Raw genomic sequence first — 46,336 nt, forward strand, 5'->3', positions numbered from 1 at the left:
TCCAGCCCGACGGCATTCGAAATAACAGTTGCCCCGGAAATCCGCGATCGAATGAGAACGCTGCTTCCCAAGTCATAGGTTTCGAGCTCAAATGGCGGCATACCGCACCCGCGGCCGTCAAGAACAAGTACGGTCGCCGGAAGCGCCGCCTGTCCGCGGCCTTATTGGTTTCTGAAGTTTCCGATGCCCGTGGATCGGTTGAAGCGCCCGCTTCCCCACGTGCTTTCCCGTGTTGCGCCGATACTGTCACGCCCCGACCAAGGGTTGTCCGGGCGATCACCGCCACAGAACCAATAGTTGAGCCAGGGCCGCCGATCAGGATCCAGCGCCGAGCAAAAGCTCTGTTGGGCAACGGCCTGATCTGCCGACAGGACGACCGTCGAGGTCCCCGCCACGAACACGGCGTATTTCTGAACTGCTTTCAGTGCCTCACGGCGTCCCGCATCTTCAACGCCATCCAGGTCCGGCCGCGCGCCGTCCGGCATTTCCCGGTCAGTATCCTCGGTGCTCATGCTCAATGCCTGCCTGCTATTGTGCCTGCTTTATGGAACGACATTTTACTTCAGCGGTACCATTGGCGGAACCCCCAGAAAAAATTGGCCATATTTATCTTTATGATCGTCTGCACTTTCGCCACAGGCACGGCCCGTGGCAAAATACGCCTGCCGAGTTTCATCCGAGCCACGGCAGAACCGCGAATTGAACGTCCTATGCAAAGGTTCCGCAGTTGGGGTGCGTCAGCTTGGCGGCGTCGTTTTGCACGGCGGGGGCGGCCGCGATGCCGGCCAACGATCCATTTCTCGGATCTGGAATGCCAATGGCGGTCGAATTGACGGAAGGACCAGGACAAATGGCATCAACACAGAGATTGAGTTTGGCACCCGTCGCGCCTGCGAAGGCCATCCACCCTATCGCCGTCCGGGCAAGTCGAACATCTCGGGGAAGCCACGCAGTCGGCGCTTTCAGTGCCATTCGCTCGAAAAAGCCCAAATCAGCCCGGGGCAGTCAGGCAAACGCAGTAGGATGGATTCCGCATGCAGAGCGATCATCACGCTGGTTGACGCGGGCTCCCACCAAACACAACCTCAATCACACGATGGCCAGATCCATGGCAAACCCGCTGTTTCGTTTTATCTCCAAAGCCGATGCTGACGTCCCAATCCGTACTTTCCGCTGAACCCACCCTCCGTCTTGCCGCCTTTCTGGGCGTGTTGATGGTGATGATCCTATGGGAAGTCGCCGCGCCCCGTCGGCGACGAGAAATCCCGCGGGTTATCCGATGGACGAACAACATCGCGCTCGTGATGCTTGATACGGCAATCCTCCGACTGACCTTTCCGATCCTCGCCGTCGGTCTCGCGGTCATGGCCGAGGAACGTGGCTGGGGTTTGTTTAACAATGTGGACGCACCGGTTTGGCTCGCCATCGTGGCCTCGATGCTGCTCCTCGATCTCGCGATTTACCTTCAGCATGTCATGTTCCACGCGGTGCCGGGGCTCTGGCGGCTGCACCGGATGCACCACGCCGATCTTGATTTCGACGCGACAACCGGCCTGCGCTTTCACCCCGTCGAGATACTGATCTCCATGGGGATCAAGCTCGCAGTTGTCGCGGCCCTGGGCCCACCCGCCATTGCGGTTTTGCTGTTCGAGGTGGTGCTGAATGCGACGGCGCTTTTCAACCATGCCAACATCGACCTGCCTCGCCCGACGGATCGCGTTTTGCGCCTGATCGTCGTCACCCCGGACATGCATCGCGTCCACCATTCCGTCGATCCGCGCGAGACCAATTCGAACTACGGCTTCAACCTGCCATGGTGGGATTGGCTACTCGGCACCTACGTCGCCCAGCCCGCAAAGGGGCACGATGATATGGAGATTGGAATTGAGCAGTTCCGCACGCGCCGTGATCTCTGGATCGATCGGATGCTGATCCAGCCTCTGCGCGGTCCGGCTTCAGGTCACGCGCTTGACCCGCACAACAAGACGAAAGAGCCCGACGCTTGACAGCAAGCGGCCGCACGCTGGCCCTAGCGGCACTTCCTTTGGCCCTTGTTGTTCTCTTTGCAGAAATCTCCCGGATCACAGCAATTCAGTACGTCGCATGCCTTGCCATTGCGAGCGCATCTGTCCTTCACGGATTTGGTGCTGACCACAGACAGGAATCGTTCGGAAGGCGCGGCTTGAACCGTCGCCGGATCGAAAGCCATGCTCATTGACGGGGTTTCCGACAACAAGAGGACAGACAGAAGCCCGCTGACAAATGGCATTGCATGTCTCATGTGTCCTCCATTCTGAGTGCGAAGCTTCACGTTCGGCCGGCCGGTCCCGGCAACGCACGACACACCCCAAGCTGTGAAGTAGCCTCTTTAAGTGTGCCGGGGATCACCGCTCCGAACAAGAAGCGGGCGGTCACAGTGTCGTGCAACCAACCGCGAGTTCGGAATTTCGGCGCCCTGTCACTACGCAATCAGGCGTGCCAGCAGCACCACGACGATCGCACCAAGTGCTGAAACAAGGATCTGCGTCAGAAGCGGTCCGCCAACTTCGAACTCCGCGCCGACCAGCCGCAGGAGGAAGGGGCCGACAAACGCACCCACGACACCTGACAGCAAGTAGGTGATCAACCCGCTGCCTCCGACAACGAAACTCGCCAGCCAGCCCGCAACCAGACCGATGATCAGAAAGGCGATAAGGGATTGTCCTGACATTTTGGCTCTCCTTTTGCCCCGAGCGTGCCACATTCTTGCCCCCATTGGGCGACAGCTTGGTGACGGCGACAATATGACCAACATGCGTTAACCGAATGGCAAGAGTTTCGGACGCAGGGTCAGCACACCGGGCCACGCCGGGCCCGCTATCGGGGAGGCGCAATATGGCGCTTGGAATGTTCCTGGTTTCGGCCTTCGTGGCCATCTTCGCAGCTATCGCAACCGGATTGTCCGGCGGTACGTGGCTCGCCGTTATCGGCTGGGGCATCGGCACCGCCTGGCTAAGCGTCCTTGTTCTGGCCGGGATGGCCATGGCACGCAGCTATCTGACCAGCGACATCGCCGTTCGCCGCTCCAACCGGCCGGTTTCCCGGCAACTCGCGCACCGCCCTTCTTGAGAGCGCGGCCACTTCCCTAAGATCTCGACAGCATTCCGCGCCGGTAGTGTGGCCCCAGGGACTCATCCGCGCATTCCATTAAGCTTCGTAAATGCCTTGTTAACGAATTCGGACAAGGCTCGCGCACATGCGCCAACTCTGCATTCTCCTGCTCCTTTGCGACTTCTGGATCGCCTCGGTACTTCCCGCAACGGCTGGCGGCGCCTGGCCACGCGGCGAAGGCCGAACTTTCATATCCCTGTCCTGGTCGACCTTCGGTGACGCGGCGGGGTACCTTGAGAAGATCTCCCAACCGATCGACGCGGAAAACGTCCCGGAACTGAAACTGACGGACGAGATCGCCTTTTTCGCCGAGTACGGAATCACCGAACGCCTGACTTTCGGAGTCGACACCTACAACCGTCCGGATACCGGTTTGGCATCCAACGTCCTGTTCCTGCGCAGCGGCATTGGCAACCCTGATTGGGCGAACCGTTACGGCATCGAGATCGGCTTCGGGCCGATACACGACTGGCGCGGGCAGGACGACACCGTCATGCGCGTCGGTCTTGCCTGGGGACGTGGCTACCAGAGCAGATGGGGCAACGGTTGGATGGAGGTGGACTCCAAGCTCGGCTGGCAAACCGACGCAGCCGAGGAATACTGGAAGATCGACAGCACACTCGGGCTCAATGCGACTGAACGTTCAATCTTTTACTTTCAGTTGCAGAGCGGGGCCGCGGGAGAAGCCGACCCTTTCCTGCGGGCCGTCCCGGCATATGTGTTCCGCTTCGACCGCGGGATCAGCGTGGAATCTGCACTTCTGCTTGGTATGCAAAACGATGATGCCCAGGGAGTGAAGATCGGTGCCTGGCTCGAATTCTGATCGCGGGGAGTGCTGTCTAGGCGTTTGCATTGCCCATTTTCATCGGCTTCGATGACACCGGCCGGGCCGCCGCAGGTGGCCAAGCATTGCGCGACCGTCGCGAAGTGACTGCATCGCCGGCTGGGCGCGAGGTTGATTGCCGGGCGTTGACCTCCCCCAACGCGGTTCGTCGTATCTGTGAAGGCGGGCACAACTCCGTCGTGAACCGTAAACGCTGATATATCTCGTCCGGGCTCTACCCTTTCCGGCGCCAGTGCGTTCCGATGATCAGCGCAACACCATGACCGCGCAGGTCGCATGTCGCACAACCTGTGCGGCGGTGCTCCCCAATAGGTAATCCTGCATGCCTGGCCGGTGACTCGCTATGATAATGCAGTCGGCCGCAAGGTCTCCTGCTGCGTCAAGGATGGCGCGTCCGGCGTGCCCTTCGATCAGTAGACCATGACCGCCGGGAAGACCTGCGGCGAGCCGATCCAATTCAGCCTTCAGACCCTCCCGCGTTGCCGAAACAAGATCCTCGGGTATGTAGTGAATAGCGTAGGCCGGCACCTGTTCCACGACGTGCATGAGCGTCACGGCGGCCCCATCGGCGGCAAGCGCACGCGCGACATCAAGCGCCGCCTTGATCTTCCCGTCATCTTCGAAGGAGATCGGAACGAGGATGTTCTTGTACATGACTCACCTCCGGTATCGTCAGGCCAAAGGATCGCTCACCCCAATCAGCGTTGCCTTGATTCAGGTCAGTCGTAGCTTTCGACCACGTCGTACATTACCGGCTCGAAACTCCGGCACAGGTCATTGAAACGCCTCGTGCGGGTGCGCATTTCATCGCTGCGCAACATCGCCTGGAAGTCTTCTCGACGTTCCCACTGAGAGTAGTTCGCGATACGTGTCTGCGCATCGTTGACATGCAGACCTGCGCCGATGAAACCCGGTTGCTTGGAAATGAAATTCTCGTAGGCATCGCTCAGTTCGTCCACAAGATCCTGGCAAGTTCCGGGACTGAGCTCGAACGTCGTTATCACGGTCTGGAAACTGCTGGCTTTGGAAATCGTCGGCATGTCGCCCTCCCTGGCTAGGCTCCACAGCCTAGCACGGGCGCAGCCATTGCAAAGCGTGTTCTCCGCGGGTCAGGTATTCGGTGCCCCCTCCAGGCGCATCATCTTCCGAACCGCCATCCAATCCCGCGGGAGTTGAGGCGGCGCTCGCAACACCGACGCGATCTCGCTCGTGTGCTGTGGCATGCGTCGTCCGGAAAAGTCGCGCGCCCATTCGAGAAAGGCGACAGATTGATCTGGCCGCAACCGGCAAGCACTACCGACGAGCCCGAGCAACGTGCCGGACGGCGCGTACCATTCGTCCTGAATCGATTCCACGCGGCGCCGCATGATGGGACCGACCCCGCGCAAACATCGCGACTCGGAGAACGTGATCAGCAACTGGCCGACCTCCTGTCGGCTGTATCCGATGAGTGGGGGAAAGCTGTCGAAGAAAATCGCCTCGCCGTCTCGCACGGCGAGGTTTCGTATCGACGGGTGAAACCCGATGCGCGCAGGGTACCGCGCAGCCTGCTCCCAAAACCTGGCGATCATCTCGCCAGCCGTTTCCATGAGATCGATCGCCACCGCAGGCGTCGCCCGGATCAATTGAGGACGCAGCAGCGTTTCTTCTGGCAGCGCCGCCTGAACAATCACCGGAAGCGTTTTTCCGCGGCGGCGAAGCAAGTAGAGTTCCGTGGACGGAACAGGCAACCCGAAAGCTTCCAGAACGGCGAGATAGTTCGCATGGGCAGTCGCGAGGCGGTTGAGCACACATGTATCAGATTGCGCCCTGTAAACCTTTACCACCTTGTCGCGCAGCGGCCCGTCGGTTGGACGGAACGGCGCACAGAAATACCCCAACCTGGAGAGCGGCTCCCGGCCTGATTTCCGATACGCCTCTATGACCCTCAGGATTTCCGGCTCGACTTCTGCCACGTTGTCTCGCGTCATTCAGTATTTGGCGGGTGGGTGGCGCAGAGCGCGACCGACCCGCCAATAGGTCGAAACATCAGAGGCGTCATTCAGCGTACGACGTGAACGGCACAGCGGGCATGGCGAACGACGCGCGCCGCCGTTGAACCAAGGAAGTAGTCTTGCATGCCCGGACGGTGGCTCGCGATAACGATACAATCGATGCCCGTCTCGTCGGCATAGTCGAGGATCGTGCGCGCCGAATGCCCCTCCACGACGACAACCTCGGCGTTGTCGACCCCATCGGAGAGCGCCGACAAACCGCTCGAAATATCCTCCCGCGCCTTTTCGAGATGATCTGCGGGCAGGTATTCCGTCGCATATTGCGGCAAATGCTCCATCACGTGCAGAAGCGTGATCTTGCCGCCGTCGGCGCGGATTGCCTGGGCGATATCCATGGCCTCACGGGCGTTGCGATCTGCCTCGAACGAGACCGGGACGAGAACATTGTCATACATGGCGAAGCCTTTCTATTGCGACGGCAGGCTAGCCGTCCCCCCAAGACCCGACTTTGATTCAGGTCAGATCTGGCACGAAGATCCGGCATGCCTCCCCTGCATCCGTGCCACCGTCCCCGCGCCGCACGGTCGCGGCTTCCTTGCCGCTCCAGCCACGGGGTCCCGCTATCCTTTTCTTGAAATTGCCCGGTCTGCAAGTACCTTGCGTGACGAAATTCAGGGAAGCGAACAAGCGTGGCAAACAAATCCGTTGACCCGATCCGACCGACCGACGACGGTGCGCGTCAACTCGCGCGAGAGATCGTCGCGGGCGCGCGATACGGCTCTCTGGGCGTTCTGGAAGCCGACACCGGATTTCCGCTGGTCACCCGGATCGCCTTCGGCACGAGCCCGTCAGGCGCCCTACTGGCCCTGGTCTCATCGCTTTCGCAACACACCGCCGCGCTTCGGAGAGTCCCGGTCTGCTCTGTTCTGGTTGGAGAGCCGGGAGCAAGCGGCGATCCACTCACCCATCCTCGGCTAACATTGCAATGCCGTGCGCAGTTCATTGAGGCGAGCGATCCAGCGCGCCCTGCTCTCCGAGAGGCATGGCTCACCACGCACCCGAAGGCAAAGGTCTATATCGACTTCGCCGATTTCAGTTTTGTCCGATTTGATGTCGAACGCGCCTTCCTGAACGGTGGCTTCGGAAAGGCGTATGTGCTCGAAGCAACGGACCTGGATTTCGTGTGATCCGGTTTTTACTTCTGCGCCACTGCAGTCAGATTTCCGCGAGTCATCAGCAGTTCAAGCCGCGCCGAACCCTGCTTCGACTTGTAGACGTTCAGAAAGGCGGCTGATTTCTCAAGTCTCCGTATTCCGCGGTCCGAACATGGCCGGGTTTCGCCGCCACAGACCTTGGCGCGCAGTTTGGCATAGGCTTTGTCTGTGGTGTCGGAATCCGGTTTTACCCCGACCGGCCCGTAGTGAACGAGTTCATAGAGTTCGACCGACCCGAACATCGCCACCGCCCCGGTAATCCGGCGTGGGCAGCCATCCTTGAATCCCGTAACGTAGAAGTCTCGCGCGGCCGTGCTCCCCGGAGCTGTATCGTAGAGATTGAAGCGACCGGGGCCGCTCTCGACCTTCTTGCCAAGGGCCTTGCCGCGCGTCCCACAGGCGCGCGCAACCAGCCCCTCCTCGATTGCTGTCGGCGCTTTGGTAGAGGCACGCAGCAGACGGCCAAGTCCCTGTTTCTCTTCTGCCGACGCTGGCAGAGAGATCGCTATGAGACACAGTACAGCACAAACCCGCGCGGCGGCGTGGGAAATGAGCATCGGAAAATCCTCTTGCGGAAAACCAGTGCCGGATAGGCACAATTACCGATTCCCGCAAGCATGGGCGAAACCACGCCGCCATTTGAGCGAATCCCCGCCGGGTTCACCAAAAAAAACACTAGCGGCTTTCCAGATCCTCCACATCGACAACGCCTTGGACGGCCTTGAGTGCTCCGCGCACCTGCGGGCTTACCGGCAGTCCTGAACCGATCTCCATGTCGACTTCGCCTGGCAATCCGGGATCGAGAAGTGTGACATGGATCGGACCCTTCATCCGCACTTGCCCGGCCTCGGTCGTGCGCGCGAGGATCGACTGTAGTACCGGCAGCGCCGAGCCATCGTTCACAAACAGCCGAAATCCTCCGCCGCCGCCGCCGGCACCGCTCTCCTGATCAACCGGCCGCGCGCCTTTGCACAGCAGCTTGAGTTGCTCGCTCTCGTATGTCGCCTCGGCCGTGACGACGACATTCTGGCCGGGTTCGAGGTGGTCACGCGCTTTTTCCAACGTTTCCGAAAAAACGGTCATCTCGAACAATCCAGTGGGGTCCGACATTTGCACGAAAGCAAATCGGTTCCCACGGGCCGATTTGCGCTCCTGCTTACCAGCGACCGACCCTGCCATCTTCACCACCGCCGGGCCCTGCTTCACTAGGTCCTCGACTTCTGACAAAGTCTTTACCCCGCGCCGTTTCAGCATGCCCATGTAGTCGTCGAGCGGATGGCCAGAGAGGTAGAACCCGATGGCGGCGTGTTCTTCGCCCAGTCGCTCGTTCGGCAACCAGTCCTCCACCTCCATCAGCCGCGGTTCGGGCAGATCCTCTCCAGCTTCGCCGAAGAGCGACACCTGGTTTGAGTTCCGTTGCTCGTGGATCGCCGCCGAGTAGGCCACCAGCGCGTCGAGCGATTTCAGAACCCGGTGCCGGTTGCGGTCCAGCACGTCAAAGGCACCGGCGCGGGCCAACATCTCCAGCGGTCGTTTGCCGACATGCTTCAGGTCGACCCGACGGGCGAAGTCGAAGAGCGTCACGAAGGGGCCGTCCTTGCGGCCCTCGACGATCAGCGTCATCGCCTCGTGGCCGACATTCTTCAGCGCCGCCAGCGCGTAAATCAGCTTGCCATCCTCTACCGAGAAGGTTTCGACGGAGCGATTGATGCAGGGCGGCACGATCTCGATATCCAGGCCCCGCCGCACCTCCTCGGCGTAGACCGAGAGCTTGTCGGTGAGGTGAATATCGCAGTTCATGATCCCAGCCATGAATTCGACCGGGTAATTCGCCTTGAGATAGGCCGTCTGGTAGCTCACCACCGCGTAGGCCGCAGCGTGAGACTTGTTGAAGCCGTAGTTGGCGAATTTCTCCAGCAGGTCGAACACCTCGCTGGCCTTTTTCTTGTCGACGCCGTTGGCCGCCGCGCCCTTCTCGAATTTGGGCCGCTCGGCGTCCATCGCCTCCTTGATCTTCTTGCCCATGGCGCGGCGCAACAGGTCCGCGCCGCCGAGGCTGTAGCCCGCCATCACCTGCGCGATCTGCATCACCTGCTCCTGGTAGACGATGATGCCCTGCGTCTCCTCCAGGATATGGTCGATCAGCGGATGAACGGATTCGCGTTCTTTGAGTCCGTTCTTCACCTCGCAATAGGTCGGGATGTTCTCCATCGGCCCCGGCCGGTAGAGTGCCACAAGCGCAACGATATCCTCGATACAGGTCGGCTTCATGCGCCTCAGCGCATCCATCATGCCCGAGCTTTCCACCTGGAACACGGCGACGGTCTTGGCCGCCGCATAAAGCTCATAGGTCTTGGCGTCATCGAGCGGTATATGGTCGATATCCACCTCGACGCCCCGGAGCTTCAGCAGGTCCAGAGCGTTCTGGATCACCGTCAGCGTCTTCAAACCGAGGAAGTCGAACTTCACCAGCCCGGCTTGTTCCACCCATTTCATGTTGAACTGGGTCGCCGGCATGTCCGAGCGTGGATCCTGGTAGAGTGGAACCAGCGCGTCGAGTGGCCGGTCTCCGATCACGACGCCGGCCGCGTGCGTCGAGGCGTTCCTAAGCAGCCCCTCGACCTGCTGACCATAGGTCATCAAACGGTCGACCTGCTCGTCGTTCTTCGCCTCGTCGCGCAGCCGTTCCTCGGTCGCCAGTGCCTTTTCAATGGAAACCGGCTTCACTCCCTCCACCGGGATCATCTTGCTCAGCCGATCCACCTGACCGAACGGCATCTGCAACACCCGGCCGATATCCCGCACCGCGGCCTTCGACAACAAGGCACCGAAGGTGATGATCTGCCCCACCTTGTCGTGGCCGTATTTCTCCTGAACGTAGTGGATCACCTCTTCTCGGCGGTCCATGCAAAAGTCGATGTCGAAGTCGGGCATGGACACCCGTTCCGGGTTGAGAAACCGCTCGAACAGGAGGGAGTAACGCAGCGGATCGAGGTTGGTAATCGTCAGCGCATATGCCACCAGCGAGCCCGCGCCCGACCCCCGGCCCGGGCCCACTGGTATATCATGTTCCTTCGCCCATTTGATGAAGTCGGAAACGATCAGGAAATACCCCGGGAATCCCATGGACTCGATGATACCCAGCTCGAACTCCAGCCGCTCGTTGTATTCGTCAACGCTCGCAGCGTGCGGAATGACGGCAAGGCGCTTTTCCAGCCCTTCATGGGCCTGCCGCCGGAGTTCTTCCACCTCGTCCTCGGCAAAGGTCGGCAAGATCGGTTTTCGTCGCTCCGAAACGACGTGGCATCGCTGCGCGATCTCCACTGTGTTTTCTATCGCTTCGGGAAGATCGGCAAAGAGCGCGACCATTTCCTCGGGCGTTTTCAGGTAATGCTGCGGCGTCAATCGCCGCCGCGTTTCCTGCTGGTCCACATAGGCTCCCTCGGCGATACAGATCAGTGCGTCATGCGCCTCGTAGAAGCCTTCCTTGGGGAAGTAGACGTCGTTGGTTGCCACAAGCGGCAGGTCCAGCTCGTAGGCGGTCTCGACGAAAAACCGTTCCGTGGCGCGTTCCGCCTCAGGCAGTCCGTCATCGCCGGGATGCCGCTGCAGCTCAACGTAGAGCCTGCCTGGAAAGGTCGCCGCCAAACGTTCCAGCAATACCCGCGCCTTTGGCTCCTGCGCGGCGCGTACCAGGCGGCCCAGCGCCCCGTCCGGCCCGCCAGTCAAACAGATGATACCCTCGGCATGGAGCTCCAACTCACCCGGCGTCACGTGGGCAAGCTGTTGGTCGCCGCGCAGGTAGAGGCAGGAGTTCAGCTTCATCAGGTTGCCGTAGCCAACCTCGTTCTGCGCCAGCAGGACAACCGGCGCGGGCGGAATGGGTTTCTGGCCTGGGATGACCGGCTCGTATTCCAAATCCACCTGGCATCCGAGGATCGGCTGAATACCCGCACCGCTCGCGGTTACCGAGAACTCCAGCGCTGCGAACATATTGTTTGTGTCCGTCACCGCGACGGCGGGCATGCCCATATCCCGGCAAAGGCCCGGCAACTTTTTGGTCCGGATTGCTCCCTCGAGGAGCGAATACTCGGTGTGGAGACGAAGATGGATGAATCGGGGAAGGCTGCTCATGGGGGCAGACTAGAGCCCGGAACGAACCATGAAAACGGGTCAGACGGCAACTTCCTGTGGACAACCCGCAACCCCCTGCCGGCAGGGAATAATATGTTCGATGGCGCAGGGACCGGCTGACACAGCGGCACAGCCGCCCAAGCAATAGGCAGATGCAAGACATGTGTGCAGATTTCTCTGCCATACCTTGCAATGTCGTGCGGTTTTGGCTTTGCTCATACGGAACAACAGGGAGGCGCGCTTTCTACGCCGCATCGAGGGCGCGCCGGGTGGAATCACCGGTACGGCGGCGGAACAAAAAATGGAGATCACGTTTCTTCTGAACGGAGAGACCGTGGAGGTGCAAACCGCACCAACCCGGACACTACTGGATTGGCTCCGCGAGGAAAGCGGCTTGAGCGGCACGAAAGAGGGCTGCAACGAAGGCGACTGCGGGGCGTGTACCGTGATGGTGACCGCTCCGGGCGAAGCGCCGCGCAGCCTGAACGCCTGTATTCTCTTCCTGCCGCAACTCGCGGGCAAGGCGGTGCGAACTGTTGAGGGCCTGCAAGGCCCGGACGGCACCCTGCATCCGGTTCAGGAGGCGATGATCACGCATCACGGATCTCAGTGTGGCTTCTGCACTCCCGGCATCGTCATGTCGCTCGCAACGGGTCACACGAACGGTCAAACCGATCACGACGATCTGCTTGCCGGCAATCTGTGCCGTTGCACGGGCTACGCGCCGATTGTGCGATCTGCCGAAGCCGCCGGAAGCGCGCCGGTCCCGGAATGGATCTCCGGAGCGCCCGAGTTCAGTGACGCTGCATTCACCGGGCGGCATCAGGAGCGGCAGCGCTCAAGCGCCCAGGAGGAAGGAGCGGTTGCCAGGCCCTCCTCCTCAGACGAACTTGCCGCCTGGTACATGGCTCATCCCGATGCAACGCTGGTTGCCGGGGCAACCGACGTGGGGCTCTGGGTCACCAAGGGTCTCCGGGAGTTGTCCCCGCTGGCCTTCCTGGCCGGTTGCGAGGACCTTCGACAAATCGAGACGACCGAGGATGGCGTGCGGATTGGCGCCATGGTGACCATCGACGATATGCGCCCGGTAATGGCGGAGCGTCACCCGAGCTTCGGAGAATTGCTGCGCCGCTTCGCCTCTGTACAGGTGCGAGGGGCAGCCACGATCGGCGGCAACATCGCCAACGGCTCGCCTATCGGCGACTGCCCGCCAGCATTGATCGCCCTTGGCGCTACGCTTCACCTGCGCAAGGGCGACACGCGCCGGAGCCTGCCGCTGGAGGACTTTTTCGTCGCCTATGGCAAGCAGGACAGGCGCCAGGGCGAGTTCGTCGAGGCCGTATCCATCCCGAACCAGCCCGACACCTTGCGTTGCTACAAGCTCTCGAAACGCTTCGATCAGGATATTTCAGCCGTTTGCGGCTGTTTCAATATCAACGTCGCAAACGGCAGCGTCGCCACGGCCCGGATCGCGTTCGGCGGCATGGCAGCAACGCCCAAACGCGCCCGAGCGGTCGAGGAAGCGTTGGTCGGGCGCACCTGGTCGGACGAAACGGTTAGCGCTGCCTTGCCAGCCTTTGCCGAGGACTACACCCCGATTTCGGACATGCGCGCGTCGGCCGAGTACCGTCTGGAGGCTGCCGGCAACATGCTGCGTCGCTTCCATGCCGAAACCACGGGCCTTGCCACCGATGTGCTTGCGGTGCGGCCATGAGCGTTGCCCGCCCCCTGCCCCACGACGCCGCTCGGCTCCATGTCACCGGTCAGGCGCGCTACGTCGATGACATCCCGGTTCCGGCGGATTGCCTACACCTCGCGTTCGGTCAGTCCACCATTGCCGCCGGCCGGATCGGCGAATTGGACCTTGACGCCGTGCGCACGGCCCCGGGCGTGGTGTCCGTGATCACCGCGAGCGACCTGCCGGCGGAAAACGACGTGTCGCCAGCACCGATATTTCACGAGGAGATGCTCTCCTCGGGCGAGATACAATATGTCGGTCAACCGGTTTTTCTCGTCGTCGCCACGAGCCACCTGGCAGCCCGGAAAGCCGCGCGGCTCGCTCGGATCACATATGAAGAACGCCCCGCGATCCTCACGATCGACGACGCCATAGCCGCAGACTGGCGGTTCGAGGAGGGCCCGCGCATCTACGAGCGCGGAGACCCCGAGGCCGCCATCACCGCGGCCGAGCGTGTGGTTGAGGGGGCCATCGAGATCGGCGGACAGGAGCATTTCTACCTGGAAGGCCAGGCCGCGCTGGCAATGCCGCAGGAAGGCGGCGACATGGTCGTGCATTGCTCCTCCCAGCATCCGACCGAAATCCAGCACAAGGTCGCCGAGGCGCTCGGGCGCCCGATGCACTCAGTCCGCGTGGAAGTACGGCGCATGGGCGGGGCGTTCGGCGGCAAGGAAAGCCAGGGCAACGCGCTCGCTTGCGCCTGCGCGGTCGCTGCGCGAACCACCGGCAAGCCGTGCAAGATGCGCTACGACCGCGACGACGACATGACGATCACCGGAAAGCGCCACGATTTCCGAATTGCCTACCGCGCAGGGATCGACGCAACGGGTCGCATCGCGGGCATCACGTTTGAGCAATATTGCCGCTGTGGCTGGTCACTCGATCTCTCGCTGCCGGTTGCCGACCGGGCGATGCTCCATGCCGACAATGCGTATTTCCTACCGGCGGTGCGGATCACCTCCCACAGGCTTCGCACCAACACCCAATCCGCTACCGCTTATCGCGGCTTCGGTGGGCCGCAGGGCATGCTCGGCATCGAGCGGGTGCTCGATCACATTGCGCATACGGTCGGCCGGGAACCGCTGGAGGTGCGGCGGCGTAATTTCTATGAGGAGGCCCCCGGTACCGAGGCGGGGGGGCCGTCTGCCCCCCCGCGCCCCCCCGAGGATATTTCCGGACAGAAGAAGACCGGAACCCTCACGCCGTATCACATGGATGTCGAGGATTTCTGCCTGTCGGCGCTGAGCGAGCAGTTGGCGGAAAGCTCCAAGTACCTGACACGCAAATCCGTGGTTGCGGAGTGGAATGCTGCCAATCCGATACTGAAAAAGGGACTCTCGCTGACACCGGTGAAGTTCGGGATCTCATTCACGCTCACCCATCTCAATCAGGCCGGCGCGCTGGTGCATGTCTACAACGATGGGTCGATTCATCTCAACCACGGCGGCACCGAGATGGGGCAGGGTTTGTTCCAGAAGGTCGCGCAGGTGGCCGCTGCCAGGTTCGGCGTGGACACCGACAGGGTGAAGATCACCGCGACGGACACCGGCAAAGTGCCAAACACCTCCGCAACCGCGGCCTCGTCTGGATCTGACTTGAACGGGATGGCCGTCCAGGCGGCTTGCGATACGATCCGCGACCGGCTGGCAGAGTTCGTGTCCGAGCGATTTCAGGCCCCCCCGGAAAAGGTGCGTTTCGCTGGCGGGATGGTACATGTGGGCGACGAGGCGTTGCCGTTCGATCAAGTGGTGCTGGAGGCCTACCAGGCGAGGATCAGCCTGAGCGCGACGGGTTTCTACAAAACCCCGGATATATCCTGGGACCGGATCAATGGCGCGGGTCGGCCGTTTTTCTATTTCGCGTACGGTGCAGCCGTGACCGAGGTTGTCGTGGACACCCTGACCGGCGAAAACCGCATTCTGCGGACGGACATTCTCCACGACGCGGGCTCTTCGCTGAACCCGGCGCTCGATATCGGCCAGATAGAGGGCGGTTACGTGCAGGGTGCCGGCTGGCTGACCACGGAGGAACTCGTCTGGGACGGCAGGGGCCGGCTGACGACACATGCGCCCTCGACCTACAAGATCCCCGCATGTTCGGACCGTCCCGATATCTTCAATGTTGCCCTTTGGGACGCACCCAACCGGGCCGACACGATCTATCGCTCCAAGGCGGTGGGCGAGCCACCCTTCATGCTGGGGATTTCTGCCTTCCTCGCCCTGTCAGACGCGGTGGCGGCCTGTGGGCCAGGGTATCCGGCGCTCGATGCGCCAGCCACGCCCGAACGTATTCTGGCGGCCATCGCGCGGGTGCGGGCATGAGTTTCGACGCGCAATCCCTGAAGATGACCGTTGCCCGCCATGGCCGGGTCGCGCGCGTCGTCGTGACTGAGGTCAGCGGTTCCGCACCGCGGGAGGCCGGTGCCTCCATGCTCGTCTGGAAGGGTGGGCAGAGCGGTACCATCGGCGGCGGTGCGTTGGAACTTGAAGCGACGACGGCGGCACGAAATGCCTTGTCGCAAGGGAACAGCTTCGTCATGCGCCACCCACTCGGTCCGGCGCTCGGGCAGTGCTGTGGCGGCGCGGTTACGCTGGCGACAGAGGTCTGGGACGCGGCGTCGCTCGAGAGCCGTCTCGACACCGCGCGCGATGGTTGGGTCATCCGCCCGGTCGGCAGCGACAGCGGCACCAGGCCCCAAGCGGGAACCATGCCCTTGCGCCGTTTGCTGCGCGCATTGCGCAATGGCTCGGTTCTTCCCGGTCCGTGGCTGCAGGATGGCTGGCTGGCAGAGCCACTGTCAGAGCCACGCCACAGGTTGTGGCTGCATGGGGCGGGTCACGTGGGCCGGGCGATTGCCGCAACGCTTGCACCGCTACCGGAGTGGACAATTACCTGGATCGACACTCACGCGACACGCTTCCCTGACATGTCCCATGACACTGTCGACGTGTTGGTTGCGGAAGAGCCGGCGCGCGTTGTGGCGCACGCGCCACCCGATGCGCATCACCTGATCCTGACCTATTCCCATGCGCTCGACCTTGCGCTTTGCCGCGCGGTTCTGAAACGCGGCTTTGCATCGGCCGGACTTATTGGCTCGGCAACCAAGTGGCGCCGCTTCCGGAACCGCCTGCTCCAACTCGGGCATTCCGAGTCAGAGATCGCGCGTATCACCTGCCCAATCGGAGACCCAGCATTGGGTAAACACCCCCAAGCCATCGCAATCGGAGCGACTGCCATGCTACTGAGAACCGCTTCCGCCGTTCGCGAAACCGCTGTGGACCGCACCGCGTGACCGATCTTCTCACCCTCGAAGGGCTGACAAAGGCCTATCCCGGCGTTGTCGCCAACGACGATGTGTCTTTCGCAATAGCGCCGGGCGAAATTCACGCGCTGCTTGGCGAGAACGGCGCGGGCAAGTCCACGCTAGTCAAGATGATCTACGGGCTGGTGAAGCCTGACAGCGGGCGGATGCAGTTGCACGGCGCCCCGTTCGCTCCTGCGGAACCGCGCGCGGCACGGGCCTCCGGGGTGGCGATGGTCTTCCAGCATTTCTCGCTCTTCGAGGCGCTAACCGTTGCGGAGAACGTCGGCCTTGGGATGGAAAACCCTCCCCCCATGCGGGAGCTTTCGCGGGAGATCCGCGAGGTGAGCCACGCCTACGGGCTGCCTCTCGATCCACGCCGACTGGTCGGAGACCTGTCTGCGGGGGAGCGCCAACGGGTAGAGATCGTCCGGTGCCTGTTACAGGACCCAAAGCTGTTGATCATGGACGAGCCGACAAGCGTTCTTACTCCGCAGGAGGTGGAAATCCTCTTTGCGACACTCAACAAGCTGAAGGCCGAGGGAACATCGATCCTGTACATTTCGCACAAGTTGGAGGAAATCCGCGCGCTTTGCGATGGCGCGACGATCCTGCGGCGCGGAAAGGTGGTGGGCCGGTGCGATCCAAGGCAGAGCACGGCCGCGGAACTGGCTGAGATGATGGTTGGGTCGGCCCTGCACCGGCCGGACCGGAAGCCGGCAGCGCCAGGCGACGTGGTCCTGCAAGTGGCCGGGCTCACCAGCGAGCATGTGGAGGCCTTCGGTACCCGTCTGCAGAACGTCGGCTTCGAGGTCCATGCCGGCGAGGTACTCGGCATCGGCGGTGTCGCGGGCAACGGGCAGGACGAGCTCCTGAGCGCGATTTCGGGTGAAACGCTGGGCCCAAGCGAGACGGTGCGGCTGCGCGGCGAAAGCATTGGACACCTGGCACCAAATGCCCGCCGTGTGCGTGGACTACTGGCGGCTCCCGAGGAACGGCTCGGTCATGCCGCCGCACCCGACATGAGCCTGACCGAGAACGCGGTGCTCTCGGGCTGGCAACGGCAGGATCTCACGCAACAGGGGTTCGTCTTCTGGGGCAAGGCACGCGGCTTTGCCGAGACCATCATCAAGTCCTTCGATGTCCGCACACCCGGCCCAGGCACGGCGGCGCGTGCGCTTTCGGGCGGCAACCTTCAGAAGTTCGTCATCGGGCGCGAGGTGCTGCAGCGCCCCGATGTTCTGGTGGTCAACCAACCGACATGGGGCGTGGACGCAGCGGCGGCAGCGGCGATCCGCCAGGCCCTGTTGGATCTGGCTGCAGGCGGCGCGGCGGTGATCGTCATCAGCCAGGACCTCGACGAACTCCTGGAAGTGTCGGATCGCTTCGCGGCATTGAATGCGGGCTACCTCTCCGCACCGCGCCCTGCCGAGGGGCTGACCATGGAACAGATCGGACTCATGCTAGGCGGCGCTCATGATATGGATGTGGCCCACACCGATGAGGCCCACAAGATCAAGGACAGCTACGAGGAGCATCGCCCGTGATCCGGCTGGAAAAACGCCCGACGCCGTCCAGGTTCTGGACATGGGCAACCCCGATTCTTGCAGTGCTTCTGACAATGGTCGCCGGTGGACTGATGTTCGCCGCGCTCGGCAAGAACCCGTTTCTCGCGATAAAAACAATTTTCTACGACCCGGTCCTCGGCGAGTTCGCGTTTTATTACCGGGGTCAGTTGCTGGTAAAAGCCGGGCCGCTGATCCTGATTGCCGTGGGGCTCGCCATGGGGTTCAAGGCGGGCATCTGGAATATCGGCGCCGAGGGTCAGTACATCATGGGCGCCATTTTCGGCGCCGCGGTCGGGCTGGCCTTCTACCCGGCGGAAAGCTGGGTCATCTTCCCGCTGATGGTCTTGGCGGGAGCCGTGGGCGGCACTCTCTGGGCGATGATCCCGGCAATCCTGAAGGTGCGCTTCAACACCAACGAAATCCTCGTCTCTCTGCTGCTGGTCTATGTCGCCGAGCAACTTCTGGCCGCCATGGCGCTCGGGCCGCTGCGTAATCCGGACGCTGCGGGCTTCCCAGGCTCCCGCAATCTCCAGCAATATCCTTCGGCGTCAAACAGTGAGCTTTTCGCCGGCACGGGCATGCACTGGGGCGTGGTGGCAGCCTTCATTGCCGTGATCTTTGCCTATATCCTTCTCTCTCGGCATCTCATGGGTTTCCACATCCGTCTGGCCGGGCAAAGCCCGCGCGCCGCCCGTTTCGGCGGTGTGAATCCTACGGCACTCGTCGTCTTCTGCATGGGCGCTTCCGGTGCGCTCGCAGGAATGGCAGGGCTCTTCGAAGTCGCAGGCCCCGCCGGGCAGATCTCCATCGACTTCAATTCGGGATATGGCTTCACCGCCATCATCGTAGCCTTCCTCGGCAGGCTGCACCCGATCGGGATCCTGCTCGCCGGCCTTTTGATGGCGCTCACCTATATTGGCGGCGAGGCCGCGCAGGCGACGCTCCAGATACCCGCAGCCGCGATTCAGGCGTTCCAGGGGATGCTGCTCTTCTTCCTCCTGGGGCTCGATGTTCTCGCTAATTACCGAATCCGACTGACCCGGGAGGGAGTGGCCTGATGGACCTGTCTTCGATCAACTGGCTGCTGTTGCTGGCCTCGCTCATGGTCGCCGCAACGCCAATCCTCCTAGCCGGTATTGGCGAGTTGGTGGTGGAGCGCTCGGGTGTTCTGAACCTTGGCGTCGAGGGAATGATGATCACAGGTGCAATCAGTGGTTTCGCAATCTCCGTGAACACCGGCAGCGTCACCCTCGGATTCGTTTCAGCCGCCCTTGCCGGCGCGGCGCTTTCGCTGGTCTTTGGCCTGCTCACGCAATTCCTGCTGTCGAACCAGGTGGCGACGGGGCTTGCCCTCACCCTCTTCGGGCTGGGGCTCTCGTCGCTGATGGGTCAGGGCTATGTGGGCATCAAGGGGCTGAATGTACCGGACCTGCACCTGCCACTGCTCTCTGACATCCCCATTCTCGGCCCTATCTTCTTCCAGCATGACGCGATGGTCTATATCTCCATCCTCATCGTCGCCGGCGTCTGGGCGATGCTCAAATACACCCGCGCCGGCCTAATCCTGCGGGCTGTGGGCGAGAACCACGACGCCGCCCATGCGCTCGGCTACAAGGTGATCCGGATCCGGCTGATGGCCATTGCTTTCGGCGGCGCCTGCGCCGGTCTTGGCGGAGCCTATCTCAGCCTCGTTCGCGTACCGCAATGGACCGAAGGCATGACGGCTGGCGCAGGGTGGATCGCCCTCGCGCTCGTGGTCTTTGCCTCGTGGAAACCGTGGAGGGTTTTGATCGGCGCCTACCTCTTCGGCGGGTTGACCGTGTTGCAACTGAACCTCCAGGCCGCCGGCATGAAGATACCGGTCGAGTACCTTGCAATGTCGCCCTACCTGATCACAATCCTTGTACTTGTCATCATGTCGTCGGGCCGTGGCCGGGCCGCCTTGAACGCACCCGCCGAACTCGGCCGTTCGTTCCACGCAACTGCCTGATGCTGTACGGGCAAGAGACCCATGCGACGGGAAGAATACATCCAGATCCTCGACGGCACCCATCCGGGGCATGGCCGCACGATTGCCATTCTCCATCAAGGGCTGATCGTGGCATCGGGTCTGGCGATCTCGCTGGAGACCATTCCGAACCTGCCAAATTGGGCATACACCGCACTCTTTGGTTTCGAATCCATGGTCGTGGCGGTTTTCGTCATCGAGTATCTTGCCCGCGTCGTCTGCGCACCGCGCCCGTTCCGCTATATCTTCAGCTTCTGGGGAATTGTGGACCTGCTGTCATGCCTGCCAGCGCTTCTGATCGTCCAGCAGCAGTGGGCCGCAATTCGATCGCTGCGGCTGTTGCGGCTGGTTCGGTTGTTGAAACTGCTGCACGCCAACCGCGCCCTGATGCGGCTCGAACTCGCGCTCGCCGAGAGCCGTGGCGAACTTCTGGTCTTTGCATTCCTGGCCGGCATCATACTCTACATCGCCGGTGTCGGGATTTTCATTTTCGAACACGATGTGCAACCGGAGGCCTTCTCCTCCATTCCCAAGAGCCTGTGGTGGGCCGTGGTCAGTTTCACAACCGTCGGATACGGCGACATGTACCCGGTTACCGCCGAGGGGCGATTGTTCACGACGTTCATCCTGTTCATCGGGCTGGGCGTGATTGCCGTACCTACCGCGATCATTACAACGTCGCTTATCAACACCGACCTCAAGGAAACCATTGAGAAAGAAGTCGAAGAAGAGATCGGTGAAATCGAACGTGAGGTCCGCAAGGACCTCGCACCTCTCAAGAGAAAACCAACGAGGAGACCCTAGAATGAACTTCAAATCATTGCTCGCCGGCACCGCGCTGGCGCTTGGCCTGGCCGGCGCCGCGGCGGCCCAGGATCCGGTGAAGGCCGGGTTCATCTTTGTCGGCCCGGTCGGCGATGGCGGCTGGACGTTCGAGCATAACGAGGCGCGGCTCGCAGTCGAGGAGCATTTCGGCGACAAGGTCGAAACGGTCTATCAGGAGAATGTTCCCGAAGGCGCGGATGCCGAACGGGCGATGACCCAGATGGCGCTCGGCGGCGCGGATATCATTTTCACAACGTCCTTCGGCTACATGGACCCGACGATCAACGTTGCGGCCAAGTTCCCGGATGTGAAGTTCGAGCATGCTACCGGTTTCAAGCGGGCCGACAACGTTTCCACCTATTCCGCCCGCTTCTATGAAGGCCGCGCCGTACAAGGCACCATCGCCGGCATGATGACCAAGACGAACAAGGTCGGCTACATTGGTTCCTACCCAATTCCGGAAGTGATCCGCGGCATCAACTCCGCCTATGTCCACGCCAAGAAAGTCAACCCCGACATCGAATTCTCGGTGATCTGGGCTTACACCTGGTTTGATCCGGCCAAGGAAGCCGATGCTGCCAAGGCGCTGATTGAGCAAGGCGCAGACGTGGTCCTACAGCACACGGATTCCACCGCTCCGCATGCGGCTGCGCAGGAAGCCGGCGACGTGATCGCTTTCGGACAAGCCTCCGACATGGCCGAATATGGCCCGATGCCGCGTGTTTCGTCCATTATCGACAACTGGGCTCCCTACTACATCGACCGCGTGCAGGCGGTGATGGATGGCACCTGGGAGAGCATGGACACCTGGGACGGCATCGGCCCTGGCATGGTGAAGATCGGCGAAATCACCGACGCCGTGCCGGAAGAGGTGAAAGCGGCCGCGCTCGAGATGCGTGATGCGATCGCCGCAGGCGACTACCACCCGTTCACCGGTCCGATCAACAAGCAGGATGGATCGGCGTGGCTTGCCGAAGGCGAAGTGGCCGACGACGGCACCCTGGCCGGCATGAACTTCTACGTTGAAGGACTGACGGGCGAGATCCCCCAGTAAGGGCGAATTCGTCCCGAAGTTCGTCGGCATAGCGCCTCGAAGAAAGACAGCCGCCACAATCGTGGCGGCTGTTTGCATACCTGCTCCGGCGCAGCCCGACGATCTGGATGCCGACGCAACGTCTTACACGGGCCGCGTGGCCTGCATGGACGGGCGCGCCGCGAACTGCATTTCCCACTTCGCCAGTGCATCGCGTCCGGTACGCCAGTCCCGCTCGCCGTGTCGGAAATCGAGATATCCCAGGGTGCAGCCCACGGCGATTTGTCCAATATCCAGTGGTCCGGCAAGGTGGCTCGTCCAACGATCCTCCAGCACGTCGAGCGCGCGCGCGATCTTAGCCCATTGCCCTTCCACCCAGAAGTCGTGGATCTTCTCTTCCGGTCGGCAGCGCCCTTCATAGACCATGAGCACTGCTGCATCCGCGATCCCATCGGCCAGCGCTTCCAGGGTTAGCACCTCCCATAGGCGCTTTTCCGGGTAAAGGGCCGCGCCGGCACGGGTATCCAGATACCGGCATATGACCCGGCTGTCGAAAAGCGCAGGCCCGTCGTCGCGCACCAAAGTCGGGATCTTTCCCAACGGATTCCAGAAGATCGGCATCGTGCCGCTGTCCAGCGGCGTGCCGGACGCCGGCACGATCTCCACATCATCGATCTGCCCCGTTTCCCGCAGGGTGACCAATACCTTGCGAACGAAGGGCGACGCAGGACTGTGGTAGAGTTGCATGTGCACCTCCGCTGTTTGCCCGTGCAGGATATGCCGGGCACCGGACGATGCGAAGCTAAAGATTGCGGGGCCGGCAAGGATGCACCGGCCCCTTCCGGTCTGCAGCGACCCGGCGGCTAGCCCCTCAAATCACTGTCGGCCGGGTCAGTTACTCATTCCATGGCTTGCAGAGTCACGTTGTAGACGTTTCCGTTCGACATCGTGATCTCCACGTCGGTCGGATCTGTCAGGCCGGCGGTGTCGATTGAATTCACGACCTCGCAGACGTCACGACCGAAATTCTCTTCACCTGTGTTTTCCTTGATCATCATCGTCTGTTTCTCGTCGATGGTGACTTTCGCCATTTCGCATTCCACGGTCGTCATCATCTCGGCCGATGCGATCCCGGCGGGAATTACGAATGCGATAGCAAGGACTTTTTGTAAGCTGGTCATAATCTTTCCTCCCTAGAAAATGATGCGCGACTCACTCCGGTCCAAGTTCCGAAATGGGTGACGCGAACAGAGCATACTCCAATTGCGCCAAAAAATCCCTGTTGGGGTACCGCGATATACCACATTGGACGCTTCGAGCGCCGGAGGGGGCCTTGTAAGTCTGGCCGCCTGGCGTTTCAGGCGGTCAGGCTGGCGTCATCGTGCCCACGAATGGTTGCAACAACGATCTGACTCTCAGGTTGATCCGAACCAAATTCGACCTCGGTGAATTGTTCGGTCCGGCCCATTCTCGGGTTCTCCATCAGAATTCGATGAGTCCGCCCGACTTGCGAAGACAAATGACGGGTTATCTGGGACTGGCCGATTTCTCGGAGCCGTGCCGCGCGTTCTTTCACCGCGCCGCCATGAACCTGCGGCATCCGCGCGGCCGGCGTGCCCTGCCGCGCGCTGAATGGAAACACATGCAGCCAGGTCAGGTCACACTCACGTACCAGGTCGAGCGAGCGGCTGAACATGTCCTCCGTTTCGGTGGGAAAACCGGCGATGATATCGGCACCGAAGGTCATGTCGGGGCGCAGACGCCGCGCTTCCGCGCAAAAGGCGATTGCGTCGTCGCGACTGTGCCGACGTTTCATGCGCTTGAGGATCATGTCGTCCCCGGCCTGCAGCGACAGGTGCAGATGCGGCATCAGTCGCGGCTCGGTGGCTATGGCCTGCATCAGCGCCGCGTCGGCCTCGATCGAGTCGATGGATGAAATACGTAGGCGCGGCAGATCGGGCACCAGCTTGAGGATCCGCATCACCAGATCGCCCAACCTTGGTTCCGCCGGAAGGTCGGCCCCCCAGGACGTGAGATCGACGCCGGTCAGCACAACCTCATTGTAACCGCGCCCGACCAGCCGTTTGATCTGATCCACCACCACACCTGCGGGAACCGAACGCGAATTGCCTCTCCCGAACGGGATGATGCAAAACGTACACCGGTGGTCACAACCGTTCTGCACCTGTACGTAGGCGCGCGAGCGTGTGCCGAAACCGTCGATCAAGTGTCCGGCCGTTTCCTGAACGGACATGATGTCGTCGACTTGCACTTTCTCCGTTTTGCCAACGAAATCCGGACCGGCCATGCGAGCCCAGGTCTCCGGTTGCATTTTTTCGGAATTGCCGATCACCTTGTCGACTTCCGACATGGCCGCAAATGTCTCGGGCTCGGTTTGGGCAGCACAGCCAGTGACGACGAGCGTTGCATCCGGATGCGCCCGACGGAGTCGGCGGATCTCCTGCCGGGCCTTACGAACGGCCTCTGCCGTCACCGCGCAGGTATTGACCACAACGGTCTGACCCAGCCCGGCGCGGGCAGTCATGTCCTTCATCGCCTCTGTCTCGTAGGCGTTCAGCCGGCAGCCCAGCGTGGCAAAAACCGGCGGCACATCCGCAGGCGACCCCGTCATTCGGATGCCTCGCCAATGTAGTCGGGCGTCAGAACACCGTCGAAGACATGGGCTGTGGGACCGGTCATGTGCACACCGTCGTCACGCCAGTCGATCTCAATCGAACCACCATCCAGGTCGATCCGGACGCTTCGCCCTGCAAGCCCCCGGCGCGCCGCGGCAACCGCCGTCGCACAAGAGGAGGATCCCGACGCCAACGTGATCCCGGTGCCCCGTTCCCAAACCCGCATCCGCAGATGATCCGGGCCGACCACGTGGGCAACTTGCACATTGGTGCGTTCGGGAAAGAGTGGATGGGTTTCGTGGGCCGGGCCAAAGCGCTCCAGGTCCACCGCATCGGCATCCTCTACGAAAAAGGTGCAATGCGGATTTCCCATGCCAGTGGCCGTCGGAGACCCAGGTATGGGCAGTTCCAGCGTATCCATCCGGTGCGCCAGCGGCACCTCTTCCCAACCGGTCATCGGTGCGCCCATATTCACGCGTGTTCGACCGCCGCCTGCATCCACGCAGTCGAGTAGCCCGCGCTCTGTGCGGAGCGATACGCGCGTCCGACCGGAGCCCGCCATCAGGTACCGCGCCACGCACCGCGTTGCGTTGCCACAGGTTGCCGAGACAGTTCCATCGGCATTGAAAAAGACAAGCCGCGCATCCGCCTCGTTATCCTTCTCGATCACCGCAAGCTGGTCAAACCCAACACCGCGGTGCCGGTCGCCGATGCGCCGGACCAGCGCTGCATCGGGCATACGCCCGCCAGCCCGTTGGTCAATGACCACGAAGTCGTTACCAAGCCCATGCATCTTCATGAATCGCAGGGCGCCGCAGGAAGACAAATCTCGCATCGTGAAGGCGATATACGCAGGTTCTCAACGGTTTTGAAGTGCGCGCAACTTTTCTTCTTGACCCCACCGGCGAGGTCTCCTAATCAGCGGTCCTCGGATGGGCCGTTAGCTCAGTTGGTAGAGCAACTGACTTTTAATCAGTGGGTCACAGGTTCGAATCCTGTACGGCTCACCATCCCAGAACCTCGCCCTGAGAGGTCGCTTAGGACTTTGAAGGGAAAGGCTACTTCAGGGGTTCTAACGCCTCTATGTCGCGAGTACCGCAACGGCTTCGCAAATGCGAGGCGCAGTATAGTCCGTCGCATTGCTAGGTCGCCTTTTGTATAAATATCCCAAGGATTTGCCAAAAGATTGAGGGCGAGTTCTAACCCATCGTTGCGCGGGCGATCATTGAGTCGTTTCTTGGTGAGTTGCTCATCCAGAAGGGCTATCTCACGTTGAAGCTTGGAGATCCGCTCCTCGTACGCTTTGACCACCGTCTCATTCGAAGTTTCCACAACTCTCGCCAAGAGTGTGTCAACAGCACTCCCGGCCGCTGCACGCTTCGATTTCAATGCCTTTGTATCCCTTGCGTGCTGTGCATCCCGGTCTTTCCACGCCTTTTTGATCATCTTTCTGACCACACCCGAGATGTCTGCGCAAACACCGACAGTTTTGAGAGTATGTTCGAACTCCTTTTCGAGCTTCGCTCGCGCAACAGACTTCCCGTAGCTATCACAGTCGGTATTCCTGCAGTGATAATAAGGATACTTCTTGCCAGTCTTGCTTCGCGCCCAACACGCCGTAAGCGCAACACCGCAATCGTCACACAGTACGAATCCCCGTAGAGGGAAATCTGCACTAATGTCCTTTCTACGTTGGGCATATCGCCGTTCCCCTAGGCGCGATTGAATTCGCTCGAACTCTTCAAGAGAAATCAATGCTTCATGGTTTCCCTTACGAATGGGGATGTTCCAATTGGGTACCTCCAGATAACCCGCATAGAGTACCCTCGACAGGATATCTTTGATCTGCTGTGGTCGAACTTTTCCATCCTTGTATTTGGGAAAATCCGACCGAGCTTCGAGGAACCTGCCTACCTCAGCCTGAGTGTCAAACCGCCCTGTGGAGTAACCCTGAAGAGCTTCTTGAACCACCGAGGCAGCAGGTTCGTCTCGGACTAGGACCTTCCCGAAACCGCGCCGCCGCTCATACCTGTAGCCTACCGGCGCACGAAAGGGCCAATAACCGTTTAGAACTCTTGCTCGCATCCTGTCGTGAACTTGCTCACCGTTCTTCTGACGGTGATGCTGCGACATCGATGCTAACAAGTTTTCCAAGAGAACCGAGCTGGAGTCCTCACCAAACTGATGATTGGGACTTTGCAAGACGCCACCGGCGTTTCTGATGTCCAACCTGAACTTCAAATGAACAAACATGTCTCGTGCAAGCCGAGATATGTCGTCGATTATCACTATCCTCTTTTTCCCTTTCTTCAGAAACGTCAACATCTCCTTCATTCCGGGGCGCTCCCATGCCCCGCCTGAAATTGTGTCCGAAAATACTTGCACCACGACCCAGCCATTTCGTTCTGCATACTCTCGACATCTGGTTTCCTGACTCTTTAGACCGTGTCCTTCCGTAACTTGCTTCTGAGATGAGACACGCAGGTAGATAGTTGCTTCTGTGATGGAACTGTCCGGTTCGTCTTTTGTCATCTCCTCCTCCGATAATCATGCTTCCACGTAGATCGTTCACTCAACGACATCGCTCATCGACCAGAGCGCGAATTATCCCCCAGAGCATGACAACTCGCTCATGTGAGATAGTCCGAAGCGTCGGTTCAGTACCGGCCAACTCGGAAAGAAACTTCTCATCATCAGAGGAGAAATTGCGGGGAGCGTCTTGGAGTTGAACTAGGTCACACCCCGACGCCAACTTGCTTTCCTTGGCCGCTCTCGTCATGACGCGCGCCTTCAGTTGGACTTGAGAATAGTGAGTTCAAAGATAGTCCTTCATTATTGACTCGCTCAGATTGAAATGCAATAATTTACTTATTTATCAGTATGTTGCGCTGACGTCGGGATGATGTGGTCACTCAATGTGACAGCCGGAAGTCAGCGCACCGCACGATGCAATACGAGCGCTGACTGTGAAACGCAAAATGACGCGGTGCGCGAAATGTTGATGACAACTTCCGGTGCTCAGAACGCGAAACAAGTCCAAAGCGATTCGTTTGCTCATGGGAGCTGACCGTTTGGGACACCCTCAGCCTAGGATCACGGACAGGCCACGTCCGAACCTGCTTAATGGCGGTGGGTTTTCAAACAGCAACCCTCGTCCTCGGCAAGCCTCTAACCAGGGCAATACGACAAACTTGGTAGCTGTGGAATTCTGTCCGATGAAGCAGCACCAGTGCCCAAACATAGTGCATCAATCGTTCTTCTAAGCATTGCAGTTCAGGACGCCACTACCTAGTATCGGGCCGAAGTCCAAATGGTTGTGTTGAAATGGAAATTCGGCGACCCACTCTTGGGAGTGTGACCCAAGGAACCTTGTTCAACTGCGCGAAAGCAGACCGATACAAAGGTAAACGCGTATACGGTTTGGCAATCACCGCGAGATGTGATGTTGCTAACGACAAGTATCCTGTTCTCAACTATCTACCGGTAGTGTCTCTACTAGATTGGATGCATTGCGACGGTATCGAGATCCTACTTTCAAATGCGCAGAAGAACGCACATTCTCAATTTTTAAACATCCTCAAGCAAGCCGGCATCGCATCAAGCGTGCTTGACGCTGTAGACCGTCAGACCTTGGTCGCAGCGTACTTTGATGCAGAGGATGCACCTAAAGCGCTAACTAAACAATCTAAGAAAGCGCACGAGGTTGCCGACCTTCTGGACCATCTCTATTCAATTAGCACTGCTTGTGAAGTTGACCGAAACTGGCTGCTGGAGCGATACTCAAAAGAGGCGTCCTCACTCGTGAAGGACTTGGTTCAAAACAAGGTCCTGAGTTTTTACTACCTTCCCAGTGTAACAGACGAAAACGAACGGGATGGCTTTGTCGTTTTGCTTCGAGAAAGCGCCTTTCTACCGAGGAAAATCGCAAAGCAATTGGCTGTAGGTTTACCGAAACCGATTGGCGAAGATCCAGACCTACAATCCCAACTATCATTTGCGCATGAGGATTTCGCAATGCCAATTGGGCAGATCCCATCACCGCACATTGAGCATCTTATTCAAACCTTCTCCTACATGTTTGGTAGGATTGGGTTGGAAGACTACACCGAAGATTTCGTGGCAGATGTCTGCGGTCAAAGTTTCTGCCGAGCAGAGGAACCCACAGAATGAAATACGTGGTTTTTGAGGAAGGAGCTATAGATGAGTTCGTTTCGAATCGGTTTTTTCAATCGATTGAGTTCGATCTTGCTCAGGCATTTATGGAGCTTGTTTCTGGCGGGGTGTCGAAAGTAAACTTTCCGCCTGAGATCATTACAGTACCTTTGGATGGTGGAGTTGCCTTTACAAGAGCTAACGCGACAAGGAAATCCCATTTCTTCGTAATAGACCTAGAGCAGTCCCGCATCTTGGAAAAGATTGATGAGGGAGAAACGATATTTGTAATTCAGAAATGCTTACGGTTTGCAAAAAAACTGTGGCAGAACATGTCTCTGAATTATTCGGAACGCGTTATCCCTCAGAGCAGCAAGGCAATATTATTTCCCTTTCCATACAAGCCAAGGCCATACAGGGTTGTCATTGAGCAGTCTCCTTGGGCTGAGAGATTGAGAAAACGTGAGTACACCGGGAAGTTCATGCTAATTTATAAAACCGGTTACGATCAAGGGAACGCAAACGCGGAGGTTGCAGGACTAACAAACTTCAAGAAAGCCTTCGAGCAGGTGGACAAGATTTTTGCAGCATCGAAGGCAACTGAAGCGGCAAAGGGTCCAAGAGAAGGACAAGGCGTCGTTCAAGTGTCCGAACTTGGCAACGAACTCCCGGTTAATGGAACGTCAATTTTCCAGTCATTTGATGATTGGATGATGCTACTCACAACGGTTCAGCAAAACTTCATAAACGCGGAGATCTCGGGGGCGCATAGGATCGAAGGTGCCGCTGGAACGGGAAAAACCCTATGCTTGATGTTGAAGGCCATATCGCTTCTCAGGGCATCAGAGGAAAGCAACGGATCGAAGCACGTGGTCTTCGTCACTCACAGTGAGGCAACAAGGCGAGCCATCTCCGAGTTCCTGCTAGTATTGGACCCAGATAATTTCTCTGACCGTGATCGACTACTTGAGAAGAACTCTCTCAAAGTCTGCACGCTTAGTGCTCTTTGCGCGGAACAATTGGCTCAGCATATCAGCGAGTCCGAATTCATTGACAAGGATGCACTTGAGTCGAAGGAGACTCAGCTTCTATATGTCAATGAGGCTTTCACGGAGGCAATGATTGAGGACTACCCCTCGCATGAAAGATTTCTATCAACCGAGTTGAAAGAATTTTTGACTTCTAATGACTATTGGTCAACCACGGAGATGCTTCAACACGAAATTAGCGTTATGATTAAAGGTAGGGCGTCTGAAGACATTGACATTTACAAAAAGGCACCGCCACTTAAATATGGGTTGCCAATTCAGGGAGATCCGGACAAGGGGTTTCTTTTTACTGTGTTTCGGAAGTATCAAGAGAAGCTCGGCGCTGTTTCCCAGTTTGATACAGACGACGTTGTCCTAACCGCAATTGGTCAACTAGACACGCCTGTCTGGAGACGCCGTCGAGCAAAGGACGGCTATGATGCTGTGTTTATAGACGAAACGCATCTCTTCAATATCAATGAACTCCACATCTTCCACTATTTCACAAAAAGCGACACGAGTTTTCCAATTGTGTATTCTGTTGATAGAGCGCAAGCCGTTGGGGATCACGGCTGGACTAATCAAGACATTAGTGAAACGCTTGTCGCTGGCACCGATGGAGAGAACAATATCAAACTTCAGACGGTATTCCGATCTGCCCCACAGATTGTCGACTTAGCGTTTTCAATTGTGTCATCTGGCGCGACGCTGTTCACGAACTTCGATAATCCGCTTGAAGCGACTCGTTCAAGCTTCACAGAAAATGATGAGCGGAAGGCGACCCAACCTTCTTACATTTCCTTCCCCAATGATCAGGCAATGGTCGAAGGCGCTTTCGAACGGGCTGAGTTGATGCAAGCGGAAATGCAGTGCCGTAAGGGGAATGTTCTAATCGTAGCATTTGATAAGGACGTCTTGGAGTGTCTGGAAAAATTCGCAACCGAAAGGAACAAACCCCACTGCGTGCTAAAGAAGCGTGGTGATGTAGAAGCTGTTTCTGCTGCAGAGGCGTCAGGACAGTTCGTGATTGGCCATGCCGATTTTGTCGGTGGTTTGGAGTTCCATGGAGTAGTTGGCGTCGGTGTTGACAAAGGCAGGCTCCCTCCAAGCAAAGCCTTGGGCAACGATAGCAGTAAGCATTTCTTGTCGTATGCGTCTCACAACCGGCTCTACGTTGCCGTCAGTCGAGCAAGGTACAGAGTTGAACTACTGGGCGATCAGTCGAGAGGACCTAGCGAGTTGGTACAACCCGCCATTGAATCCCAGCTTCTTTTACATCAGCGCTAAGTGTCTTCCTCAGCATAGGAGGACAAAGTGGGATCGATCGTCCAATTGAACTGCCGATTTCATTACTCGCGTTGATCTACGAGTAAGCGGAGAGCACGTTCCCACTTGGAAAGCTCACAAACTAACGAGTTCGAACTATCTACTGTTAGGTTCACCATTCGAATCAAGGACTTAGCCGGAAACGGCTGAGCCCTTTGGTTTTTCTGGCTCGCGCGCGAATGACCTCGCAACGGTCCTACGATCGTACGGCCCTGCCCGATTGCGACGAGATAAGAGACCGGTGGGTTCCGGCTATCGTGATTTCGACTAGCCGCTCTCCCGGCAAATAATGCGCACGGTTTCTCCATGCAGGCTTTCCAGCAAGTCACTAAACCGACTTGTGCATCCGAGGTCCACCTGACCTGCGCAACTGGCCCGGGTGCGCTCTCTCATCGGGTGATCGGGGATCAGTCGCCGAGTTAAATTAACCGGCATGCAAGTGCCGCCGAAAACGAGTCCGCCCCATTGTACGGGCCAATATCGGCCGCTGATAGGTCGCCATTCGTGAAACCTACGGCCACCAGCCGCGACCAGTCGGCCGATGCCACGACGATCTCGGGCCGGTGTCCGCAGTCGCGGATTCCTCCCGATATGACGGTTTCGCCGATGCGGTGATTGGTGACGCCCCTCGCGGCCGCAACCTCCACCAGTGCGCCATCTCTGAATGAGAATACGCGCAGAATCCTGGCGAGGTGCGGGCGATCGACATAGGCGATCTCCACAGACCCGTCCCTGTCCAGATCCGCAACCCCGACAATCGCCAGCCATCGGTGGCGGCGCCCAATCGCCGGCCCGGTGGCAAGCGTTCTCAGATTTCGGTCCAGTACCAGGAGGCGTGCGCCCGCAGTGTCCGATGACAGCACCGTTACCAATTCGGGTAGGCCGTTCCCGGTCACATCCGCCAGACGGGGCGCGATGTCTTCGATCACTTCGCCGCGGGGAAAGTGACGCACCACTGGGCAGGAGGCGCGCTCTTCGCCCTCCCATCGCCAGCGGATTGCCAGCCCTGTACTGTCCCGTAGCGGCCCCATGATATTGTGGCCATATCGGTTGGTCGCGCCTGTCATGCGGGCCTGCCAAATCCGCGCACGTCCGAGGTATTCGGGATGATCGGCATAGAAGTCGCCGACATTTTCCCGCTTGTCGAAGGCGACCCTCCCGTCCGGTCCGGGTAGCTGGCGAAAGCTGCCGGTTCGCGCGGACATATCGTCTGGCCAATCCTGGAGGCAGCCGTCCGCGCCGGCAGCGGAGGCCAGCAGCGCAAACAACAGGGCGGGCCAGAACCTCACGATCAGATCTGCTTTTCGGGCAATTTCACGATCAGCCCGTCGAGATCGTCGGTAACCTTGATCTGACAGGTCAGTCGCGACAGGCCGGGTTTTGTCTCGTAGGCAAAATCCAGCATGTCCTCTTCCATGGCGTCCACGGGCGGTAGTTTTTCGACCCAATCGGGGTCCATGTAGGCGTGGCAGGTCGAGCAGGCACAGGCACCGCCGCAATCGGCGTCGATCCCGGGAATACCGTTGTCGCGCGCGCCTTCCATAACGGTCAGGCCGCTGGCAACCTCCACCACGTGTTCTTTACCTGAATGCTCGACATAGGTGATCTTCGGCACTTACCTGGTCCTTATTGCTACAGACGTCTGGCTTTCTACGCGCGTGACATAGGCGATCCGTCGCCGCATTGCCAGTGATCGCCTACACTGGACAATTCGCGCGCGCGTTCTATCTTTGTTCCTATGCGCGGAACGCTGTACCAATCTTCTGTATCATTATCTGTCGGCTGGCCCCGTCCACCGGCCTGCATCCCGGCGGCAGAATTAACTCTCCCCCCAAATGGTGCGCGCGTGACAGTCGCAGGCCTGGTACTGGTGCGCCAGCGCCCGGGCACGGCAAAGGGCGTGATTTTCCTGACACTGGAAGACGAGACAGGCAGTTGCAATGTTGTCGTCTGGGCCAAGCTCTACGAACGCTACCGCCGGGCAGTGATCTCCGGACGCTTGCTGCGCGTTACGGGGCGGATCCAACGCGAGCAATCGGTGGTGCATGTCGTTGCGGAGCATATCGAAGACATATCGCCAATGCTCGACGACCTTCTGGACCCAGACTTCGGCCCCGCCGTTCCGAGCGCTCCTTGTGACAAGCCGGAACCGGGCTCTCTCTCATAGGCGGACCACCCGCCGAGACTTGCACCTGTGCACCAGCGGTCTAGCGTGCAATCTACCTGAACACGCTCACTGAAAGCACTCCAATGCCGGCGCTCTCCCGTTTGCTTGTCTTGGCCCTGCTGCTTGCCGCTTGCGAGGGCAGCAACGATGCGCCGCCAATTGCACGCTTGGCCCCGCCCGCGCCTGTCGAAACCAGAGACGCCGACGGGCCGCCGGACGCCGCCCCCGACACGTGCTGGGGGCGTGCGGAGGTTTCGGAAAACGGCCAGGAAGGGGCGATCGGGGAAATCTGGTTTCAGATCCCCTGCCCGGCTGATCTGAACCCGCAGACCATTCCCTCCCTTCAGCGCGCGCTTGCGGCCCGTGGCCTCTACAAGGGGCCCTCAACCGGATTGCTTGACCAGGCCACGCGCGATGCCATCCGACGCTATCAGTCGTCCTTCGGCATCGAAAGCGATGTCCTGTCCCTCGCAGCCGCCCAAAGCCTCGGCCTCGTTCCAGTCTCCAGGTCCAAAAACGGCCTACCCGCGGACGCGCCATAGCGTCCGCCCCACCAACGAAACCTGTGCAACCAACTGGGAATTACTCGAAACAGGACACGCTCGTTTCTGCCGAGATGCAGAAAAGCGTGCTCTCGTTTTGGTGAGAAGCCGTGCTCACCGGCGCGGCCACGCGGCCAGCGCAAGTGCGCACCGTTCCTCAACACTGTAGAGCGCGCCTTGTTTCTCACGCAATTTGGAGGAGCGCTTACGGCGCAAGGGCGCTCCGCTCAGTGTGATGTTCCGAATTGCACATTTGCCACGCACTCCGGGCAGACTTCTCAACCGCAAAACACTTCCCACCTCGATGACACAGCCGGCGCAGAACCGCTCCGGCCACGTTTGAAACGAGAAGCACTAACGGAAGGATACACCATGAAACGCTTCGCTCTGAGCACCGCCCTCGTCCTGAGCCTCGCCGCACCGACTTTCGCCCTGGCTCAATCTGCACAGCCGACTGACGTCACCACTGTCTCGGCCGCCGGTGCAAACTACTCCGGCGCGCATTTGCAGCTCGCACGCGGCCTGAATGTCGATCCGGCGGACTACACGACGCGCCAGTTGCAGGACCTGCGCTCGGCCGTCACCGAAAACGACTGGGTTCGCGTCAACTTCATCAAGAAGCAGGCCGAACAAACTGACAGCATGAATGCGCGCGTTTCGACGAGCAATCCGGGCTACTCCGGCGCCCATCTCCAGCTTGCAAACTCGCTCAACGTCGACCCGGCCGACTATACGACTCGTCAGCTGCAAGACCTGCGCTCGGCCGTGACGGAGAACGACTGGTCGCTTGTCAACTTCATCAAGAATGAAGCTGAACAGAATGACGGTGTGACGGCGCGTGTCTCGTCAAGAAATCCGGGTTACTCCGGCGCGCACATCCAACTGGCAAACTCGCTGAACGTCGATCCTGCCGACTACACCACGCAACAGTTGTTTGACCTGCGTGAGGCGAAGGCCGACAGCGACTGGGTACGCTATAACTTCGTCCTCGACCAAGCAGGCTCGTGACAAGATGGCGGTACGATCCGCCCACAATAGGAAGGGCGCCGGCTTCGATGGCCGGCGCCCTCCAAATCTGCAAGGACTGATGGAGCGTCAGTCCGCGATAGTCAGAGCGACGAACCGTGGTTCTCCCGCGCGGCGTATCAGAAGCAGAATCGACTTACGTCCAGCTTCCGTGGCCTCTTCAAGTCGCGCTTCGAGATCCTCAATCGAGGCAACCTCAACCTGCCCGGCCTGCGTGATCACATCACCCGCGCGCAAACCCTTCTCGAAAGCTTCGCTGTCCTCGGCAACTTCTTTGACGACGAGGCCCTGCGCATCGGAGCCGAGGTTCATTTCGGCGGCAAGCTCTTCGGTAACCGCGGTAACGGTCATGCCAAGCACTTCGGCATCCTGCGGTTCTTCCGTTTTCTGTGCCGTCGCGGGCACGGCCCCTTCGGCAACTTCGCGGCGCCCAAGCGTCACCAGCAACGTTTCGGTCTTGCCGTCCCGGAAAACGGTCATGCGAACGGATTTTCCGACCTCGGAATTTCCTACCTGCTGTACCAACCCGCGGGTGTCGTCCACGTCAATCCCGTCAAAGCTGAGGATAACATCGCCGGACAAGACGCCGGCTTCCTCGGCAGGCCCCTCCGGGACATCCGTCACAAGCGCGCCGCGTGCCTCTTCGAGCCCGATTGCGTCGGCCACATCGTCCGTGACGTCCTGAATCCGGACACCGAGCCAACCGCGACGCGTCTCGCCGTATTCCTGCAGTTGGTCGATCACATTGACCGCAACGCGGCTGGACATGGCGAAACCGATACCGATGGAGCCACCGTTCGGCGAAAGGATGGCCGTGTTGATGCCAATGACCTCACCGTCCATGTTGAAGAGGGGTCCGCCGGAGTTGCCCCGGTTAATCGCGGCATCGGTCTGGATGAAGTCATCGTAGGAGCCAGAAAGCGCCCGACCGCGGGCCGAAACGATTCCCGCGGATACCGAGAACCCCTGCCCCAGCGGATTGCCCATCGCCATGACCCAATCGCCGACGCGGGCTTCGTCCGAATTGCCCCATGGCACAAACGCAAGCGGTTGCTCCGCCTCCACCTTGAGCAGAGCCAGGTCCGTGTTCGGGTCGGTCCCGACAACCTCGGCGTCGAGTTCCTCGCCCGAGTAGAACTCGATGGTGATCTCGTCCGCCTTCTCGATCACGTGGTTGTTTGTGACGATGTAGCCATCTTCCGAAATCACGAAGCCCGATCCGAGCGCGGAAGACCGGCGCGGCCGGCTCGGCGCGTCGCCTGGGCCGTTGCGTTCCATGAAGTCACGGAAAAAATCTTCGAACGGAGAGCCCTCCGGCACGATCGGCCCGCCGTGCGGATCACCCACCGTGGCGACCGTGGTGGCGGTCGTGATATTCACCACCGCAGGGCTCACCGTCTCTGCAAGCTCTGCAAAACTTTCCGGTGCGCCGCGCGCATTGGCTCCCAACGTTTGTGCGACCACAATTGCGAGGCCGAGCAAGGCCGCCGGTACGAAACGCGGCAATGCCACGCGTTCGGCGGGCAATGGGATGGAAATTGCATGGGAAGTCACTCGATTTTCCTCTTTTCCTGATGCCCCGCCCCAACTGGCGGGCAATTGACCGGAGCGGCATGATACGTCGCTCCTCCCGGCCCATAAACTTCTAGATAGGGAACGGAACAGCAACTCAAAGCCCGGTCGCGCTCCGTCACGAGGCCGTGACGCTTTTCGTGAATTCTCGTCCACCATTCCCCCCTATGGGTGGAGAAAGTGTCTCAGGCCGAAGCCGTTTTCGCAAGTTCGAGTGAGCGACGCGACCCACGCAGGCAATTGGCGTCACCCACCGAGCCATCCCGCTATCCACAAAAGGATGCCGCCCGTGGTAATGGCCAGCAGCCCGACAAGCCGCCGGGTTTCCACAGGCATTTCCGCAAGCATACGTAAAATGTCGTCGATACGCGAAGGGGCCAGTGCAAGCACCAGCCCCTCCAGAACGAGCACCAGCCCGAGGGCCAGAAATAGCGTCGCCATTACTCGGTCGCGGGCGCAGCGCCCGTTGCGCCACCGAAGTAGTCGAAAAACTCACTGTCGGGAGCGATGACGAGCGACGAGTTTTCACCGCGCAGCGATGTCTCATAGGCCGCGAGCGAGCGCCAGAATTCGAAGAACTCCCGATCCGCGCCGAATGCTTCGGCGTAGATCGTTGTGCGCTCGGCGTCGGCCTCACCTCGAACGATCTCCGCTTCGCGGTTGGCTTCGGAGACAAGTTCAACAACCGTCCGGTCGGCCTGTGCCCTGACCCGTTGCGCAGCCTCGTTACCGCGAGCGATCTCGTCGGCGGCTTCCCGCTCCCGTTCCGCCCGCATGCGTTCGAAGGTGGCGTTGAGGTTCTGCTCGGGCAGGTTGGTCTGCTTGAGCCGCACGTCGACCACGTCAAGCCCCAGCGAACGTGCCTGAACCCGGCTCTGGTCGCGGATCCGGTTCATCAGCACACGCCGGTCTTCCGAAAGGATCGTGTCGGAGGTTACCTGGTCGGCACCGAGCACCTCTCGGATCTGTGCATTCAGGATCGAGCTGAGGCGCGTTTCCGCGGCAGGAAGCCCGCCGACACCCACGGCTTGCCGGAATTGCACCACGTCGGCAATCCGGTAGCGGGCGAAGGCGTCCACGACAAGGCGCCGGTCGTCCGAGGGCGTCACCTCGATCGTGTCGGTGTCCAGCGCCAGGATGCGGTCGTCATACTTCACGACGTCCTGGATCAGAGGGATCTTCAGCGCGATCCCTGGATCTTCCTTGACCCGCTTGATCTGGCCGAATTGCAGCACGAGCGCTTTCTCACGCTCGTCCACGATGAAGATCGACGCAAGCAGAGCCGCCAGGACAATGACACCGATCGGCAGAAGATAGGTTGCACGTTTCATGTCAGTTGCCCTCCTGCTGGCTGGCGGATCTCCGCAACTCGTTCAGCGGCAGATAGGGCACGACACCCTGCCCGGTTCCTGTGCCACCGGTCTCACCAAGGATCACCTTGTCCACGTCGCCCAGAACCTTCTCCATGGTTTCGAGATAGAGACGCTTGCGCGTTACTTCCGGCGCTTTCTGGTATTCCTGCAAGACGGCGGTGAAGCGGCTCGCCTCACCCTGCGCCTCGTTGACGACCTGCGCGCGGTAGCCTTCGGCCACTTCGAGCACCTGGGCAGCTTCACCGCGTGCGCCCGCAAGGACCCTGTTGGCGTAGGCGTCTGCCTGGCGCTCCAGACGGTCGCGTTCCTGTTCGGCGGCCTGCACTTCGCGGAAGGCGTCGATCACCTCGCGCGGCGGGTCCGCCTTGTCGAGGTTCACACGCACGATGTTGATGCCGCTGTCGTAGGTGTCGAGCGTGCCCTGGATACTGGCCTTGACGTTCTCTGCAATGATGCCCCGGTCGCGGTTCAGGATCGGCGCCAGTTCGGAGGCCGCAATGATCTCACGCATAGCCGATTCCGACACCGCACGGACCGTGTCGCGCCCGTCGCGGAGGTTAAACAGGAACTTGTCGGGGCTGTTGATGTTCCAGACAACCTGGAAATCGATATCGACGATATTCGCGTCGGTGGTCAGCATAAGCCCTGAGTCGCCGCCGCGAGAGGAGAAGTCGTCGCCGATATCCTCCGTCCGTTCAGAGGTGACGTTCACGACCTCGGCGGTCACGAGCGGCCAGGGTGCGAAGTTGAGGCCGGGTTCGCCGATGGAGGAGAACTTGCCGAGGAACAGCTCGACGGATTTCTCTTCCGGCTTGACCGTGTAGAAGGACATCCAGCCCCACAGAAACAGCAGGATCGCGCCACCGATCAGCGCGGTGTTGCGATTGAACTGGAATCCATCGCCGCCGGGTCGACCCGGTTCGCGCGGGCCACCGCCGCGGCCGCCCATCAGCACACGCAGTTGCTCCTGACCCTTCTTCACGATCTCATCGATCTCCGGGATCTGACCGTCGCCGCCCGGGCGTCGTCCGCCGCCGCCGCTGCCGCGATTGCCGCCGCCCTGCTGGCCTCCGCCACCGGAGCCACCGCCCCAGGGTCCGCCGCTGTGTCCTGCCATTAGTTCCTCTTCCCTCTCGCTACTCGTCGGTCGGTCCCTCTGCCACATGGTTGCATTCGCGCCGTTTTCAAGCGCGGGCGTCCCGTGTCAGGCGGTGCGAACCGGGGTCTTCAGGGTTACCAGTTCCTCCGACATGGTCGGATGAACGGCAACGGTTCGGTCAAAATCTTCCTTCGTGGCGCCCATCTTTACAGCAACCCCGGCAAGTTGAATCATCTCGCCTGCGTGATCGGCCACGATATGAACGCCCAGTACTTTGCGGGTCTTCTGACTGACGATCAGTTTCATCAAGACCCGGTCATCGCGCTCTATGAACGATTTGTGCATGGGCCGAAAGCTCGTGCTGTAAACCTCGATCGGTTCCTGCTCGCGCGCATCTTCCTCGCTCAGACCCACCGTGCCGTATTCAGGTTGCGTGAAGACGGCGGAGGGGATCAGCGCATGATCCACCGGTGTCGGGTTGCCCTTGAACACGGTTTCGACAAAAGCCATGCCCTCACGGATCGCAACCGGTGTCAGCTGAACACGGTTCGTAACATCGCCGATGGCGTAGACCGAAGGCACCGCAGTCTGGCTGTATTCGTCGACCACGACCTCGCCGCGGCGTCCGATCTCGACACCGAACTCTTCGAGCCCGAGCCCCTTTGTATTTGGTGTGCGTCCGGTCGCGAAGAGAACCTCGTCGAAGGTGAAACTGTCACCCGTCGTCGACCGAACGCGAATCCCGTCGTCGACCTTTTCCATCGACAGGATGTTTGTTCCGCAATGGATCTCGATCCCGTGACGCTGCATGTGCTCGGAGATATGACCCCGCGCCTCGCCATCGAAACCGCGCAAGATCTGTGCGCCGCGATAGAACTGGGTAACCTTGGTGCCGAGTCCGTTGAAGATACATGCCATTTCGCAGGCGATGTATCCGCCGCCAATAACCAGCAACCGCTTCGGCATCTCCGGCAGATGGAACACGTCGTTGGAGGTGATCGCCAACTCGCCGTTCTCGATGTCGGGAACGGCGGGCCAGCCACCGGTGGCAATCAGGATGTGCTTGGCTGTCTTGGTCGTGCCATCGGCAAGGCGCACCGTATGGGCGTCCGCAAGGGTTGCGCGCTGCGCAAACACCTCGACGCCCGAACCATCCAGCAGCCGGTTATAGACGCCTTCCAACCGGTCCAACTCGCCCTCCAGGCGCTTGCGGAATTTTGGCCAGTCAAACCCGCCGATCTGAACGTTCCAGCCATAGTCCACGGCCTCGTGCATCCCTTCGGCATACTCCGAGGCGAAAACCATGAGCTTCTTGGGGACACAGCCACGGATCACGCAGGTACCGCCCATGCGGCTCTCTTCGGCCAAGCCGACCTTTGCACCGGTCTCGCCCGCCGCCACACGGGCAGCGCGTACTCCGCCCGAACCGCCGCCGATAACGAAAAGATCGTAATCGAAATCCATGAAGTACCCTTCTGTTCCGCTCGGCGAACCGTGTTCAGTCCGGCTCGCCCGCGAAGATGTTGTCGCTGTCGAGCACGTCGATCTGTTCTTCCGAAACGGTGCCGACGTTGAGATCCCGCACTTCGACGGTGCCGTCGCTGTAGCCGATGACAACCGCATCGCAGATATCGATAAACAGTCCGTTTTCAACCACACCGGGGATCTGGTTGAGCACCAGAGCCAGTTGCCGAGGGTTTGCGATCCGTTTCAGATGCAGGTCGATGATGTAGTTGCCCTCGTCGGTCACATAGGGAACGTCGTCATTCATCCGCAGCGTCGTTTCGCGCCCCAACACGTCCATGTTGACGAGTGTTTCTTCCAACAGCGCCTTGGTGGTTTGCCAACCGAACGGAATGGTCTCGACAGGGAGCGGGAAAGCCCCCAGGTACCGGACCTCCTTGGCAACGTCGGCAATGACCACCATTCGGTCGGATGCGGTCGCAACGATCTTTTCCTGGAGCAATGCGCCGCCGCCACCCTTGATGAGATTGAGATTTTCGTCAAATTCGTCGGCACCGTCGATGGTGACATCGAGCCACTTTACCTCGTCCAGAGAGGCCACCGGGATACCGACCTGCCGGGCCAGATCGGCCGTGCGCGACGATGTCGGAACACCAATGATGTCGAGCCCTTCCTCGCGGACCATCTCGCCAAGGGAGCGCACCATCCACGCGGCGGTCGAACCGGTCCCGAGCCCGACACGCATACCGCTTTCAACGAAATCGCAGGAGCGGCGGGCGGCGATGTACTTGGCGCGGTCGATGGGTGAAAGGTCAGATGTCATGCGGCAAACTCCCAGGTTAGGCAGGGTTATAGGCTATGCCTTTTCCGGCTGCGAGCGGTTTTGTTCCCGTCAGCCGCGCCGCTCCATACTGGCAATAACCTGCCCCATCGCCGCAAGAAAACCCTCGCGATCCCGATCAGACAACGAGGCGAGCGCATCGGCGTTGACCTGCTGGGCCGCGGCAAGCGCCGGCCCTTTCAGCGCGCGTGCGCGATCGGTGAGGCAGACTTGACGCGCGCGACCGTCCTTGGGGTGCGGCTTGCGTTCCACCAGCCCGTCGCGCTCCATCCGGGCAAGGGTATTGGCCATCGTCGCCTGCTCGACCGCCAGCCGGTCGGTAAGCGCCGCCTGCGTCAACCCGTCGCCCTCCCACAGTTCCACCAGCACCATGAATTGCGCCGGCGCGATCCCGAGATCCGCGATCTGCCGCCGCAATCCGCGCTCGAAGAGGCGCGCCATGTGGTTGGCAAGAAACCCGGCGGAATTCTGCGAAAAGCTGGAGCTCATTGTTCCAATCTGCACATTGCATAGCATGCTGTGCAATGGCTATTTAAATAGCATGCTATTTTAAAAAGGACCTCTGAAATGCCCCACATCGCCCGTCTCCACGCTGCCTCCGGTACGCTCGCCCTGACGCTCATTGCCACCTTTTGGCTATCCACCGTCGTCGCCGAGATCATCGGCAACACGGCGATGGTCGCAACGGTGAAGGCCGGCATCCTCTTCGGCTTCGTCCTATTGGTCCCGGCGCTCGCAACCGCAGGGGCGACCGGAACACTCCTGGCCCGAGGATGGAAGGGGCCACGCGTAGGTGCCAAACGCCGTCGCATGGCAATCGCGGCAACCAACGGCCTGTTGGTTCTCATACCGTCGGCGATGTTTCTTTCCTCGCGCGCGACCGCCGGCAATCTGGACGCGGCATTCTACGTGGTTCAGGGCCTGGAACTCGTTTGCGGCGCGATAAACATCATCTTGCTGGGACGAAACCTTCGAGACGGTTTATCAATGCGGCGGCGGGCCTGATTTGCCATGCGTCGGAGCGCGTTTCACGCGCCATGGGTCGCAATCGGGCGATCCTGTGCATCCTAGGCCCGATACGCCGGTAGACGGTAGGCGGAGTATCAATGTTCCTCAGCGTCTTCGACATCTTCAAGATCGGAATCGGCCCATCGTCGTCGCACACGATGGGCCCCATGGTTGCTGCCGCGCGGTTTCTGGACCTGCTGCGTGGCTCGCCGTTCCATGCTCACGGGCTTCGAGCCCGCCTGCACGGATCTCTTGCCTTCACCGGCGTAGGACATGCCACCGACAGGGCAGTCACGCTTGGCCTTGCCGGGTTCCGCCCCGAAACATTCGACCCAGTCGAAGCCGAGGCGGCACTCACCGCCATCCGCGAAACCCCGCATGTCACGCCCACGGGCCTTCCAACGCTCGTCTTCGATCCGACCGCGGATCTTCACTTCGACCACGGCCCGCCGCTTCCCGGCCATGCCAACGGGCTGGTTCTGATGGCGACGGATGCACAGGGCGACGTGATCCTGCAGGAAACCTACTACTCCATCGGCGGTGGCTTCGTCGTGACAGAGGCGGAACTCGGGCAAGAGACAGCGCCAGCCACGCGGTCGCACACTGTCCCCTATCCGTTCGAGACCGCCTCGCAAATGCTCGACATGGCGCGTCGTTCCGGCAAAAGCATCGCAGAAATGAAGCGTGCCAATGAACTCGTCCACCGATCCGCCGCAGAGCTCGATCGCGAAATCGAGAAGATCTGGACAACGATGTCTCGATGCATCGACCGCGGCCTGGAAGCTACCGGAACATTGCCCGGCGGGTTGAACGTGCGCCGTCGAGCGCCTGCCCTGCACGCTGCCCTTCAGAGCGAGCGCGGCATGAATATCGCCGCGCCTCACACGGTGAACGACTGGATCAGTGCCTACGCCATGGCCGTGAACGAAGAAAACGCCGCCGGCGGGCAGGTTGTGACAGCGCCGACCAATGGTGCAGCCGGTGTCATGCCAGCCGTCCTGCGCTACTGGCTCACACAGGTGCCGACCGCCACCCCGTCGCGATTGGCCGACTTCTTTCTCACCGCCGCCGCAATCGGCGGCCTGATCAAGACCAACGCCTCTATCTCCGGTGCCGAAGCCGGCTGCCAGGCCGAGGTCGGCAGCGCCTCTGCCATGGCGGCCGCCGGCCTGGCCGCAGTCATGGGCGGCACGCCGGCGCAGGTCGAGAATGCCGCCGAGATCGCGTTGGAGCACCACCTCGGAATGACGTGCGATCCGGTCAAGGGATTGGTGCAGGTGCCGTGCATCGAGCGCAACGGACTCGGCGCGATCAAGGCCGTCAGCGCAGCTTCGCTCAGTCTGCGCGGAGATGGGCACCACCTGGTCCCGCTCGACGCCTGTATCGAGACATTGCGTCAGACCGGCCGCGACATGTCGGAAAAGTACAAGGAAACCTCCCTCGGCGGCCTTGCGGTCAACGTCCCCAATTGTTGAAGCCCTTGCCAACTGCTGCCGCGCCGGAGGCTCTCGCTGACGGGAGCCCTCCCGCCCGGCTCAACCCCATCAAAGATGGGGTCGAGCCCGTTGGGCCGGGCCGCGCGCGCAGCGCGCGGTGGCGCCACGACCCGACCGGCCGGTGCAACTTCGCCGTTCCCTCGGCCGCACGCGCATCCTAGCCTCGGTCGCATGATCGAATCCCGCCCGCTCCTTGGGCTTGGCCTCATGCTGGCGTTTTGCGCCTTGGCTCCGCTCGGTGACGCCTTTGCAAAGCTGCTGAGCGGCACGATCCCGCTCTTCCAGCTCCTGCTCGTTCGGTATGCCATTCAAACGCTGATCCTCTGGCCACTGCACCGCCGGTCTGGGTCGGGGCTTGGCTTGCCGCCGGCAATCTGGGGCCTTCTGGCCCTGCGCACGGCGCTGCACATCGCCGCCATTGGCACGATGATCGTCGCATTGCGGTATTTGCCGCTCGCCGATGCCATCGCCATTGCCTATGTGATGCCCTTCATTCTGCTGTTCCTCGGTCGGGCGTTCCTGGGCGAGACCGTGGGCAGATATCGGCTTGCCGCCTGCGTCTTCGGTTTTCTCGGAACACTTATGGTAACGCAGCCGTCCTTTTCAGCCGTTGGCTGGCCCGCAACCATGCCCATGCTCGTCGCGCTGTTCTTCGCGCTCTTCATGCTGACCACGCGACAGCTCGCGGGACGGGTGCCCCCGATCTCGCTTCAGGCCATCAGCGGCTTGCTCGGAACACTCGCACTGGCCTTACCGGTGCTGCTGGCCGACGGGCGCGGCTGGCCGGAATTCGACCCGGTCGAGCCGACCCGACTCGAGCTTCTGTGGCTGGCATGTCTCGGCGTAACCGGCACTGTTGCGCACCTGCTGATGACCTATGCGTTGCGTTTCGCTCCCGCAGCCGTGCTCGCACCGGTCCAGTACCTGGAAATCCCGTTTGCCGTCTTCTATGGCCGCGCGATCTTCGGAGAATGGCCAAACCCCGTTGCCGTGGTGGGGATCGTCATCATCATTGGGGCGGGCCTCTACATCCTGCGGCGCGAACGTCTCAGGTCGCGGGTGTCAGCGCCGTGATGGCCGCATCGAGTGCGGCCCGAGGCAGGATAACCAGCATTCCGGGAGCATCGAACTCCAGTTCCACTGGCCCGGCATTCCCGGTCGCAACCCTGTTTGAGGTGCCCACCCGTCCACCGGGCGTCATGTCGAGCCCGTCTATTGGCCAGTGAAGCCCGCGGGAGCGCCCGCGCACGGGCGCCATCGGAAACAGCGAGACCCGGCTTCCTGGCTCCAGTTCCATAGCTACGCGCCTGGGAGCGGCGAAGATCACGTCCCGTCGCGCGATAAGTACGCAGGGCTTGTCATGGTGCCGCGCAAGGACATTGAGGTTCGCCAGTTGGTGGTCCACTCGCCGCCCCAGGAACCCGATACCGAGAACCATCGGCGCATCCACGGATCGAAGGGACTTGTCGAAATCCGTGCTGTCCTGCTCATCGATGCGATACAAGGTCTCGGGCGGAAGGCGACGGCGCGCGGCGTCACTCAGCGAGTCCATATCGCCGATCACCGCCCGCGGAACATGTCCTGCTTTCAGCGCGGATTCGGCGCCACCATCAGCGGCTACGAGGCACGGTGCCCGGCGCAGGGCCGCCGACAAATCCTCCGCCCGTGCGCGCCCTCCTCCGAGAAGTGTGATCGCTTCTGTCGAGCGGACAATGATAGTGTCCATACCGAGACTGTTCCGTTTTTCACAGGAAGACCACATTCTTGCCCGGAAATGATACCTAAATTTTAGAAATCTCGTTTCCGCAGGGGACCCAATGCGCATGAGACGCAAGCACCCGTGTTGGCAGGATATGTAAGAGAGAGCGAAAAGACGATGGTAGGTTCCAACAAGATTCTGACCGTGTCCTACGGGACCTTCTCGTGCACGCTCGAGGGGTTCGACGATTCGTTTGGCACGATGAAGGCCATTGCGGAGTACTTCCGCGATCTCGCCGCCGAGGACAGGTATTTCGGCGCAGAACCGCCGACGCCTGACGCGGAAATGCTCCAGCGCATTGTCGAAAAGGAAATCCAGCGCCGGGTCGAGGCGCGGATCGGCGAAAACGGGATCACCCTGCGTGCCAGGGAAGGTCTCGCCGTGGCAGAGGCGCCTACCCCGGCCGCAGAGCCCACCCCGGCCCCGGAAGCAGCGGTTGTCCAATCGCCTGACATCGCCGAAGATTCGAGCGCCGAGGTCACCGAAACACCTGCCGAACCCGACGCAACACAATCGGTCGAGGAACCTGCTGACGACCAGTTGGCCGCGGAGCAGGCGGCGTTTGATTCCGCGCACCCCGTGGAGAGCATTGCGACCAAACTTGCGCGTATCCGCGCCGTCGTGTCGAATTCGTCGGCGGAGCCAACGGGTGAATTGGAAACGACCACCGACGCCGAGCCTCTAGAGGCGGAAGTCGCCGAACAGCCTGAACCCGAAGCCGAGACCTTCGAGCCGGCGCCCGCAGCCGCGTTCGTCGCGGAGACCGCACCTTTCGAACCGGAAGCCGCTGAGCTGCCCGAACCCGAGGCCGAGACCTTCGAGCCGGCGCCCGCAGACGACTTCGTTGCGGAGACCGCGCCTTTCGAACCGGAAGCTGCCGAACTGCCCGAACCCGAGGCCGAGGTCGAGACCTTCGAGCCAGCGCCCGCAGACGACGTCTTCGCGGAGACCGCGCCTTTCGAAGCGGAAGCCGCCGAACAGCCCGAACCCGAGGTCGCAACCTTCGAGCCGGAGCCCGCAGACGACTTCGTTGCGGAG

At 60.4% G+C, this 46,336-nt stretch carries 44 protein-coding genes, 1 tRNA gene and 1 pseudogene (1 of these 46 cut by a window edge); 22 read left to right on the forward strand and 24 right to left on the reverse strand.

From position 1 onward, the window contains the following. Window positions 1–101 carry the 5' portion of a hypothetical protein gene (locus tag ARC39_RS21045; RefSeq protein WP_068117453.1) on the reverse strand. It extends 1,030 nt beyond the left edge of the window, so only the first 101 of its 1,131 coding nucleotides appear in the window; its start codon is at window positions 99–101; its stop codon lies off the left edge, out of view. 60 nt (window positions 102–161) lie between these two features. After that, a complete protein-coding gene (locus ARC39_RS21050) occupies window positions 162–512 on the reverse strand; it encodes a hypothetical protein (RefSeq protein WP_068117454.1) in 351 nt (116 codons plus the stop codon). A gap of 633 nt (window positions 513–1,145) precedes the next feature. Between ARC39_RS21050 and ARC39_RS21060 the strand changes: the two genes are divergently transcribed. Continuing rightward, window positions 1,146–2,006: a sterol desaturase family protein gene (locus ARC39_RS21060; RefSeq protein ID WP_068117460.1), complete on the forward strand. Its 861-nt coding sequence runs from the start codon at window positions 1,146–1,148 to the stop codon at window positions 2,004–2,006. Between the two features lie 455 nt (window positions 2,007–2,461). Here ARC39_RS21060 and ARC39_RS21070 read toward each other — a convergent pair whose 3' ends face one another. Continuing rightward, entirely contained in the window at window positions 2,462–2,710 is a 249-nt protein-coding gene (locus ARC39_RS21070; protein WP_068117468.1) for a GlsB/YeaQ/YmgE family stress response membrane protein, read from the reverse strand. A 164-nt stretch (window positions 2,711–2,874) separates the two neighbouring features. On the opposite strand from ARC39_RS21070, the gene ARC39_RS21075 reads away from it, so the two are divergent. Both ARC39_RS21075 and ARC39_RS21080 read left to right on the forward strand, forming a co-directional pair. Beyond that, window positions 2,875–3,108: a hypothetical protein gene (locus tag ARC39_RS21075; protein WP_068117471.1), complete on the forward strand. Its 234-nt coding sequence runs from the start codon at window positions 2,875–2,877 to the stop codon at window positions 3,106–3,108. A 127-nt stretch (window positions 3,109–3,235) separates the two neighbouring features. After that, on the forward strand, window positions 3,236–3,973 hold the full coding sequence (locus tag ARC39_RS21080) for a hypothetical protein (RefSeq protein ID WP_068117476.1): 738 nt from the start codon (window positions 3,236–3,238) through the stop codon (window positions 3,971–3,973). A 267-nt stretch (window positions 3,974–4,240) separates the two neighbouring features. On the opposite strand, the gene ARC39_RS21085 is transcribed toward ARC39_RS21080, so the two are convergent. From ARC39_RS21085 to ARC39_RS21100, 4 genes are all read right to left on the reverse strand, one after another. Next, the gene (locus ARC39_RS21085) at window positions 4,241–4,648 is read right to left on the reverse strand and encodes a universal stress protein (RefSeq protein ID WP_068117479.1); all 408 of its coding nucleotides are present in this window, start codon (window positions 4,646–4,648) and stop codon (window positions 4,241–4,243) included. A gap of 65 nt (window positions 4,649–4,713) precedes the next feature. Next, a complete protein-coding gene (locus tag ARC39_RS21090) occupies window positions 4,714–5,034 on the reverse strand; it encodes an antibiotic biosynthesis monooxygenase family protein (RefSeq protein ID WP_068117482.1) in 321 nt (106 codons plus the stop codon). Between the two features lie 69 nt (window positions 5,035–5,103). Next, a complete protein-coding gene (locus tag ARC39_RS21095) occupies window positions 5,104–5,964 on the reverse strand; it encodes a DUF6206 family protein (RefSeq protein ID WP_068117486.1) in 861 nt (286 codons plus the stop codon). Between the two features lie 71 nt (window positions 5,965–6,035). Next, window positions 6,036–6,443 (reverse strand): universal stress protein, encoded by a 408-nt coding sequence (locus ARC39_RS21100; RefSeq protein ID WP_068117489.1) that lies wholly within the window; start codon window positions 6,441–6,443, stop codon window positions 6,036–6,038. Between the two features lie 234 nt (window positions 6,444–6,677). On the opposite strand from ARC39_RS21100, the gene ARC39_RS21105 reads away from it, so the two are divergent. Then, window positions 6,678–7,175 carry a HugZ family pyridoxamine 5'-phosphate oxidase gene (locus tag ARC39_RS21105; protein WP_068117492.1) on the forward strand — a complete coding sequence of 166 codons (498 nt, stop codon included), beginning with the start codon at window positions 6,678–6,680 and terminating at the stop codon, window positions 7,173–7,175. Window positions 7,176–7,183: 8 nt separating this feature from the next. Here ARC39_RS21105 and ARC39_RS21110 read toward each other — a convergent pair whose 3' ends face one another. Both ARC39_RS21110 and dnaE read right to left on the reverse strand, forming a co-directional pair. Beyond that, entirely contained in the window at window positions 7,184–7,759 is a 576-nt protein-coding gene (locus ARC39_RS21110; RefSeq protein WP_068117495.1) for a hypothetical protein, read from the reverse strand. A gap of 118 nt (window positions 7,760–7,877) precedes the next feature. Then, a complete protein-coding gene (dnaE, locus tag ARC39_RS21115) occupies window positions 7,878–11,336 on the reverse strand; it encodes a DNA polymerase III subunit alpha (protein WP_068117498.1) in 3,459 nt (1,152 codons plus the stop codon). Window positions 11,337–11,637: 301 nt separating this feature from the next. Here dnaE and xdhA point away from each other — a divergent pair, with 301 nt between their 5' ends. The 8 genes from xdhA to ARC39_RS21155 are packed head-to-tail and all read left to right on the forward strand — an operon-like array spanning window position 11,638 to window position 21,830. Next, complete coding sequence (gene xdhA, locus ARC39_RS21120) at window positions 11,638–13,050, forward strand: xanthine dehydrogenase small subunit (RefSeq protein WP_068117501.1); 1,413 nt, start codon at window positions 11,638–11,640, stop codon at window positions 13,048–13,050. Continuing rightward, window positions 13,047–15,395, forward strand: coding sequence for a xanthine dehydrogenase molybdopterin binding subunit (gene xdhB / locus ARC39_RS21125; protein WP_068117502.1), 2,349 nt, complete (start codon window positions 13,047–13,049; stop codon window positions 15,393–15,395). The genes xdhA and xdhB overlap by 4 nt, the downstream gene beginning before the upstream one ends. Next, a complete protein-coding gene (xdhC, locus tag ARC39_RS21130) occupies window positions 15,392–16,366 on the forward strand; it encodes a xanthine dehydrogenase accessory protein XdhC (RefSeq protein ID WP_068117506.1) in 975 nt (324 codons plus the stop codon). The genes xdhB and xdhC overlap by 4 nt, the downstream gene beginning before the upstream one ends. Beyond that, a complete protein-coding gene (locus tag ARC39_RS21135) occupies window positions 16,363–17,922 on the forward strand; it encodes an ABC transporter ATP-binding protein (RefSeq protein ID WP_068117509.1) in 1,560 nt (519 codons plus the stop codon). The genes xdhC and ARC39_RS21135 overlap by 4 nt, the downstream gene beginning before the upstream one ends. Further along, complete coding sequence (locus ARC39_RS21140; RefSeq protein WP_068117512.1) at window positions 17,919–19,001, forward strand: ABC transporter permease; 1,083 nt, start codon at window positions 17,919–17,921, stop codon at window positions 18,999–19,001. Before ARC39_RS21135 ends, ARC39_RS21140 begins: the two co-directional genes overlap by 4 nt. Beyond that, window positions 19,001–19,933, forward strand: a complete 933-nt coding sequence (locus ARC39_RS21145; RefSeq protein WP_068117516.1) for an ABC transporter permease — start codon at window positions 19,001–19,003, stop codon at window positions 19,931–19,933. The genes ARC39_RS21140 and ARC39_RS21145 overlap by 1 nt, the downstream gene beginning before the upstream one ends. 21 nt (window positions 19,934–19,954) lie before the next feature. Continuing rightward, the gene (locus tag ARC39_RS21150; protein WP_078059392.1) at window positions 19,955–20,755 is read left to right on the forward strand and encodes an ion transporter; all 801 of its coding nucleotides are present in this window, start codon (window positions 19,955–19,957) and stop codon (window positions 20,753–20,755) included. 1 nt (window position 20,756) lies between these two features. Then, on the forward strand, window positions 20,757–21,830 hold the full coding sequence (locus tag ARC39_RS21155) for a BMP family ABC transporter substrate-binding protein (RefSeq protein WP_068117519.1): 1,074 nt from the start codon (window positions 20,757–20,759) through the stop codon (window positions 21,828–21,830). 123 nt (window positions 21,831–21,953) lie between these two features. Here ARC39_RS21155 and ARC39_RS21160 read toward each other — a convergent pair whose 3' ends face one another. The 4 genes from ARC39_RS21160 to dapF form a co-directional block, all read right to left on the reverse strand. Next, window positions 21,954–22,556, reverse strand: a complete 603-nt coding sequence (locus ARC39_RS21160; protein ID WP_068117522.1) for a glutathione S-transferase — start codon at window positions 22,554–22,556, stop codon at window positions 21,954–21,956. 152 nt (window positions 22,557–22,708) lie between these two features. Next, window positions 22,709–22,990 (reverse strand): hypothetical protein, encoded by a 282-nt coding sequence (locus tag ARC39_RS21165; RefSeq protein WP_068117524.1) that lies wholly within the window; start codon window positions 22,988–22,990, stop codon window positions 22,709–22,711. 176 nt (window positions 22,991–23,166) lie between these two features. Beyond that, entirely contained in the window at window positions 23,167–24,441 is a 1,275-nt protein-coding gene (gene mtaB / locus ARC39_RS21170; RefSeq protein WP_068117527.1) for a tRNA (N(6)-L-threonylcarbamoyladenosine(37)-C(2))-methylthiotransferase MtaB, read from the reverse strand. Further along, entirely contained in the window at window positions 24,438–25,244 is an 807-nt protein-coding gene (gene dapF / locus ARC39_RS21175) for a diaminopimelate epimerase (protein WP_438273276.1), read from the reverse strand. Before dapF ends, mtaB begins: the two co-directional genes overlap by 4 nt. Before the next feature lie 135 nt (window positions 25,245–25,379). Between dapF and ARC39_RS21180 the strand changes: the two genes are divergently transcribed. Beyond that, window positions 25,380–25,455: transfer RNA gene (locus ARC39_RS21180), tRNA-Lys, on the forward strand. Here ARC39_RS21180 and ARC39_RS25420 read toward each other — a convergent pair. Next, window positions 25,418–26,977 (reverse strand): recombinase family protein, encoded by a 1,560-nt coding sequence (locus ARC39_RS25420; RefSeq protein ID WP_078059400.1) that lies wholly within the window; start codon window positions 26,975–26,977, stop codon window positions 25,418–25,420. The genes ARC39_RS21180 and ARC39_RS25420 overlap by 38 nt on opposite strands. An 822-nt stretch (window positions 26,978–27,799) precedes the next feature. On the opposite strand from ARC39_RS25420, the gene ARC39_RS21185 reads away from it, so the two are divergent. Together ARC39_RS21185 and ARC39_RS21190 are read left to right on the forward strand one after the other, a co-directional pair. Beyond that, entirely contained in the window at window positions 27,800–28,615 is an 816-nt protein-coding gene (locus ARC39_RS21185) for a hypothetical protein (protein WP_068117533.1), read from the forward strand. Beyond that, window positions 28,612–30,912 carry a UvrD-helicase domain-containing protein gene (locus ARC39_RS21190; RefSeq protein ID WP_068117536.1) on the forward strand — a complete coding sequence of 767 codons (2,301 nt, stop codon included), beginning with the start codon at window positions 28,612–28,614 and terminating at the stop codon, window positions 30,910–30,912. Before ARC39_RS21185 ends, ARC39_RS21190 begins: the two co-directional genes overlap by 4 nt. A 458-nt stretch (window positions 30,913–31,370) precedes the next feature. Here the strand turns inward: ARC39_RS21190 and ARC39_RS21195 are convergent, their stop codons facing one another. Together ARC39_RS21195 and ARC39_RS21200 are read right to left on the reverse strand one after the other, a co-directional pair. Continuing rightward, window positions 31,371–32,240, reverse strand: a complete 870-nt coding sequence (locus ARC39_RS21195; RefSeq protein WP_149866504.1) for a VCBS repeat-containing protein — start codon at window positions 32,238–32,240, stop codon at window positions 31,371–31,373. Between the two features lie 2 nt (window positions 32,241–32,242). Next, the gene (locus ARC39_RS21200) at window positions 32,243–32,566 is read right to left on the reverse strand and encodes a 2Fe-2S iron-sulfur cluster-binding protein (protein ID WP_068117539.1); all 324 of its coding nucleotides are present in this window, start codon (window positions 32,564–32,566) and stop codon (window positions 32,243–32,245) included. 123 nt (window positions 32,567–32,689) lie between these two features. Between ARC39_RS21200 and ARC39_RS21205 the strand changes: the two genes are divergently transcribed. From ARC39_RS21205 to ARC39_RS21215, 3 genes are all read left to right on the forward strand, one after another. Beyond that, on the forward strand, window positions 32,690–33,118 hold the full coding sequence (locus tag ARC39_RS21205; protein ID WP_068117542.1) for an OB-fold nucleic acid binding domain-containing protein: 429 nt from the start codon (window positions 32,690–32,692) through the stop codon (window positions 33,116–33,118). 83 nt (window positions 33,119–33,201) lie between these two features. Further along, the gene (locus ARC39_RS21210) at window positions 33,202–33,660 is read left to right on the forward strand and encodes a peptidoglycan-binding domain-containing protein (RefSeq protein WP_068117545.1); all 459 of its coding nucleotides are present in this window, start codon (window positions 33,202–33,204) and stop codon (window positions 33,658–33,660) included. A 372-nt stretch (window positions 33,661–34,032) separates the two neighbouring features. Beyond that, the gene (locus ARC39_RS21215) at window positions 34,033–34,668 is read left to right on the forward strand and encodes a hypothetical protein (RefSeq protein WP_068117548.1); all 636 of its coding nucleotides are present in this window, start codon (window positions 34,033–34,035) and stop codon (window positions 34,666–34,668) included. An 87-nt stretch (window positions 34,669–34,755) separates the two neighbouring features. Here ARC39_RS21215 and ARC39_RS21220 read toward each other — a convergent pair whose 3' ends face one another. The 7 genes from ARC39_RS21220 to ARC39_RS21250 form a co-directional block, all read right to left on the reverse strand. After that, window positions 34,756–36,198: a DegQ family serine endoprotease gene (locus tag ARC39_RS21220; protein WP_236545332.1), complete on the reverse strand. Its 1,443-nt coding sequence runs from the start codon at window positions 36,196–36,198 to the stop codon at window positions 34,756–34,758. 306 nt (window positions 36,199–36,504) lie between these two features. Beyond that, window positions 36,505–36,699: a DUF2065 family protein gene (locus ARC39_RS21225; protein WP_068117554.1), complete on the reverse strand. Its 195-nt coding sequence runs from the start codon at window positions 36,697–36,699 to the stop codon at window positions 36,505–36,507. After that, window positions 36,699–37,589 carry a protease modulator HflC gene (gene hflC / locus ARC39_RS21230; RefSeq protein WP_068117556.1) on the reverse strand — a complete coding sequence of 297 codons (891 nt, stop codon included), beginning with the start codon at window positions 37,587–37,589 and terminating at the stop codon, window positions 36,699–36,701. The genes ARC39_RS21225 and hflC overlap by 1 nt, the downstream gene beginning before the upstream one ends. Before the next feature lies 1 nt (window position 37,590). Then, window positions 37,591–38,748 carry an FtsH protease activity modulator HflK gene (gene hflK / locus ARC39_RS21235; RefSeq protein ID WP_068117559.1) on the reverse strand — a complete coding sequence of 386 codons (1,158 nt, stop codon included), beginning with the start codon at window positions 38,746–38,748 and terminating at the stop codon, window positions 37,591–37,593. A gap of 87 nt (window positions 38,749–38,835) precedes the next feature. Then, window positions 38,836–40,194, reverse strand: a complete 1,359-nt coding sequence (gene gor, locus ARC39_RS21240) for a glutathione-disulfide reductase (RefSeq protein ID WP_068117562.1) — start codon at window positions 40,192–40,194, stop codon at window positions 38,836–38,838. A gap of 34 nt (window positions 40,195–40,228) precedes the next feature. Next, complete coding sequence (gene rpiA, locus ARC39_RS21245) at window positions 40,229–41,017, reverse strand: ribose-5-phosphate isomerase RpiA (RefSeq protein ID WP_068117564.1); 789 nt, start codon at window positions 41,015–41,017, stop codon at window positions 40,229–40,231. Window positions 41,018–41,086: 69 nt separating this feature from the next. Then, the gene (locus ARC39_RS21250; RefSeq protein WP_068117566.1) at window positions 41,087–41,524 is read right to left on the reverse strand and encodes a MarR family winged helix-turn-helix transcriptional regulator; all 438 of its coding nucleotides are present in this window, start codon (window positions 41,522–41,524) and stop codon (window positions 41,087–41,089) included. Between the two features lie 78 nt (window positions 41,525–41,602). Between ARC39_RS21250 and ARC39_RS21255 the strand changes: the two genes are divergently transcribed. The 3 genes from ARC39_RS21255 to ARC39_RS21265 all read left to right on the forward strand — a co-directional run bounded on the left by ARC39_RS21255 (window position 41,603) and on the right by ARC39_RS21265 (window position 44,613). Next, entirely contained in the window at window positions 41,603–42,040 is a 438-nt protein-coding gene (locus ARC39_RS21255) for a hypothetical protein (protein ID WP_068117570.1), read from the forward strand. Between the two features lie 101 nt (window positions 42,041–42,141). Further along, entirely contained in the window at window positions 42,142–43,518 is a 1,377-nt protein-coding gene (locus ARC39_RS21260; protein WP_068117572.1) for an L-serine ammonia-lyase, read from the forward strand. Window positions 43,519–43,710: 192 nt separating this feature from the next. Further along, window positions 43,711–44,613: a DMT family transporter gene (locus tag ARC39_RS21265; RefSeq protein ID WP_068117574.1), complete on the forward strand. Its 903-nt coding sequence runs from the start codon at window positions 43,711–43,713 to the stop codon at window positions 44,611–44,613. Here the strand turns inward: ARC39_RS21265 and ARC39_RS21270 are convergent. Further along, window positions 44,588–45,265 (reverse strand): thiamine diphosphokinase, encoded by a 678-nt coding sequence (locus ARC39_RS21270; RefSeq protein WP_068117577.1) that lies wholly within the window; start codon window positions 45,263–45,265, stop codon window positions 44,588–44,590. The genes ARC39_RS21265 and ARC39_RS21270 overlap by 26 nt on opposite strands. A 150-nt stretch (window positions 45,266–45,415) precedes the next feature. Here ARC39_RS21270 and ARC39_RS21275 point away from each other — a divergent pair. Further along, window positions 45,416–46,336 (forward strand): annotated as a pseudogene (locus ARC39_RS21275) (chemotaxis protein CheA); the annotation flags it as partial.

Source organism: Tropicimonas marinistellae (assembly GCF_001509585.1).
Lineage (GTDB): Bacteria > Pseudomonadota > Alphaproteobacteria > Rhodobacterales > Rhodobacteraceae > Tropicimonas > Tropicimonas marinistellae.

Bases quoted from the DNA above. Each gene is read 5' to 3' on its own strand.
- ARC39_RS21190 (WP_068117536.1), top strand. From the start codon at position 28,612: ATGAAATACGTGGTTTTTGAGGAAGGAGCTATAGATGAGTTCGTTTCG.
- ARC39_RS21095 (WP_068117486.1), bottom strand. From the start codon at position 5,964: ATGACGCGAGACAACGTGGCAGAAGTCGAGCCGGAAATCCTGAGGGTC.
- ARC39_RS21255 (WP_068117570.1), top strand. From the start codon at position 41,603: ATGCCCCACATCGCCCGTCTCCACGCTGCCTCCGGTACGCTCGCCCTG.
- ARC39_RS21060 (WP_068117460.1), top strand. From the start codon at position 1,146: ATGCTGACGTCCCAATCCGTACTTTCCGCTGAACCCACCCTCCGTCTT.
- ARC39_RS21160 (WP_068117522.1), bottom strand. From the start codon at position 22,556: ATGCAACTCTACCACAGTCCTGCGTCGCCCTTCGTTCGCAAGGTATTG.
- ARC39_RS21250 (WP_068117566.1), bottom strand. From the start codon at position 41,524: ATGAGCTCCAGCTTTTCGCAGAATTCCGCCGGGTTTCTTGCCAACCAC.
- ARC39_RS21165 (WP_068117524.1), bottom strand. From the start codon at position 22,990: ATGACCAGCTTACAAAAAGTCCTTGCTATCGCATTCGTAATTCCCGCC.
- ARC39_RS21205 (WP_068117542.1), top strand. From the start codon at position 32,690: ATGCGCGGAACGCTGTACCAATCTTCTGTATCATTATCTGTCGGCTGG.
- xdhA (WP_068117501.1), top strand. From the start codon at position 11,638: ATGGAGATCACGTTTCTTCTGAACGGAGAGACCGTGGAGGTGCAAACC.
- dapF (WP_438273276.1), bottom strand. From the start codon at position 25,244: ATGAAGATGCATGGGCTTGGTAACGACTTCGTGGTCATTGACCAACGG.
- ARC39_RS21155 (WP_068117519.1), top strand. From the start codon at position 20,757: ATGAACTTCAAATCATTGCTCGCCGGCACCGCGCTGGCGCTTGGCCTG.
- xdhB (WP_068117502.1), top strand. From the start codon at position 13,047: ATGAGCGTTGCCCGCCCCCTGCCCCACGACGCCGCTCGGCTCCATGTC.
- dnaE (WP_068117498.1), bottom strand. From the start codon at position 11,336: ATGAGCAGCCTTCCCCGATTCATCCATCTTCGTCTCCACACCGAGTAT.
- ARC39_RS21215 (WP_068117548.1), top strand. From the start codon at position 34,033: ATGAAACGCTTCGCTCTGAGCACCGCCCTCGTCCTGAGCCTCGCCGCA.
- ARC39_RS21075 (WP_068117471.1), top strand. From the start codon at position 2,875: ATGGCGCTTGGAATGTTCCTGGTTTCGGCCTTCGTGGCCATCTTCGCA.
- mtaB (WP_068117527.1), bottom strand. From the start codon at position 24,441: ATGACGGGGTCGCCTGCGGATGTGCCGCCGGTTTTTGCCACGCTGGGC.
- hflC (WP_068117556.1), bottom strand. From the start codon at position 37,589: ATGAAACGTGCAACCTATCTTCTGCCGATCGGTGTCATTGTCCTGGCG.
- ARC39_RS25420 (WP_078059400.1), bottom strand. From the start codon at position 26,977: ATGACAAAAGACGAACCGGACAGTTCCATCACAGAAGCAACTATCTAC.
- xdhC (WP_068117506.1), top strand. From the start codon at position 15,392: ATGAGTTTCGACGCGCAATCCCTGAAGATGACCGTTGCCCGCCATGGC.
- ARC39_RS21090 (WP_068117482.1), bottom strand. From the start codon at position 5,034: ATGCCGACGATTTCCAAAGCCAGCAGTTTCCAGACCGTGATAACGACG.
- ARC39_RS21210 (WP_068117545.1), top strand. From the start codon at position 33,202: ATGCCGGCGCTCTCCCGTTTGCTTGTCTTGGCCCTGCTGCTTGCCGCT.
- hflK (WP_068117559.1), bottom strand. From the start codon at position 38,748: ATGGCAGGACACAGCGGCGGACCCTGGGGCGGTGGCTCCGGTGGCGGA.
- ARC39_RS21110 (WP_068117495.1), bottom strand. From the start codon at position 7,759: ATGCTCATTTCCCACGCCGCCGCGCGGGTTTGTGCTGTACTGTGTCTC.
- ARC39_RS21145 (WP_068117516.1), top strand. From the start codon at position 19,001: ATGGACCTGTCTTCGATCAACTGGCTGCTGTTGCTGGCCTCGCTCATG.
- rpiA (WP_068117564.1), bottom strand. From the start codon at position 41,017: ATGACATCTGACCTTTCACCCATCGACCGCGCCAAGTACATCGCCGCC.
- ARC39_RS21100 (WP_068117489.1), bottom strand. From the start codon at position 6,443: ATGTATGACAATGTTCTCGTCCCGGTCTCGTTCGAGGCAGATCGCAAC.
- ARC39_RS21150 (WP_078059392.1), top strand. From the start codon at position 19,955: ATGCGACGGGAAGAATACATCCAGATCCTCGACGGCACCCATCCGGGG.
- ARC39_RS21070 (WP_068117468.1), bottom strand. From the start codon at position 2,710: ATGTCAGGACAATCCCTTATCGCCTTTCTGATCATCGGTCTGGTTGCG.
- ARC39_RS21225 (WP_068117554.1), bottom strand. From the start codon at position 36,699: ATGGCGACGCTATTTCTGGCCCTCGGGCTGGTGCTCGTTCTGGAGGGG.
- ARC39_RS21080 (WP_068117476.1), top strand. From the start codon at position 3,236: ATGCGCCAACTCTGCATTCTCCTGCTCCTTTGCGACTTCTGGATCGCC.
- ARC39_RS21085 (WP_068117479.1), bottom strand. From the start codon at position 4,648: ATGTACAAGAACATCCTCGTTCCGATCTCCTTCGAAGATGACGGGAAG.
- ARC39_RS21265 (WP_068117574.1), top strand. From the start codon at position 43,711: ATGATCGAATCCCGCCCGCTCCTTGGGCTTGGCCTCATGCTGGCGTTT.
- gor (WP_068117562.1), bottom strand. From the start codon at position 40,194: ATGGATTTCGATTACGATCTTTTCGTTATCGGCGGCGGTTCGGGCGGA.
- ARC39_RS21270 (WP_068117577.1), bottom strand. From the start codon at position 45,265: ATGGACACTATCATTGTCCGCTCGACAGAAGCGATCACACTTCTCGGA.
- ARC39_RS21050 (WP_068117454.1), bottom strand. From the start codon at position 512: ATGAGCACCGAGGATACTGACCGGGAAATGCCGGACGGCGCGCGGCCG.
- ARC39_RS21260 (WP_068117572.1), top strand. From the start codon at position 42,142: ATGTTCCTCAGCGTCTTCGACATCTTCAAGATCGGAATCGGCCCATCG.